Origin of the sequence: Myxococcus dinghuensis (assembly GCF_024198235.1) — a bacterium.
GTDB classification, from domain to species: domain Bacteria; phylum Myxococcota; class Myxococcia; order Myxococcales; family Myxococcaceae; genus Myxococcus; species Myxococcus dinghuensis.
The window spans coordinates 169,579-226,474 of record NZ_JAKCFB010000011.1; the positions used below are offsets into that span (position 1 = coordinate 169,579).

The 56,896-nt window shown below is 71.8% G+C and carries 48 protein-coding genes (2 of these 48 running past the window's edge); 23 read left to right on the forward strand and 25 right to left on the reverse strand.

What is annotated here, in order from left to right; all coding sequences use genetic code 11:
- Positions 1 to 403 carry the 3' portion of a hypothetical protein gene (locus tag LZ198_RS17435; protein ID WP_253973111.1) on the forward strand. It extends 149 nt beyond the left edge of the window, so only the last 403 of its 552 coding nucleotides appear in the window; the start codon falls outside the window, past its left edge; the stop codon is at positions 401 to 403.
- Between the two features lie 106 nt (positions 404 to 509).
- On the opposite strand, the gene LZ198_RS17440 is transcribed toward LZ198_RS17435, so the two are convergent.
- From LZ198_RS17440 to LZ198_RS17450, 3 genes are all read right to left on the reverse strand, one after another.
- The gene (locus LZ198_RS17440) at positions 510 to 1,130 is read right to left on the reverse strand and encodes an MXAN_6652 family MXYO-CTERM-anchored protein (RefSeq protein ID WP_253973112.1); all 621 of its coding nucleotides are present in this window, start codon (positions 1,128 to 1,130) and stop codon (positions 510 to 512) included.
- A gap of 74 nt (positions 1,131 to 1,204) precedes the next feature.
- A complete protein-coding gene (locus LZ198_RS17445; protein ID WP_253973113.1) occupies positions 1,205 to 1,930 on the reverse strand; it encodes a TetR/AcrR family transcriptional regulator in 726 nt (241 codons plus the stop codon).
- Positions 1,911 to 2,588 (reverse strand): DUF4336 domain-containing protein, encoded by a 678-nt coding sequence (locus LZ198_RS17450; protein ID WP_253973114.1) that lies wholly within the window; start codon positions 2,586 to 2,588, stop codon positions 1,911 to 1,913. The genes LZ198_RS17445 and LZ198_RS17450 overlap by 20 nt, the downstream gene beginning before the upstream one ends.
- 188 nt (positions 2,589 to 2,776) lie before the next feature.
- Between LZ198_RS17450 and proS the strand changes: the two genes are divergently transcribed.
- Positions 2,777 to 4,210, forward strand: a complete 1,434-nt coding sequence (gene proS, locus LZ198_RS17455) for a proline--tRNA ligase (RefSeq protein WP_253973115.1) — start codon at positions 2,777 to 2,779, stop codon at positions 4,208 to 4,210.
- Positions 4,211 to 4,430: 220 nt separating this feature from the next.
- Here the strand turns inward: proS and LZ198_RS17460 are convergent, their stop codons facing one another.
- A complete protein-coding gene (locus LZ198_RS17460; protein WP_253973116.1) occupies positions 4,431 to 5,675 on the reverse strand; it encodes an adenylate/guanylate cyclase domain-containing protein in 1,245 nt (414 codons plus the stop codon).
- Positions 5,676 to 5,763: 88 nt separating this feature from the next.
- Here LZ198_RS17460 and LZ198_RS17465 point away from each other — a divergent pair, with 88 nt between their 5' ends.
- Positions 5,764 to 6,288, forward strand: a complete 525-nt coding sequence (locus tag LZ198_RS17465) for a metal-dependent hydrolase (protein ID WP_253973117.1) — start codon at positions 5,764 to 5,766, stop codon at positions 6,286 to 6,288.
- A gap of 3 nt (positions 6,289 to 6,291) precedes the next feature.
- Positions 6,292 to 6,843, forward strand: coding sequence for an RNA 2',3'-cyclic phosphodiesterase (gene thpR / locus LZ198_RS17470; RefSeq protein WP_253973118.1), 552 nt, complete (start codon positions 6,292 to 6,294; stop codon positions 6,841 to 6,843).
- Between the two features lie 9 nt (positions 6,844 to 6,852).
- On the opposite strand, the gene LZ198_RS17475 is transcribed toward thpR, so the two are convergent.
- Positions 6,853 to 8,109, reverse strand: coding sequence for an adenylate/guanylate cyclase domain-containing protein (locus LZ198_RS17475; RefSeq protein WP_253973119.1), 1,257 nt, complete (start codon positions 8,107 to 8,109; stop codon positions 6,853 to 6,855).
- A 93-nt stretch (positions 8,110 to 8,202) separates the two neighbouring features.
- On the opposite strand from LZ198_RS17475, the gene LZ198_RS17480 reads away from it, so the two are divergent.
- Both LZ198_RS17480 and LZ198_RS17485 read left to right on the forward strand, forming a co-directional pair.
- Positions 8,203 to 8,832, forward strand: a complete 630-nt coding sequence (locus LZ198_RS17480) for a YiiX family permuted papain-like enzyme (RefSeq protein WP_253973120.1) — start codon at positions 8,203 to 8,205, stop codon at positions 8,830 to 8,832.
- Between the two features lie 89 nt (positions 8,833 to 8,921).
- A complete protein-coding gene (locus LZ198_RS17485; protein WP_253973121.1) occupies positions 8,922 to 10,973 on the forward strand; it encodes a putative metal-binding motif-containing protein in 2,052 nt (683 codons plus the stop codon).
- A gap of 12 nt (positions 10,974 to 10,985) precedes the next feature.
- On the opposite strand, the gene LZ198_RS17490 is transcribed toward LZ198_RS17485, so the two are convergent.
- From LZ198_RS17490 to LZ198_RS17525, 8 genes are all read right to left on the reverse strand, one after another.
- Positions 10,986 to 11,753, reverse strand: a complete 768-nt coding sequence (locus LZ198_RS17490) for a methyltransferase domain-containing protein (RefSeq protein ID WP_253973122.1) — start codon at positions 11,751 to 11,753, stop codon at positions 10,986 to 10,988.
- A 60-nt stretch (positions 11,754 to 11,813) separates the two neighbouring features.
- Entirely contained in the window at positions 11,814 to 14,027 is a 2,214-nt protein-coding gene (locus LZ198_RS17495; RefSeq protein WP_253973123.1) for a WD40/YVTN/BNR-like repeat-containing protein, read from the reverse strand.
- A gap of 162 nt (positions 14,028 to 14,189) precedes the next feature.
- A complete protein-coding gene (locus tag LZ198_RS17500) occupies positions 14,190 to 14,927 on the reverse strand; it encodes a hypothetical protein (protein WP_253973124.1) in 738 nt (245 codons plus the stop codon).
- A 256-nt stretch (positions 14,928 to 15,183) separates the two neighbouring features.
- Positions 15,184 to 15,939 (reverse strand): ABC transporter ATP-binding protein, encoded by a 756-nt coding sequence (locus LZ198_RS17505; protein WP_253973125.1) that lies wholly within the window; start codon positions 15,937 to 15,939, stop codon positions 15,184 to 15,186.
- Positions 15,936 to 16,826 (reverse strand): ABC transporter ATP-binding protein, encoded by an 891-nt coding sequence (locus LZ198_RS17510; RefSeq protein ID WP_253973126.1) that lies wholly within the window; start codon positions 16,824 to 16,826, stop codon positions 15,936 to 15,938. The genes LZ198_RS17505 and LZ198_RS17510 overlap by 4 nt, the downstream gene beginning before the upstream one ends.
- Positions 16,823 to 17,887 (reverse strand): branched-chain amino acid ABC transporter permease, encoded by a 1,065-nt coding sequence (locus tag LZ198_RS17515; RefSeq protein ID WP_253973127.1) that lies wholly within the window; start codon positions 17,885 to 17,887, stop codon positions 16,823 to 16,825. Before LZ198_RS17515 ends, LZ198_RS17510 begins: the two co-directional genes overlap by 4 nt.
- Positions 17,887 to 18,807, reverse strand: a complete 921-nt coding sequence (locus LZ198_RS17520; RefSeq protein ID WP_253973128.1) for a branched-chain amino acid ABC transporter permease — start codon at positions 18,805 to 18,807, stop codon at positions 17,887 to 17,889. Before LZ198_RS17520 ends, LZ198_RS17515 begins: the two co-directional genes overlap by 1 nt.
- Positions 18,808 to 20,013 carry an ABC transporter substrate-binding protein gene (locus tag LZ198_RS17525; protein ID WP_253973129.1) on the reverse strand — a complete coding sequence of 402 codons (1,206 nt, stop codon included), beginning with the start codon at positions 20,011 to 20,013 and terminating at the stop codon, positions 18,808 to 18,810.
- Positions 20,014 to 20,413: 400 nt separating this feature from the next.
- Between LZ198_RS17525 and LZ198_RS17530 the strand changes: the two genes are divergently transcribed.
- On the forward strand, positions 20,414 to 21,280 hold the full coding sequence (locus LZ198_RS17530) for a YsnF/AvaK domain-containing protein (protein WP_253973130.1): 867 nt from the start codon (positions 20,414 to 20,416) through the stop codon (positions 21,278 to 21,280).
- A 78-nt stretch (positions 21,281 to 21,358) separates the two neighbouring features.
- Here LZ198_RS17530 and LZ198_RS17535 read toward each other — a convergent pair whose 3' ends face one another.
- The 5 genes from LZ198_RS17535 to LZ198_RS17555 all read right to left on the reverse strand — a co-directional run bounded on the left by LZ198_RS17535 (position 21,359) and on the right by LZ198_RS17555 (position 26,605).
- Positions 21,359 to 22,867 (reverse strand): serine/threonine-protein kinase, encoded by a 1,509-nt coding sequence (locus tag LZ198_RS17535; RefSeq protein ID WP_253973131.1) that lies wholly within the window; start codon positions 22,865 to 22,867, stop codon positions 21,359 to 21,361.
- A 42-nt stretch (positions 22,868 to 22,909) separates the two neighbouring features.
- On the reverse strand, positions 22,910 to 23,209 hold the full coding sequence (locus LZ198_RS17540) for a hypothetical protein (protein WP_253973132.1): 300 nt from the start codon (positions 23,207 to 23,209) through the stop codon (positions 22,910 to 22,912).
- 86 nt (positions 23,210 to 23,295) lie between these two features.
- Positions 23,296 to 25,119, reverse strand: coding sequence for a molecular chaperone DnaK (gene dnaK / locus LZ198_RS17545; RefSeq protein WP_253973133.1), 1,824 nt, complete (start codon positions 25,117 to 25,119; stop codon positions 23,296 to 23,298).
- A gap of 5 nt (positions 25,120 to 25,124) precedes the next feature.
- Positions 25,125 to 26,006 carry a nucleotide exchange factor GrpE gene (grpE, locus tag LZ198_RS17550; RefSeq protein ID WP_253973134.1) on the reverse strand — a complete coding sequence of 294 codons (882 nt, stop codon included), beginning with the start codon at positions 26,004 to 26,006 and terminating at the stop codon, positions 25,125 to 25,127.
- Between the two features lie 95 nt (positions 26,007 to 26,101).
- Positions 26,102 to 26,605, reverse strand: coding sequence for a transcriptional regulator (locus tag LZ198_RS17555; RefSeq protein ID WP_253973135.1), 504 nt, complete (start codon positions 26,603 to 26,605; stop codon positions 26,102 to 26,104).
- 231 nt (positions 26,606 to 26,836) lie between these two features.
- On the opposite strand from LZ198_RS17555, the gene LZ198_RS17560 reads away from it, so the two are divergent.
- The 10 genes from LZ198_RS17560 (at position 26,837) to LZ198_RS17605 (ending at position 41,921) form a co-directional block, all read left to right on the forward strand.
- Positions 26,837 to 29,107 carry a lamin tail domain-containing protein gene (locus LZ198_RS17560; RefSeq protein ID WP_253973136.1) on the forward strand — a complete coding sequence of 757 codons (2,271 nt, stop codon included), beginning with the start codon at positions 26,837 to 26,839 and terminating at the stop codon, positions 29,105 to 29,107.
- A 104-nt stretch (positions 29,108 to 29,211) separates the two neighbouring features.
- Positions 29,212 to 29,826, forward strand: coding sequence for a hypothetical protein (locus LZ198_RS17565; RefSeq protein WP_253973137.1), 615 nt, complete (start codon positions 29,212 to 29,214; stop codon positions 29,824 to 29,826).
- 193 nt (positions 29,827 to 30,019) lie between these two features.
- Complete coding sequence (locus tag LZ198_RS17570) at positions 30,020 to 30,712, forward strand: RNA polymerase sigma factor (RefSeq protein ID WP_253973138.1); 693 nt, start codon at positions 30,020 to 30,022, stop codon at positions 30,710 to 30,712.
- Complete coding sequence (locus LZ198_RS17575) at positions 30,709 to 31,458, forward strand: hypothetical protein (protein WP_253973139.1); 750 nt, start codon at positions 30,709 to 30,711, stop codon at positions 31,456 to 31,458. Before LZ198_RS17570 ends, LZ198_RS17575 begins: the two co-directional genes overlap by 4 nt.
- The gene (locus tag LZ198_RS17580) at positions 31,455 to 33,179 is read left to right on the forward strand and encodes a caspase family protein (protein ID WP_253973140.1); all 1,725 of its coding nucleotides are present in this window, start codon (positions 31,455 to 31,457) and stop codon (positions 33,177 to 33,179) included. Before LZ198_RS17575 ends, LZ198_RS17580 begins: the two co-directional genes overlap by 4 nt.
- A 24-nt stretch (positions 33,180 to 33,203) precedes the next feature.
- Positions 33,204 to 35,099, forward strand: coding sequence for a DUF7151 family protein (locus LZ198_RS17585; RefSeq protein WP_253973141.1), 1,896 nt, complete (start codon positions 33,204 to 33,206; stop codon positions 35,097 to 35,099).
- Entirely contained in the window at positions 35,096 to 37,024 is a 1,929-nt protein-coding gene (locus LZ198_RS17590) for a DUF7151 family protein (RefSeq protein ID WP_253973142.1), read from the forward strand. Before LZ198_RS17585 ends, LZ198_RS17590 begins: the two co-directional genes overlap by 4 nt.
- Before the next feature lie 47 nt (positions 37,025 to 37,071).
- Positions 37,072 to 39,117 (forward strand): DUF7151 family protein, encoded by a 2,046-nt coding sequence (locus LZ198_RS17595; protein WP_253973143.1) that lies wholly within the window; start codon positions 37,072 to 37,074, stop codon positions 39,115 to 39,117.
- Between the two features lie 103 nt (positions 39,118 to 39,220).
- Positions 39,221 to 40,882, forward strand: a complete 1,662-nt coding sequence (locus tag LZ198_RS17600) for an FAD-dependent oxidoreductase (protein ID WP_253973144.1) — start codon at positions 39,221 to 39,223, stop codon at positions 40,880 to 40,882.
- Between the two features lies 1 nt (position 40,883).
- Positions 40,884 to 41,921: a sensor histidine kinase gene (locus LZ198_RS17605; protein ID WP_253973145.1), complete on the forward strand. Its 1,038-nt coding sequence runs from the start codon at positions 40,884 to 40,886 to the stop codon at positions 41,919 to 41,921.
- A gap of 4 nt (positions 41,922 to 41,925) precedes the next feature.
- Here the strand turns inward: LZ198_RS17605 and LZ198_RS17610 are convergent, their stop codons facing one another.
- Positions 41,926 to 43,404, reverse strand: a complete 1,479-nt coding sequence (locus LZ198_RS17610; protein ID WP_253973146.1) for a sensor histidine kinase — start codon at positions 43,402 to 43,404, stop codon at positions 41,926 to 41,928.
- Positions 43,405 to 43,603: 199 nt separating this feature from the next.
- On the opposite strand from LZ198_RS17610, the gene LZ198_RS17615 reads away from it, so the two are divergent.
- From LZ198_RS17615 to LZ198_RS17640, 6 genes are all read left to right on the forward strand, one after another.
- The gene (locus LZ198_RS17615) at positions 43,604 to 45,349 is read left to right on the forward strand and encodes a DUF6311 domain-containing protein (RefSeq protein WP_253973147.1); all 1,746 of its coding nucleotides are present in this window, start codon (positions 43,604 to 43,606) and stop codon (positions 45,347 to 45,349) included.
- Positions 45,350 to 45,437: 88 nt separating this feature from the next.
- Entirely contained in the window at positions 45,438 to 46,826 is a 1,389-nt protein-coding gene (locus LZ198_RS17620; protein WP_253973148.1) for an ATP-binding protein, read from the forward strand.
- Positions 46,827 to 46,981: 155 nt separating this feature from the next.
- A complete protein-coding gene (locus LZ198_RS17625) occupies positions 46,982 to 47,479 on the forward strand; it encodes an endo-1,4-beta-xylanase (protein ID WP_253973149.1) in 498 nt (165 codons plus the stop codon).
- A 180-nt stretch (positions 47,480 to 47,659) separates the two neighbouring features.
- Positions 47,660 to 48,430, forward strand: coding sequence for a VOC family protein (locus tag LZ198_RS17630; RefSeq protein ID WP_253973150.1), 771 nt, complete (start codon positions 47,660 to 47,662; stop codon positions 48,428 to 48,430).
- Between the two features lie 62 nt (positions 48,431 to 48,492).
- Complete coding sequence (locus tag LZ198_RS17635; RefSeq protein ID WP_253973151.1) at positions 48,493 to 50,058, forward strand: AAA family ATPase; 1,566 nt, start codon at positions 48,493 to 48,495, stop codon at positions 50,056 to 50,058.
- Positions 50,055 to 50,753 (forward strand): hypothetical protein, encoded by a 699-nt coding sequence (locus LZ198_RS17640; protein ID WP_253973152.1) that lies wholly within the window; start codon positions 50,055 to 50,057, stop codon positions 50,751 to 50,753. The genes LZ198_RS17635 and LZ198_RS17640 overlap by 4 nt, the downstream gene beginning before the upstream one ends.
- A gap of 39 nt (positions 50,754 to 50,792) precedes the next feature.
- Here the strand turns inward: LZ198_RS17640 and larC are convergent, their stop codons facing one another.
- The 6 genes from larC to LZ198_RS17670 all read right to left on the reverse strand — a co-directional run.
- A complete protein-coding gene (larC, locus tag LZ198_RS17645; protein WP_253973175.1) occupies positions 50,793 to 51,965 on the reverse strand; it encodes a nickel pincer cofactor biosynthesis protein LarC in 1,173 nt (390 codons plus the stop codon).
- A 5-nt stretch (positions 51,966 to 51,970) separates the two neighbouring features.
- Entirely contained in the window at positions 51,971 to 52,723 is a 753-nt protein-coding gene (gene larB / locus LZ198_RS17650; RefSeq protein ID WP_253973153.1) for a nickel pincer cofactor biosynthesis protein LarB, read from the reverse strand.
- Positions 52,724 to 52,748: 25 nt separating this feature from the next.
- Entirely contained in the window at positions 52,749 to 53,348 is a 600-nt protein-coding gene (locus LZ198_RS17655) for a chemotaxis protein CheC (protein WP_253973154.1), read from the reverse strand.
- Positions 53,345 to 56,077, reverse strand: a complete 2,733-nt coding sequence (locus LZ198_RS17660) for a chemotaxis protein CheA (RefSeq protein WP_253973155.1) — start codon at positions 56,075 to 56,077, stop codon at positions 53,345 to 53,347. The genes LZ198_RS17655 and LZ198_RS17660 overlap by 4 nt, the downstream gene beginning before the upstream one ends.
- A 49-nt stretch (positions 56,078 to 56,126) precedes the next feature.
- Positions 56,127 to 56,495 (reverse strand): response regulator, encoded by a 369-nt coding sequence (locus LZ198_RS17665; RefSeq protein WP_234067856.1) that lies wholly within the window; start codon positions 56,493 to 56,495, stop codon positions 56,127 to 56,129.
- A gap of 70 nt (positions 56,496 to 56,565) precedes the next feature.
- A protein-coding gene (locus tag LZ198_RS17670) for a chemotaxis protein CheW (RefSeq protein ID WP_253973156.1) crosses the window boundary here: on the reverse strand, positions 56,566 to 56,896 show its 3' portion. Its footprint extends 92 nt past the window's final position; only the last 331 of its 423 coding nucleotides appear in the window; the start codon falls outside the window, past its right edge; its stop codon occupies positions 56,566 to 56,568.

Below are 56,896 nucleotides of genomic sequence, written 5' to 3' on the forward strand. Positions count from 1 at the left end.
GGACGCGTTCCTGCGCTTCAACGAGGAGCTGCTCAACCGCCTCTACGGCGGTGACCGGAGCATCTGGTGGCAGTTCGGCGTGAAGTCCGCCGAGTACGCGCTGGGCCAGGGACAGCTCAAGAGCATGTTCGCCCCGGGCGACTTCCGGCGGTTCCTCTACTTCACCCCCGGCATCTGGAAGGGCTACTTCACCGCGGGGGAGATGGAGGTCCTGCCCGGCCAGGGCTACACGGACCTGCACATCCTCAAGGTGCCCAAGCCGCACGTGTACTTCGAGCTGTCGGTGATGGGGTTCGGCTTCGGCGGGCTGTCGTCGCTGGGGGCCAAGGACCTCAAGCACGAGGTCATCAAGAGCTTCAGCAAGGGCGACCCGGACGTCATCTACCGCTTCAACGTGACGTGAGCCCCCGGACGCGAGGAGCGTCCGGAGCAGTCGCCACACGGGCGCGGGAAGCGGGGGCGTCGAGCCCCCCCCGCTCCTCGGGCCCGTGCGTGGGACGGGCGGAAGGCTACGCGTCGCGACGGCGCGCGCGCACGCCGAGCAGCATCAGCACCGCGCCGAGCAGCGGCGCGCCAGCGGCCGCCGCGCAGCCGCCGCCGTCGTCACCCCCACCGCTGTCGCCGCCGCCCACCTTCACGACGAGCTTCGCCTCGGCGGACGCGTCACCCGTCTCCGCGCCGTTGCCGTTCACGGAGTTGCCCGAGCCGAACAGGGTGAGCGAGGTGGCGTTGGCCGGCGCGACGAGCGTGAAGTCGAAGCGCGCCTCGCCGTTGGAGAACGCCTTGGGCGCGGTGTGCGTCAGCTCCTCGGACAGCTTCTTGGAGCCGGAGCCCGCCGTGAGGCTGCCGCCGTTGCCGTCCACGGCCACGTTGAAGCCGGCGCGCGTACCGGGGCCGCCCTTGATGACGAGCGTGTAGGTGCCCGACTGCCCGGTCGCGAGCGTCGCGGGCCCCTCGATGGTCACCGTGGGCGTGCTCGAACCACCGGAGTGGCAGCCCGAGGCCATGCAGCTCTGGCCCTGCTTGCCGCTGTAGCCCGTCTGACCGGTGGCATAGGCGAAGGCGGAGCCGGAGACGAGGCACGCCGCCACCACGCCGGTGACGCCGAGGGACTGGAAGAACGACCGCATGAAGCCTCCTGGGGGAGAAACAGGATGGAAGGGAGGCCCCTTCTTAGCGCGACGCGCAATACCTTCCCAGCACCTCACCGGGTACCCGAGCGCAGCAGCAGCGCGCAGGCCTCGTCGCGAAGCTGTGACAACGCGTGGCGTGTGGTCCCACCGGCACCTTCCATTCCTGCCACCATCGACAGGAGGCCGTGCGCCACCGTCCACGCGACGTTGGCCAGCCTGCGGGGCTGGAGCCCCGCCCCCAGCCGCCCCGCCTTCAGGTCCGCCTGGAGGCGCGCCTCCAGCGTGTCGTTGAGCCGCGCGCTCAGGCCGTAGAGCCGCTCACGGAACGCCTCGCTCTGCGACCCCAGGAACTGCGGCCACAGGTACACCACCCGGAAGGCGTCCAGGTCCTCCGCATAGAGGTCCACCTTGACCCTCACGAGCGTGGCCAGGGCCTCGACGCCGGAGGGCGCGTGGGCGACGGCGGCCTCGAGGGCCTCGACCTCGCGCGCGAGCCCCTCCAGGGCCAGCGCCCCGACCAGGTCCTCCTTCGAGCGGAAGTAGTAGAAGAGCGACGGCTTGCTCAGGTCCGCCTCGCTGGCCACCGCCTCCAGCGTCAGGCCGAGCACGCCCTCGCGCACGAGCACCGCGCGCGCGGCGGCGAGGATGGCCTTGCGCCGCCCCTCCTGACGCCGCGCCTTGCGCGCCTGGCGCTCGGCGTCCGGGGGCTCCGCTGGCACGGTGGGCGCGGGGGCCGGGGCGCGACGGCGCGACCCGCCCGGCCTGCGCCCGCCGCTGCTAGAGCCGTTCGAGGGCATCGCGCAGGGCCTCCTTCGCGTCCGCCTCCAGCACGTCGCCATGGCACACCACCACCCGGCGCGTGTCCCACGCCAGCACGGGCGGCAAGGACGCGCGCACCGCCGCGCGGTCCTTCACCGCGGAGCGGGTGAGGAGCGTGGGGGCCAGCCGCCGCCACGCGCCGCACAGCTTCAGGTACGTCCGCGTGGTCCAGGAGCCCGACTGGTGGATGTTGAAGGCCAGGTCCGTGACGAGCACCGTCCCGCTGGGGCGGTGGAGGAAGAGGAACTCGTCCAGCTTCGGCATGCCCCGCACCAGCACCGGCTCGATGACGCCCGCCCAGGCCGCGCCCTGCGCGCCCCCCAGCTCCTGGTCGATGCGCAGGTCCGGTCGTTTGAGCCGCAACCCGGCGGGCGCCACCACCTTCGCCTCCGGGTAGGCCTCCGCCCACTCCCGCACGTGGAGGTGGTGCATGAGGTTGGGCGCGACGAGGAAGCGCACCGGCCCGAGCGCGTCCACCGCCGCGCGCGCCTCCGCCGTGCAGCGGACGGGCGAGTGCACCCACAGCGCGCCGTCCGGCAGGCGGATGACCGTCATCCGCCCACCCAGTTCCAGGAACCCGCCGACCTCGAAGGACACGGTCAGGCAGTGCACGTCCGTCGCGACGTTGTGGAGCATGTCGACCCCGTTCGGGAAGAAATCAACCTCGATTCGATATTCTGACCGTGGGTCGAAAATCTCGCAAGTTCCGGGGACGGGGCGAGGTGGCGCGCGGGCGACGGGTGGGGCGACTGGGGCGTTGATTTCCGGGTGGGCCCGGCGTAGGCAACCGTCCTCTTTCCACGACTGAAAAAGGTTCCCTGCACATGGCCGAGAAGCTCACGCCCCGCGAGAAGGGCTTTTCCGAGTGGTACGTCGACCTGGTCCAGAAGGCGAAGCTCGCCGACTACTCGGACGTGAAGGGCTGCATGGTCATCCGGCCCAACGGCTACGCCATCTGGGAGAACATGCAGCGGGTCCTGGACAAGATGTTCAAGGACCTGGGGCACAAGAACGCCTACTTCCCGCTGCTCATCCCCGAGAGCTACCTGAAGAAGGAGGCGGAGCACGTCGAGGGCTTCAACCCGCAGCTGGCCGTCGTCACGCACGCGGGCGGCGCGAAGCTGGAGGAGCCCTATGTCATCCGGCCGACGTCGGAGACCATCATCAACCGCAGCTTCGCCAAGTGGATCCAGAGCTACCGCGACCTGCCGCTGCTCCTGAACCAGTGGGCGAACGTGATGCGCTGGGAGATGCGCACGCGCCTGTTCCTGCGCACCACGGAGTTCCTCTGGCAGGAGGGCCACACCTGCCACGAGACGGAGGAGGACGCGGAGAAGGAGACGCTCCAGATGCTGGAGGTCTACCGCACGTTCGCCGAGGACTACATGGCGATGCCCGTGCTGCCGGGGCGCAAGTCGGAGTCGGAGCGGTTCGCCGGCGCCCTGCGCACGTACAGCATCGAAGCGATGATGCAGGACAAGAAGGCGCTGCAGGCGGGCACCAGCCACAACCTGGGCCAGAACTTCGCCAAGGCCTTCGAGACGCAGTTCCAGGGCCGCGACGGCAAGCAGCACTTCGTGTGGCAGACGTCGTGGGGCGTGTCCACGCGCCTCATCGGCGGCCTCATCATGACCCACTCGGATGACGCGGGCTTCGTCATCCCCCCGAAGCTGGCGGCGACCCACGTGGTCGTCATCCCCATCTTCGGCAAGGCGACCGACGCGGAGAAGGCGGCGGTGCTGGAGAAGACGCACGCGCTCGCCGCGGACCTGCGCAAGGCGGGCCTGGGCGTGGTGGTGGACGACGACGAGAGCAAGAGCCCGGGCTTCAAGTACAACGAGCACGAGCTGGTGGGCACGTGTCTGCGCATCGAGCTGGGCCCCAAGGACCTGGCCAAGGACTCGTGCGTGATGGTCCGCCGCGACGTGCGCCAGAAGGAGTTCGTGTCCCTGGGCGAGGCCGTCACCAAGGCGCAGGCCATGCTGGACGCCATGCAGAAGGACCTGTTCCAGAAGGCCAAGTCCTTCCGCGACGCGAACACCTTCGAGGTCAACACCTACGAGGAGATGAAGGAGAAGGCGGACGCGGGCTTCCTGCTGGCGCACTGGAACCTCGACCCCAAGGTGGAGGCGCGCATCAAGGAGGAGACGGGCCTGACGACGCGCTGCCGGCCGTTCGCGCTCGAGCAGGAGCCGGGCAAGTGCATCGTCACCGGCGAGCCCTCGCCGGGCCGCATCGTGTTCTCCAAGGCGTACTGAGACACCCCCCGAGGTCCGGGCACGCCCCGTGCCCGGGCCCCGTGTGGATGAAGCCCCACGAGGGCCGCGAGGACGGGCGACGTCGCCCACCTCGTGGCCCTCGTTCCATTTCCGGTGGGCTCCACGGGAGGGGCGCGGCCGACGACGCGCATCGGGCAGCGCGGGCCGGCCTCTCCTCGCGGCGCCACCGGCGAAGGGCACGGAGCGACCGCCGGGCCCTTCAGCCCGCGGCGCGCAGCGCGGGGCGGCTGGGGACGAACGTGGCCACCGGCTCCGTCTTGCCGGCCACGGGCAGCGGCGTGGCCGCGGTGAAGGTGAACGTGGCGTCGTCCGCGCAGCGTTGGTGCGTGGCCTCCGACACCAGCATGGGGACACCGACCTTCTTGGTGAGGCCCTCGATGCGGCTGGCCAGGTTCACCGCGTCGCCAATCACCGTGTACTCGCGCCGCTGCGTGCTGCCCACGTCCCCCACCACCACCCGCCCCGTGTGGATGCCGATGCCGATGCGCAGCGGCTCCTCGCCTCGCGCCACCCGCTCCGCGTTCAAGGCCTCCAGCGCCTCCAGCATGGCGAGCCCGCAGGCCACCGCGGACCTCGGGTGCTCGGGCAGGTCCAGCGGGGCGCCGAAGTACGCGAGGATGCCGTCACCGATGAACTTGTCGAGCGTCCCTCCGTGGCGGAACACCACCTCCACCATCCTCGACAGGTACTCGTTGAGCAGCGCCACCACCTGCGGGCTCTCCATCCGCTCCGACATCGACGTGAAGCCCCGGATGTCGGAGAACAGCAGCGTCACCTCGCGGTGCTGGCCCCGTCCGGAGTCCGCGCCGTCCTGGGCGATCTGCCGGGCCACCTCCGGGGAGAAGTAGCGCCCCAGCCGCTCGCGGCGCACCTCCTCGTGCGCGACCTCCGTGACGAGCCCCAGCACCTGCCGGCTGATGAAGCCCGCCGCCAGCGCGCCCAGCGTCACCACCAGCATCATCCCCGGCAGGAACATGTCCCACGCCATGCCGGCCCGGAACACGAGGTGCGCCTCCAGGCCGATGGCCAGCGCGGTGGCCACGACCACGATGACGCGCGAGAGCGTCACCAGCGACACGAGCACCACCAGCACGATGTAGACGCCCAGCGTCAGCAGCGCCGTGGGCACCGCGTTGTCGTTGCCCACGACGCCGATGGACAGCATCTGGAGCGCGTAGATGGCGGGCATGTCCAGGAACACCAGCCCCAGCGCGGGCCGGCGGCCCACCGGCGAGACGTTCCGGGCGCCGAACCACAGCCCCACCGCGAGCACGACGTAGCCCCCGAGCACGGCGAGCGGGGTGCGCCAGTCGAACAGCCACGCCATGAGCAGCCACATCACCACGCCGGTGGCCCGCACGCGGTTGAGCCACTCCCCGACCTGCGCGCGCCACGTCACCAGCCGCAACCGGAGCGTGTCCTCGACCTGGGAAGGCGTCCGCATCGACCCGACACGCTAGCCCAGCCCCCGCATCGCCTCCAGGGAGCGGCGAGGTGACGGGCGGCGCTCGTCGGCTATCCTGCGGCGCGACATGGCGAGCATCGGTCACGTGGCAGTGGGCATGGCCCTGGGGCGGTACGAGGCGAACGGCGCGTCACGCTGGAGGCTGGCGGGCTCCATGGCGCTCCTCGGCCTGCTCGCCCTGGCCCCGGACGCGGACGTGGTGGCGTTCGTGTTCCGCATCCCCTACGCCGCGCCCTGGGGACACCGGGGCGCGTCGCACTCGTTCGCCATCGCGGTGGCGGGCGCGCTCCTCGTCGCGCTGGTGGCGTGGCGGCTGGGCGCGCGCGCGAAGCGCTGGGGCCTGCTGGCCTTCCTCGCGCTGGCGAGCCACGGCGTGCTGGACTCCCTGACGGACGGCGGCCTGGGGGCCGCGCTCCTGTGGCCCTTCTCGAACGCGCGCCTGTTCGCCCCCGTGCGCCCGTTGCCCGTCGCGCCCATCGGCGCGGGCATGCTGTCGCCGCGCGGGCTGTACGTCACCGCCGTGGAGCTGCTCGCCTTCATCCCCTTCTGGGCCTATGCCTTCTGGCCGCGCCGGAGCGCGAAGGAGTCCTGAGCCATGCGCCTGTTCACCGCCGTCACGCTGGGACGGGACATCGAGACCCGCGTCACCCAGGAGCTGGTGCGGCTGCGCGAGCTCGCCCCCCGCGCGCGCTGGGTGCGCGTGGAGGGACTCCACCTGACGTTGCTGTTCCTGGGGGAGGTGGACCGCGCCCGCCTGGCCGAGCTGCGCGCGGCGCTGCTGCCCCTGGGCACCCGCCACGCGCCGTTCACCCTGTCCGTGGGCGGCGGCGGCAGCTTCGGCCAGCCCGCCCATCCGCGCGTGCTCTGGGCGGACGTGCGGGGCGACATCGCCGCGCTGAAGGCCCTCCAGGCGGACACCGCCGCCGCGCTCCTGCCGTTGGGCTTCAAGTCGGACTACGAGGACTACGCGCCCCACCTGACGCTCGCGCGGGGCAAGGAGCACGGCGACGCGGACCTCGTCCAGTGCGTGGAGGCGCTCGCGGGAAGCACGCTCGGCGAGGGCCGCGTGGACCGGCTCATCCTCTTCGAGAGCCAGGGCGCCCACTACGTGCCCCGCGTGGAGGTGCCGCTCACCCGCGCGCCGTGAGGCCGTGCCTCAGGCGCGCGCCACGGCGGCGGCGCGCCCCGTCGCCGGGACGAAGGTGAACACCGGCTCGCGCTTGCCCTTCACCGCCACCGGCGGCGCGGGCGCCCACGTGAAGGTGTCCCCCGCGTTGGTGCGCGTGGCCTCGGATACGAGCAGCGGCGTGCCCACCTGCTTGGTGAGGCCCTCGATGCGGCTGGCCAGGTTCACCGCGTCGCCAATCACCGTGTACTCGCGCCGCTGCGCGCTGCCCACGTCCCCCACCACCACCCGCCCCGTGTGGATGCCGATGCCGATGTGCAGCGGCTCCTCGCCTCGCGCCACCCGCTCCGCGTTCAGCCCGTTGAGCGCGTCGAGCATCTCCAGCCCGCACGCCACCGCCGCGCGCGCGTGGTCCGGGTGGTCCAGCGGGGCGCCGAAGTACGCGAGGATGCCGTCGCCGATGAACTTGTCGAGCGTCCCTCCGTGGCGGAACACCACCTCCACCATCCTCGACAGGTACTCGTTGAGCAGCGCCACCACCTGCGGACTCTCCATCCGCTCCGACATCGACGTGAAGTCCCGGATGTCGGAGAACAGCAGCGTCACCTCGCGGTGCTGGCCGTCCGTCACGCCCGTGCCGTGCTCCGCGATGTGCCGGGCCACCGCGGGAGAGAAGTAGCGCCCCAGCCGCGCGAGGCGCGCCTGCTCCTGGGTGATGTCGTGCAGCAGCCGCCCGATGCGGTGCGCGGCGTACCCGAGCGCCAGGCCGATGACGCCGAGGATGGTGACGAACACCGGCTCCAGCGCCCAGTCCCCCGGTGGACCCATGCGGAGGACGGCGACGGTGAAGCCCATGCTCATCACCGTGGCCGCCGCCACGGTGCGCGCGTCCAGCGACAGCACCGCCAGGGCGAGCAGCGCGCCGTACACCGCGCACGTCATCGGGCCCACCAACTGCGCGGGCACCCCCGCCTGCACGGTGAAGTACTGCTGGAGGAACACCATGGGCGCGTCCACCAGCGCCACGGCCATGGTGGCGTAACGGCAGAAGCGGTTGATGAACCCCGCCAGCGCCCACAACACCGCCGCGAGCCCGAGATACGCGCCCAGCGCCACGTAGGACACGGGCCAGGACTGCGTCACGCTCAGCCCCAGCCACGCGAGCACGCCCACGAAGCGCAGCGCGCCGAGTCGCCGGGCCACTCGCACCTGCTCGTCCACGAGGTTGCGCTCGAACGCCGCGGACAGGTCCACTTCGTGTTGAGGAGTCTCAGGTGTCGACACCATGGATGTCTCACGCTACCAGAGCCGCCCAAACCCTGGCATCGAGCCTGCAACACATCACCCTGGAGACACGAAGCACCGGAAAGGACCTGGGACATGCGGGTGGGGTGGATGCTGTGGCTGTGGCTCTGGGCACACACCGCGGTCGCCGGGCCGCGCGAGCCGCTCGAGGCACAGCTCCGGACGGGAGACATCGTCCTGCACACCTCGCGCTCGCGTCAGTCCCAGGCCATCCAGGCGGCCACGCACAGCCCGCTGTCTCACGTGGGACTGGTGGAGGTGACGCCCCAGGGCGCGTGGGTGGTGGAGGCGGTGCAGCCGGTGCAACGCGTGGCCTTCGCGACCTGGAAGGCCCGGGGCGTACGCGGACACATCCTGGTGCTGCGTCCCCGCGGACTCGACGCCGAGCTGCGTCAGCGGGCCCTGGACGCGGCGAAGGCCCACCTGGGCAAACCCTATGACTGGCGCTTCGGCTGGGGGGACGAGGCGATGTATTGCTCGGAGCTGGTGCGCAAGGCGTACGCCCGGGGCGCGGGCGTGGAGTACGGGCGCATGGAGCGCCTGGGGTCGCTCGACGTGGCCGGCCTGCGCGCCCAGCTGCGCGAGCGCTACGGGCGCGACGTCCCGCTGGAGCAGCAGTTGGTGACCCCCGCCAGCCTCGCGCTCGATGAGCGGCTCATGGTGGTCCACTCGGACTTCCCGACCGTGCGGGATATGTCTCTTTGAGTCATCCGACCGGCACGCACCTGGGGTGACGGCGGACCCCGACGCCAGGAAGGTGAGCGGACCCTCGCGGGCCGGGTAGGATTCGCGCCATGCGACGCCTCCTGTGGATACTGCCCCTCCTGGCGCTGGCCCATTGCAAGAAGGACGTCACCCAGGGCGCGGCGAGGCTCACGGTGAGCTACCAGGGCTTCAAGCCCGGCTGCATCCAGGTCGTGGCGCGCGACGTGGCCAGCGAGAAGGAGGTGTCCAACACCCTGGAGGGCAAGGGTGACTTCTCCGGCGGCAGCGTCGTCGTGGCGGTGATTCCCCCGCTGGGCTGGGGCGACACGCTGGACGTCACCGCGCGACTCTTCGAGCAGACGTGCGAAGGGAAGCCGGTGGGCGCGCCCACCACCCGCGTGACGGTGAAGAACGACGAAATCACCCCCATCTCCCTGTCCCTGGAGGCGCGCGACGCGGACCAGGACGGCTACGTCTCCGCCCAGGAAGGCGGCACCGACTGCGCGGACGGCAACGCGGCCATCCACCCCGGCGCGGAGGAGCGCTGCAACGGGCAGGACGACAACTGCGACGGCGTGGACGACGTGCAGGCCTTCGACCTGGGGCAGGCGTGTACGGTGACGGCCGGCTGCTCGGGCGAGCGGCGCTGCGGCGATGACGGGAAGGCCTACTGCGACAGCCCGAGCGCGCTGCTCGCCTACCCGGACAACGACGAGGACGGCCACGGCCTGAAGGAGTCCATCGCGGAGGTCTTCTGCAACGGGGTCCCCGCCAAGTACACGCAGGGCCTCCCGGACGACTGCGACGACTTCAACGCCGCCATCCACCCCGGCGCCCCCGAGTTCTGCGACCGCGTGGACACCAACTGCGACGGCAGGCTGGACGAGGACTTCCCCAACCTGGACGCCGCCTGCACCACGTTCGACTCCCAGTGCCCCGGCACGTTCGCGTGCAACGCGGCCAAGACGGACCTCGTCTGCGTGCCGTCGAGCACCGTCCCCATGTGGTACCCGGACGAGGACGGCGACGGCTTCGGCGGCAACAGCGGCGCGGTGCAGTCCTGCACGCGACCGGAGGGTTACGTCAGCCAGTCCGGAGACTGCAACGACGGCAACCCCGCCACCTACCCCGGCGCTCCGGAGCTGTGCGACGGCGTGGACAACAACTGCGACGGCAGCGCCAACGACAACGCGGTGTGCCCGAGCGGCGCCGCGCCCGGCTGGGTCGAGAAGACCGTCTCCAGCGGAGGCGACCGGCACTGGCGCACCGTCACCACGTGGACGAAGGGAGGCGTGTGGGCAGGGGGTGAGGCCAACCGCCGCGCGCGCCTGATTCCCAGCAACAACAACTTCACCGTCTATACGAACACCAACTGCGGCGCGAGCAACACCAACTGGTACGCGAGCTGGTCCGACCCCTCCGCCAGTGGCCGCGCGTGGTTCGGTTCCGACGGTGGCAAGAAGGCGTATCAGGACACGGGCGACACCCAGTGCACCCAGGTCCACGACGACAACATCTTCATCTACGGCATGGTCGGCATCCGGACCAACGGCACCCTCCTCTTCTACGGCGCGAGCCAGAGCAGCGCCGCCAACGAGGGCGCCGCCTTCACCTGGAGCGGCACCGCCACGCCGCCGACCTACTCCGCGCCGAACAACGCCCCCAGCCCCGTCTACGACATCCACGGCATCAACCAGGACACCGTGTTCCTCGCGGGCGGCACGAACGGGGATTCGGGCCGCATCTACCGGTACAGCCCGGGAGACGGGAAGTGGAACTCCGAGAGCGTGGAGACCCAGGTCTCCAACCTCAACCGCCTCAACGCAGTCTGGGTCGCGAGCCCGAAGGTGGCCTTCGCGGTGGGGCGCAACGGCTCCGTGGTCCGCTGGAACGGCGCCCAGTGGAGCCGCGTGGTCGCGCCCTCCACCCACGAGCTGACGTCGGTCATCGCCTTCGGCGCGGGCTCCGCGTACGCCACCTGCGTCAACGGCCACATCTACCGGTACGACGGCACCAGCTGGGCCACCGTCCACACGATGGGCGGCGGCCGCCGGCTCAACGACATCACCGGCACCGGGCCGGACGACCTCTTCGCCGTCGGCAACGACGGGCGCATCGTCCGCTGGCCGGCGTGGCCGTGACGGCGCCCGCCGTCAGCCGCCCCGCCGCGCCACCACGAAGCGGCGGGTGAAGAGGAAGGGCGTGCCCCGCGCGTGCGCCGGGTACGCCTGGCGCAGCAGGGGCCGGAGCGTCTCCACGAAGTCCCGGCCCGCCTCCGCCCCGAGCGCCGCCAGCACCGGGCGCAGCGTCGTGCCCGACAGCCACTGGAGCACCGCGTCCTCGCCCGGCAACAGGTGAAGGTACGTCGTGTCCCACGCGTCCACCGCGAAGCCCAGCGCCGCCAGCCAGGACTCGTACGTCGCCAGCGGCGAGGCGCGTCCCTTGCGCGGCGTGGCCAGCGCGGGCGCGAAGCGCGGCAGCGCCCGCACCTCGTCCACCAGCCGGTGCGAGGGCGCGTCGAAGTTGGCCGGCACCTGGAAGGCCAGCACGCCTCGCGCGGACAGCTTCTCCGACAGGTGCTTCAACAGCGCCTCGTGGTCCGGCAGCCAGTGCAGCGCCGCGTTCGACACCAGCACGTCGAGCGGCGCGGGCGGCGCCCACGCGGCCAGGTCCCCCACCTCGAAGCGCAGCGCCTCCGGCACCGGACGCCGCCGCGCCTCCTCCACCATCTCCACGGACGCGTCCACGCCATACACGCGCGCCCCGGGCCAGCGCTCCACCAGCACGCGCGTCAGGTCCCCCGTCCCGCAGCCCAGGTCCGCGACGTGCGCGGGGGCCTCCGCCTCCACCCGCCCGAGCAGCTCGAAGAAGGGGCGCTTGCGCTCGTCACGGAAGCGCGAGTACTGCGATGGGTCCCACATGGCGGCCTCCTCGCGGCGTCCCGGGGCCGCGTCCCCGGCGGATGTAACGCACCTGGCGCCTCACCGCTCGATTCGCAGCACCTGGAAGCCCACGCCCCCCGTCCCGAAGCCGGCGGCCCCCTCCACGCGCAGCACCAGCTCTCCGGAGGGCAGCACGCCCCACGCGTCCGCGCGGGTCATCTCCGCGCCGCTCGACCGCTCGTGGCGCAGCGCCTCGTGCCACGTCGCCCCGTCCACGCTGGTGAACACGTGCGCGGCCACGTCGCCGGACGCGAAGACGTCCCCCGCGTTCACCCAGGCCGTGCCCGCCACCCAACCCCCGGGCACCGCCGCCACCGAGTACGCCGGTCCGGGCAGCTCGAACACCGCGCCCACGCCGCCGTCCGCGCCCAGCCGCAGCAGCCTGGGGTGCTCGGGTTCGAACAGGGTGGACTGTCCGAACAGCAGCGAGCCGTCCTCCCCCACCACGCCCGCGACCCCGTTGGCGCCGTAGCCCTGGAGCCTCGTCGTCCACGTCCGGCCGCCGTCCGTGGAGCGCAGCACCGCCGCCTGGGCGCCGGTGCCTCCGAAGCTCGCCCACAGCGCGCCCGTCCGCGCGTCCGCGAAGAGGGCGGAGCCGTTGCGGTGCGCCGTCAGCGTGGAGCGCGCCGCCCAGGTCGCGCCCTGGTTCGTGCTCGCCCACAGCCGCACCGGCACCGACGCCGAGCTGGCCGTCTGGTACTCGAGGAAGAACCACGTGCTCCCCAGCACCGCGAAGCTCCGGGGGCCGAGAGCCCGGTAGGTCCCCAGCGACAGCACCTCCTCCCAGCCGACGCCATGGTCCGTCGAGCGCGCCAGGAAGTAGCCGCCCGAGCGGCTCACCACCGCCATCAGCGTCCGGTCCGGCATCACCACCAACGTACGGAAGGCCCCCGCCACGCCGCGCGCGGTGAAGCCCACCCCGCCGTTCGTGCTGGCCATCAACCGGGTGCGGTCCCCTCCCGCGACGAGCCCATACAGCGTGCCGTCCGCGTCCACCGCGAGCAGCTCGTGGGTGGTGTTGGTGCGGACCACCTCCAGCCGCAGGGGACCGGAGGGCTCCGTGGGTCCGAGCGGCAGCGCCACCCGGGACACCGTGCCGCGCGTCCCCGCGTCCGGCGACTCGCCATGGAGACAGGGCACCTCCTCCACCCCCGCGGGCAGCACGTCCACGGCGTTGAGGTAGCCCTTGAAGGTGACGTCCCCATCCAACGTCACCGGCGCGCCCAGGACGCCGTCCGGCGCGAGCACCCGCGCGCGCAGCTCGTAGTGCGTGTTGAGGACACGCAGGCGGTTGTAGAAGATGTAGAGCGCGTCGCCGATGCGGGTGATGGCCGGCTGGGTCGCCCAGTCGGATTCGCTCTCCACCAGCGTGCGCGGCCCGAAGGACGTCCCGTCGAAGCGCCGGTGGTAGAGCCGCTCCTGCTCGTCCTTGTAGACCAGGTGCATGCCGCCCCGGCCGTCCTCCACCGCGCTCAGCGCGGCGCCGTGGTAGATGCCGTCCGGGAAGGCGTCGCGCACCACGCTCCAGCTCTCCACCGGCTCGTCGTCGTCGCGCACGCGCATGCGCGTGGGCTCGTACCCGTCATGCATGGCGTAGAGGAAGACGAGCTTCGTCCCCACGCTCAGCAGGCGGCCTCCGCCCCGGCGCTTCACCCGCCCCAGCGACATGCGGTTGCCGAAGCTCACGCCGCCGTTGAGGGACACCGCCACGAACGCGGTGGAGCCCCCGTCCGGGTCCACCCGGAAGGCCTGCACCCAGAAGCGCCCCAGTGAGTCGCGCGCCAGCAGCGCCCGCGAGTAGCCGGTGGTGTCGTCCGCCGCGTCCAGCACCCGCACCGCCGGCTGGGGCAGCCACGTGTCCTTGTCCACCTGGTAGCGCCACCACTGGAACCAGACGTCGTGGCGGCTGGAGGGCGCGAGCTGCGGCCCCTCGTAGGAGTAGACGAGGGCCACGTCCCGGCCCACCGCGAGCAGCTCCGCCCGGTCCGTGTGCGTGGCGTCCGGCTGGATGTCGCCCACGCGGCGCACGGTGCGCAGACCGTCCTCGGAGCGGTACAGCACCAGGCCCAGGCCGTTGACGCCTCCGTGCTGGATGGCCACCAGCCACGTCGGCGCCGCCGTGCTTCCCGTCTCGATTCGGATGATGTGGCGCTGCGCCGGGAGCGTCAGGGCGTTGCCCCCGCTCACCGGAACCAGCGCCGACCCACCCGCCGCGAGCACCGCGGCGAGCAGGGCCCCAGCCAGCCCCGTCATGCGTCCCCTCCCCCTTCACGACCGAGAGGGAAGCTAGGGCGACGGAGCAGCGAGGGGAACCACCCCGTGACACATGGAACCCAGAGGTGTCAGGGATGGACGCAACACCTGCCCAGGGGTGCACACTCCGTCAGGAGGCGCGCCCCCGGAACCAGGCGGGGACTACTTCGCGCGGCGGCGCTTGGCCGGGGCGGCGGTGCCCGCGTCGGCCGGAGGCGTGCCGGCGTCGGCATCCGTCACGCTCGCGGCGGCGGGCGTGCCCGCGTCCTCGGCGGTGCCCGCATCGGCGGCGGCGGCGGGCGTGCCCGCGCGCTGGACCGGGGGCGGCGGGTTGACCAGCTGGAGCGACCCGAGGAACTCCTCGGCGCCCGGGGCGCCGATGCTCGGGTTGAAGAGCACGAGCATGGTGTAGAGGCGCGGACCGACCAGGTAGTTGCGCGCGCGCACCTCGCCGTTGGGCGAGGACACCGTGTAGGACTTGCCGGGGTAGCCATCCAGCGTGAGCTCCTGCTCGTTGCTGACGGTGCCCTTGAGCTGGTTGGTGAGACCGTCGCGGCCCTCGTTGAGGAACGCCTCCGCGGGGCGGCTGGCGACGACCTTCTCCGGATAGTCGGCGATGCTCACGGAGTAGATGACGCCCTCGGGCGTCTGGAGCGAGTACGCCGCGGTGGAGACCTCACCGGCCGGGATGTTGACCTTCTGCCGCTGCACCTGCGGCTGGCCCGGCATCTTCACCGAGAAGCCCTCCTCCGCGCTCACCGGGACGAACTGGGACGCGGGCGCGGCGGCATGCTCGCCCCCCTCGCCGCCCTCGTTCGGCAGCTCCTCGACGGTGGAGGAGGCCTCCGCGTTGGAGCCACTGCCGGTCTTCTGCTGGCCGGCGCAAGCGAGGGCAAGCAAGGAAAGGGTCGCAATCGAAGCGAGGAGGCGGGACAACGAAGGCATGGGCGCGCTTCCTGGTAGAAAGGTTGGGGCGTTGAACGCGGTGCGTCGGATGACGCTAGACGAACTGCTCGACTTCTGACTACCCGAGATTGGACGTGCCGCCAGTTTCCAGGTGTCCCTGGACCCAGGGAGCGTCCGCGGAACGACGGATGGAACGCGCCCGAGGCCTGAAAATCGGCCCCGGACGGACATCCCAGGGTTGGAGGGCAGACTACTCGCCCAGGTAGGCCCGGCGCACCTCGGCGCTCTCCAGCAGCGCCTTGCCCGCGCCCGCCATCACCACCTCGCCCGTCTCCAGCACGTAGCCGTAGTGCGCGGCGTTGAGCGCCAGGTGCGCGTTCTGCTCGACGAGCAGCACGCTCACGCCGGTGGCGTTCACCTCGCGCAGGGTGCGGAAGATGGTCTCCGTCACCTGCGGCGCCAGCCCCAGGGAGGGCTCGTCCAGCAGGAGCAGCTGGGGACGGCTGAGCAGCGCGCGGGCGATGGCGAGCATCTGCTGCTCGCCGCCGGACAGCGTGCCCGCCATCTGCGAGCGGCGCTCCTTGAGCACGGGGAACAGGCCGAAGTTCTTCTCCAGGTCCGCGCGCACCTGCGCGGTGTCCTTGCGCAGGTAGGCGCCCAGCTCCAGGTTCTCCAGCACGGAGAGGTTGGGGAAGATGCCGCGGCCCTCCGGCGCGTGGGCCATGCCGCGGGGCACGAGCTGGTGCGCCTTGAGGGCGGTGGTGTCCTGCCCGGAGAAGGTGATGCGCCCGGCGCTCGCCTTGAGCATGCCGCTCACCGCGCGCAGGGTGCTCGTCTTGCCCGCCCCGTTGGCGCCGATGAGGGCCACCATCTCGCCCTTGCCCACCGTGAGGGACACACCCCTGAGGGCCTGGATGGCGCCGTAGTGGACCTTGATGCCGTCCACCGTCAGGAGCGGCTCGAACGCACGGCGCTCACCCAGCGTCTTCACCTGCGCCTCGCTCACGCCGCGCCTCCGTGGCTCTCCAGGTAGCTGTCGCCCAGGTACGCCTCGATGACCTTCCGGTCGCCGCGGACCTGCGCGGGCGCGCCGCGGGCAATCGTCTCGCCGTGGTCCAGCACGGTGATGTGCTCGCAGATGCCCATGACCAGCTTCATGTCGTGCTCGATGACGAGCACGCCCAGCTTGAAGTCGTCGCGCAGCTTGCGGATGAGCACCATCAGGTCCGCCTTCTCGCGCGTGTTCATGCCCGCGGCGGGCTCGTCCAGGAGCAGCACGCGGGGCTGGGTGCCCAGCGCGCGGGCGATCTCCAACCGGCGCTGCTCACCGTAGGGCAGGTTGCGCGCCTCCTCGTCGCGGCGGTGCGACAGGCCCATCACCTCCAGGAGGTGCTCGGCCTGCTCGGTCAGCCGCTTCTCTTCCCGCTGGAAGCCCGGGGTGAGCAGCAGCGCCTTCCACCAGTCCGCGTAGTTGTGGCGCGCGGCCGCGAACTTCGCGCCCAGGCCCGTGCTCATCTGGTGCAGGCCCGTCTGCGCGCGGCAGGCCACCTTCACGTTGTCCAGCGCGGTCAGCGCGCGGAACAAGCGGATGTTCTGGAAGGTGCGCGCCACGCCCATCAGGTTGATTTGATGCGGCTTGCGTCCGTTGACCTGCGCGCCGCGCACGCGCACCTGGCCCTGGGTGGGCTGGTACACGCCGGTCAGCACGTTGAAGGCGGTGGACTTGCCCGCGCCGTTGGGACCGATGAGGCCCTGCAGGTCACCTTCGTGGATGGAGAGGCGGAAGTCCGTCAGCGCCTTGAGGCCGCCGAACTGGATGCCCACCCCGTCCGCGTGCAGCAGCGCGGGGGAGGCCCCGTCCTTCGCCGCGACCGCCTGGATGTCCGCGCTCACGCCAGCCCCCTGCGCTTGCGAGGCAGCCAGCGCGGCAACACGTCCCACAGCTCCTTCGAACCGAACAGCCCCTGCGGACGCGCCAGCATCAGCACCACCAGCAGCACGCCGTAGATGGGCATGCGGATTTGATCCACCCGCTGCGCCAGGCTGCCCTCGGTGCCCAGCGCGGAGAACAGCGACCGCATGCCCTCCGGCAGGAGCGTCAGGAAGATGGCCGCGACGATGGCGCCCGTGGTGGAGCCCAGCCCGCCCAGCACCACCATCACGACGATCTCCATCGACCGCACGAAGGTGAAGGAGCCCGGGTTGATGATGGGCACGAAGTGCGCGAACAGGCCGCCGGCGATGCCCGCGAAGAACGACGAGAAGACGAACGCGCGGACCTTGTAGCCCGTGGTGTCCACGCCCATGGCCTCCGCGGCCACCTCGTCCTCGCGGATGGCCCACAGGCTGCGGCCGTGGCTGGAGCCCGCGAGCCGCCGCGCCGCCAGCACGACCAGGAAGACCCAGAAGTACACCATGGCGGGCGACGAGGCCTGGGGGATGCCCGACAGGCCCAGCGCGCGCCCGAAGGAGTCCGTGTTCTGCACCACCACGCGGATGATTTCGCCGAAGCCCAGCGTGACGATGGCCAGGTAGTCCCCGCGCAGCCGCAGCGAGGGCAGGCCCACCAGGAAGCCACACGCCGCCGCCGCCGCGCCGCCCACCAGCAGGGACAGCATGAACAGCACCTGGTCGCTGGCGGCCACCGGCAGGAACGACAGCGCCACCTCCTTGAGCTGCAGCGACAGGACGCCGGAGATGTACGCCCCCACCGCCATGAAGCCCGCGTGGCCGATGGAGAACTGCCCCGTCATGCCGTTCACGACGTTGAGGCTGACGGCGAGGATGATGTTCACCCCCATCACCGACAGCAGGTAGCTGGCGAAGTCCGCGCCGCCCAGCAGCCACTGGAACAGCGCGAGCACGGGCAGCGCGACGACCACCGGCGCCACGCCGCGCAGCGACGGCGGCACCAGGGGCCGGGACTCGGGGACGGGGAGCGCGGGCGTCTGCATCAGACCTTCTCCGCGGCCACGCGACCGAAGAGGCCACCCGGCTTCACCAGCAACACCAGGATGAGGAAGCCGAAGGCCACCGCGTCACGCCAGGTGCTCGCCGCGTAGCCCACCACGAACTCCTCCACCAGGCCCAGCACCAGCGCGCCCACCACGGCGCCCGGCACGTGCCCGATGCCGCCAATCACCGCGGCCACGAAGGCCTTGAGGCCCACGTACAGGCCCATCAGCGGGCTCACCGACGTGTCCTTGATGGCGTAGAGCAGGCCCGCGCCCGCCGCCAGCGCGCTGCTGAGCATGAAGGTCAGCGCGATGACGCGGTCGGTGGGGATGCCCATCAGCGCCGCCACGCGGTGGTCCCAGGACACCGCGCGCATCGCCCGGCCGAAGCGCGTGCCGAACACCAGGTACTGCAGGCCCACCATCAGCCCCACCGCGATGAGCAGGCTGATGACCTGCCAGTTCCACACCACCACGTCGCGGTCGCCGATGATGAGCCACTCGGTGGGGGTGATGATTTCGGGGAACGCGCGCGGGGAGGCGCCGGGCAGGAAGCCGATGTCGAGCTGGAACCCGTAGGAGAGCGCGAACGAGATGCCGATGGCGGTGATGAGCGCCGTCAGGCGGGGCTTCTCGCGCAGCGGCCGGTACGCGAAGCGTTCGATGAGGAAGCCGAACAGCGCGCAGCCGAGCATGGCCACCGCGAACACGACGGCGACGCCCAGGAGCGAGGCGCGCGCCTCGCGGCCCAGCGCGAACGCCGTCGCGTAGCCCATGTAGACGCCGACCATCATGACGTCGCCGTGGGCGAAGTTGATGAGCTTCAGGACGCCGTACACCATCGTGTAGCCGAGCGCGACGAGCGCGTAGATGGTGCCGGAGGCCAGACCGTTGATGAGGTGCTGGAGGAGCTGCGCCATTTAGGGATTGATGGTCGTCACGTACTGCGTCTTGCCATCCGCGACCTTCAGGATGACGGCGGACTTCACCGCGTTGCGCTTGTCGTCCAGCGTGATGGTGCCCGCCACGCCCGGGAAGTCCTTGGTCTGCGCGATGGCGTCGCGCACGGACGGGCCCGTCAGGTCCTTGGAGCGCTTGAGCGCCTCGATGGCCACGCGCGCCGCGTCGTACCCCAGCGCCGCGAGCGCGTCCGGCACGCTCTTGTACTCGGCCTTGTAGTCCGCGATGAACTTCTGCGTGCGAGGGTCCGGGTTGTCCGGCGAGTAGTGGTTGGAGAAGTAGTTGCCCTCCACCGCGCTGCCGCCCAGCTCGAAGAGCGTCGCGGAGTCCCAGCCGTCGCCGCCCATCAGCGGGACCTTCAGGCCCACCTCGCGCGCCTGGCGGGCGATGACGCCCACCTCGCTGTAGTAGCCCGGCACGTAGATGCCGTCCGGCTGCGCCTTCTTGATGGCGGTGAGCTGCGCGCGGTAGTCCGTGTCGCCCTGGCTGTAGCTCTGCTCGGCGACGAGCTTGCCGCCCATCTCCGTGAACTTCTGCTTGAACACGTTCGCCAGGTCGATGGAGTACGCGCTCTTGTTGTCCGTGAGCACCGCCACCTGCTTGAGCTTCAGGTCGTCGCGGGCGAACTTCGCCATCACGTAGCCCTGGAACGGGTCGATGAAGCAGACGCGGAAGATGTAGTCACCCTTCTGCGTGACGGTGACGTTGGTGGAGGACGGGGTGATCATGGGCACGCCCGCCGCCTGCGCCTTGTCCGCCATGGCCAGCGAGTTGCTGGACGCCACGTCGCCGAGGATGAGCACCACCTTGTCCTGGGTGATGAGGCGCGTGACGGCCTGCGCGGCCTCCTCGGGCTTGCTCTGGTTGTCGTAGACGCGGATGGCCAGCTTCTTGCCGTTCACCCCACCGGCGGCGTTGGCCTCCTTGATGGCCAGCTCGATGCCGTTGCGCTGGGAGATGCCGAAGGTGGCCTGGCCCCCGGAGAGCGCGCCCACCTGGCCGAGCAGGATGGTGTCCGCGGCGGGGGGCGGCGTCGCGCCCGTGTTCGAGGACTGCCCCGGGGACTGAGTGCCTCCCTCACCGGATGGAGCGGGCTGCGTCTTCTTCTCGCAAGCGGCCGCCATGATGGCGAGCGCGGCGAGGAGCATCGGGGCAAGTCGTCGCATTCGGGGCGTTCCTCCTGGGGGGGACCGTTACGACAAAGCCCCGGTTTTCTAGGGGAGCCCTCTCCATGGGTCAAGCGCGCTGCCAGTCAGGCCCTCAACCCCGTACGCCCCGTGCGGTGCGTTATGGGGCCTGTCTGCCGGGCTCCGGCGGGCACGGCGTGGGGGCGCCCGCCCCGCCTCCCGCCCGCGCCAGGGCAGGCGACCTCGGGGTGAGGGGCAGCCACGGAGCCGAGCCCCACGCCCGGGTGTTGCCAGGGCACTGTTCATCCCCGGACCCGCTCCCACCTTCCGCTTGATGGAGCCTGGAGACATCGGGCGCTCGGCCCAGGCGACCCATGGCGGCGCCCTGGCCACCCCCGGTGCCCCGCTCGCTCCATCCATCCAGGAGGAGGAGCCAGCCATGTTCCAGCGCACAGACATCAACGAGGGAATGGTCGTCCGCAGCAACGACAACGAGAAGCTCGGCAAGGTCTTCGCCATCGGCGACGGCGCGTTCCACATCGAGCGGGGCCTGTTCTTCCCCAAGGACTACCGGGTCGCGTTCTCGGAGGTGAGCGACATCCGCAACGGAGAGGTCATCCTCAACCGGGGCAAGGACGCGCTCCAGCAGGTCTCCGAGTCCGAACGCGACGAGGGCACCGCCGTGGGCGCCGCGGGCGCGGGCGCGGGGCGGCTGACGGCCGTGGAGACCGAGCGGCGCGCCACCGTCACGCCCCTGGAGACCACGGAGACGCGCGTGACCACCGCCCGGGTGGACACGCCGGCGGACTACCGCGCGGAGCCCGACACGCTCCTGGGCACGGAGCGGCGCACCGACACCCGCCTGGGCTCGGACCTGCGCCAGGCCGCCGAGGACATGACCATCCCCGTGCACCGCGAGAAGCTCCAGGTGGACAAGCACGAGAAGCAGGCGGGCGAGGTGCGCGTGCACAAGGACGTCGTCGAGGAGGAGGAGGTCATCAAGGTACCGCTGCGCCACGAGCGGGTGCGCGTGGAGCGCCGCGCGGTGACGTCCGACCGGCCAGCGGTGAGCGCCGCCTTCAAGGAGGAGACCATCGTCGTCCCGCTGCGCGGGGAGGAGGTGGAGGTCAGCAAGCGCTCGGTGCTGGACGAGGAGGTCGTCATCCACAAGGACATCGTCGAGGAGGAGCGCGCCGTCTCCGAGCGGGTGCGCCACGAGAACGTGGACATCCGCACCGAGGGCGACATCGACTCCCCGCGCACCCTCAACGCCACGTCCGACGACCCGGACCTGCGCCGCTCCTGAAGTCCAGGCCCACGTCCTGGACCGGCAGGCGGGGCCCGGCGCCACGGGGTGCGCCGGTGGCCCCGCGCCGGGGCGACGCTAGCGGGCCTCCTTGCGCTGGAGCGCGGGGCGCCGCTTCTCCGTCTCCAGGTCGCCCACGCCCGGCCGCGCGGCGGCCGTGAGGTCCAGGCGGTTGAACTCCTTCATGCGGTCCGGGAACTGCCGGGAGACGAGGCGGGACAGGTCCGGCTCCTTCGAGGGCGCGCAGACCTCCACCAGCCGCTCCGCCATCTCCCGCGCGGTGGCGTAGCGCTCCTGGGGGTTCTTGGAGAGCGCCATCTCCAGCACCTCCCACAGCGCCGGGGGGATGGGGTCCGGCCGGGACAGCCGGTCCAGGCAGATGGCGTGCATGGACGCCACCTCCTCGCCCCGGTCGAAGGCGCGCCGCCCGGTGAGGGCCTCGTAGAGGATGAGGCCCATGGCGAACAGGTCGCTGCGCGAGTCCAGCCGCTGCCCCCGCGCCTGCTCCGGCGACATGTAGAGCGGCTTGCCCTTCACGATGCCCGGCAGCGTCACCGCGCGCTGCGCCCGCGCCTTGGCCACCCCGAAGTCGAGCACCTTCACCCGACCGTCGAAGCCCACCATGAGGTTGTGCGGGGACAGGTCGCGGTGGACCAGGTTCATCGACGCGCCGTCCTCCCCCACGAGCAGGTGCGCCGCGTGCAGCCCCTGCAGCGCCTGGGACACCACCGCCACCGCCTCCGGGGGCGTCAGCGGCCGCTTGAGCGAGCGCAGCAACCGGTCCAGGTCCACGCCCCGCACCAGCTCCATGGCGATGAAGTACGACCCCTGGGATTCGCCGAAGTCGTACACGTGCACCAGGTTGGGGTGCGACAGCCTCAGGCCGATGCGCGCCTCGTCCAGGAACTGCTCGACGACGGCCCGGTCCGCGGACAGGTGCGGGAGGATGCGCTTGAGCGCCACCAGCCGGCCCAGCCCCTCCGGCCCGCGCGCCCGCGCCACCAGCACCTGCGCCATGCCGCCGGTGCCCAGGGGCGTCACCACCTCGTAGCGGCCGATGCGGCCTCTGGGCGACAGCGTGTCGTCCATGGCCAGCTCGTCCAGCCGCTCCACCGCGCCCTGCCCGTCCGTGAGCGCCAGGAAGCTCAGCACCGCCGTGTCGAGCTGCTCGCCGATGGCCTCCACCAGCTTCATCACCAGCTCGCCGCCGTCCGGGAACGGCCCCTCCAGCACCAGCCCCAGCCCGCCCAGCGTCAGCCGGCCCAGCGTCAGCTGCGTGCAGAACAGCGTCCGCCCGTCCTTGAGGGGACGGGGCCCCGTCCAGTGCGCCGCCTGGAAGACGTCCACCCCCAGCTCCCCCAGCACCCGCGTGAGCACCGGCCCCCGCGTGCCTCGCAGCGACACGAAGCCCGCCGGCGCGTGCACCATGCGCGCGCACTGCGTGAGGAAGACGTCCAGCCCCGCGTCCAGCGTCAGCCCGCGCGAAAGGCAGTCCTCGAGGATGTCGTCCGACATCCGGTGGACGGACACCAGTCCGCGCAGGAACGCGACTTCGGCTTCAAGGGAGGGGAATTCCACGAGGCGCATTCAACCTCGTGGCACGCCTTCCCTGGAAGACAGGACAAACCGCTAGACGCGCTCGCGGTCCTTCAATCCAACACTCGAACCGATGGAGCGCTCGGTGCTCGCGGGGAGGGAGCGGGGGGAGCGGGCGTCCAGCAGGCCGTGGACCTCCAGCATGTGCTCCAGGTGCGCCACGCGGTCGCGCAGCTGGGACACCTCCGGGTTGGCGCCGAGCTGCGCCTCGCGCAGGCGGATGAAGGCCTCCAGCGCGGGCTTGAGCGAGAAGCGCAGCGTCAGGCCCAACAGGGGGATGCCCGCGACCATGGCCACGACCAGGACCACGACGATGCCTTCGACTGGAGCCACGAGGTACCTCGGAACGAATGGGGGATGCGCTCACTACGCGCGGGCACGCGCGTGATTGCAATCCCCTCCCGAGGCTTTGGCCCGGGCTAGCTCGCCTGGCCGGTGTAGATGGCGTCCGCGATGCGGTAGGCGCTGCCCTCCAGCCGCTGGAAGGCCTCCTTGAGGGCGACGGCGTCGGAGGTGTTGAGCAGGCCCTTGAGCCGCTCCAGGTCCGCCTTGATCTCCTCGCGGTCCTTCTCCGACAGGAGGCTGGCGTACTCCTCCAGGCTCTTCTCCGTCGTGTAGATGAGGCCGTCCGCGTTGTTGCGCAGCTCCGCCAGCTCCTTCTTCTTCTTGTCGTCGGAGGCGTGCGACTGCGCGTCGGAGATCATCGCCTGGATCTCCGCCTCCGACAGGCCGGAGTTGCTCACCACGCGCACCTGCTGCACCTTGCCGGTGCCCAGGTCCTTGGCGCTGACGTGGACGATGCCGTTGGCGTCGATGTCGAACGACACCTCGATCTGGGGCACGCCGCGCGGCGCCGGGGGGATGCCCACCAGTTCGAAGCGCGCGAGCGTCTTGTTGTCCGCCGCCATCTCACGCTCGCCCTGGAGCACGTGCACGCTCACCAGCGGCTGGTTGTCCACCGCCGTGGAGAACACCTGGCTCTTCTTGCAGGGGATGGTGGTGTTCTTGTCGATGATCTTCGTGAAGACGCCGCCGGCCGTCTCCACGCCCAGCGACAGGGGCGTCACGTCCAGGAGGAGGACGTCCTTCACCTCGCCCTTGAGCACGCCACCCTGGATGGCCGCGCCCACGGCGACGACCTCGTCCGGGTTGATGCCCTTGTGCGGCTCCTTGCCGAAGAACTCCTTCACCTTCTGCTGCACGCGCGGCATGCGCGTCATGCCGCCCACCAGGAGCACCTGGTTGACGTGCTGCGCGGTGATGCCCGCGTCCTTGAGGGCGATCTTGCAGGGCTCGATGGTGCGGTCGACCAGGTCGGACACCAGCGCCTCGAACGTGGCGCGGTCCACCGTCTCCGTCAGGTGCTTGGGCCCGGAGGCATCCGCGGTGATGAACGGCAGGTTCACCTCCGTCTCCGGCGCGCTGGACAGCTCGTGCTTGGCGCGCTCGGCGGCCTCCTTCAGGCGCTGCAGCGCCATGCGGTCCTTGCGCAGGTCCAGGCCGTTGTTCTGCTCGGCGAAGCGCTTGGCCAGGTAGTCGATGAGGCGCTGGTCGAAGTCCTCGCCGCCCAGGAACGTGTCGCCGTTGGTGCTCTTGACCTCGAACACGCCGGCGGTCAGCTCCAGGATGGAGATATCGAACGTGCCGCCGCCCAGGTCGTAGACGGCCACGCGCTCCGTGCCGCCGTCCTTCACCTTGTCCAGGCCGTACGCCAGCGCCGCCGCCGTGGGCTCGTTGATGATGCGCAGGACGTTGAGGCCGGCGATGCGGCCCGCGTCCTTGGTGGCCTGGCGCTGGCTGTCGTTGAAGTACGCGGGGACGGTGATGACCGCCTCGGTGACGGGCTCTCCGAGGTAGTCCTCCGCCGTCTGCTTCATCTTCATCAGCACGATGGCGGAGACCTCCGGCGGGCTGTGGCCCTTGCCGCGGATCTCCACCCACGCGTCGCCGTTGGGGCTGGCGGCCACCCGGAACGAGCTGACGCCGATGGCCTTCTTCGCCTCCGGCGAGTCGAACTTGCGGCCGATGAGCCGCTTCACCGCGAAGACGGTGTTCTCCGGGTTGGTGATGGCCTGCCGCTTGGCAATCTGGCCCACCAGCCGCTCACCGGAGTCGGTGAAGCCCACCATGGAGGGCGTGGTGCGGCTGCCCTCGCTGTTGGGGATGACCACCGGCTCGCCGCCTTCCATGACGGCGACGCACGAGTTGGTCGTTCCGAGGTCGATTCCAATCACCTTGGCCATGACGCTTACTGACTCCCCCCGGACGTGCTGCTATCGGACTGCTCGGTCGCCTCGGCCCGCGGCTCACCTTCGGCCGACGGGGTCGGCGCCTCGGGCTGGGGCGGACTGGAAGTTGCCTCGACGGGCGCGCTCTCCGCGGGGGCGCGCGCGACGACGACCATGGCGGGGCGCACCAGCCGGTCGTTGAGGAAGAAGCCGCGCACCACCTCGTAGGCCACGTGGCCTGGGGGCGTGTCCGCCGTCTCCACCTGCTGGATGGCCTCGTGCATGCGCGGGTCGAAAGGCTGGCCCTTGGCGCTGAAGGACTTCACCCCGTGGCGGCCGAGCGCGTCCTCGAAGGACTTGCGCGTCATGGCCACGCCCTTCTGGAAGCTGTCCAGGTCGGGGGCCTTGGTGGCCGCCTCGAGCGCGCGGTCCAGGTTGTCCAGCACCGGGAGCAGGTCCTTGAGCAGCTTCTCCGAACCGAAGCGCTGGACCTCCTCCTTCTCCTTCTGCGCGCGCTTGCGGTAGTTCTCCAGGTCGGCGGCGGCGCGGACCATGCGCTCCTGCGCCTCCTTCGCGCGCTCGTGCGCGTCGCGCAGCCGCTCCAGGGTCTCGCGACCCTTGGCCTGGCTGAACTCGACCTGGGCCTTGAGCGCCTCGACCTCCTGGCGCAACGCGGCCACCTCGTCGGCGGTGGCCGCCGCGACGGGCGCGGGGTCCTCCGTCGAGACGGCGACGCCCTCGTCGGAGGAGGACGGGGACCCGGAGGCTTCCACCTCGATGACGGTCACCTCGTCCTCTTCCTCCATGCGACGCTCGACGCTGCGAACCGCCGCGTCGATGACGTCCTGCCCGATTTCCGCCTGGATGCTGTCCTTCTCACTTGCGCCGGCCACGGTGCTCACTATCTCACGCACTTCACACCGTTCCAACTCTCTGGAACGACTGGCGGAACCCAGACCCGGCGTGTGGACACGCCAGGTTCAGGAGGAACGGAACTTCACGTTCCCGCGGTGGGCTTGCGCGGAGCCCGGCCGAGCGACTTCTTGGGCGCGGCGGCCTTCTTCGCCGCCCGCTTGCCGGAACCGGAGGCGGCGCTCTTGGCGGCGGCCTTCTTGCGGCCGATGGACTTGGTGCCGGCCTTCTTGGCGGCGCGAGGGGCCTCGGCCTTGGGCGCGGCGCGCTCGTTCGAGGAGGCCTTGCTGGAGGGGGCCTCCTCGCTGGCGGAGCCCTCCGCTCCGGGGTTCGACTTGAAGGCGCGCTCCACGGCGCTCTCCACCTGCTGGGCGGCCTGTTCGATCTTCTCCGCCGCCACCTTGGTGGTGCTGGCCGCCCAGGTGCGCAGTTGCTCCAGGCCCTCCTTCACCTTGGCCTGCTTCTCCGGGTCCTTCACCTCCTTGAGCAGACGCTGGGCCTCGCCGCGGAGGTCGTCGGTCGTCCGCTTGAGCTCGTCCCCGGTGCGCTTCAGGAACTCCATGAGCTGCTTGTCCCACTTCTCGGCCATTGCGCGTGTCCTCTCGTCGGGTGGCGCAGAGCCCCCCGGGCTCCGTGGTCCACGCAATATGTCACGGCCGGGCCCCCCGCTGATTGCGGTTCCAGCGCCGGCGGGTGTGCCCGCCACGAGCGCGGCCCGTGCGGGGATGTCAACGGGACGGCTCCATGTGGGACACGAATGTGTCTAGAGTGTTGCACTTCCGGGTCCCGCCACGCGGGCACCCGAGGGAGTCCTCGAACCATGAACCTCGTCCGCCTGACCGCGACCCTCGCCGTCCTGGTCCTCTGGAGCGCCTGTTCCGGCAGCAACCACGAGTCCCCGGGCGGAGGCCCGCGCCTCCCCACCGACGCCTCGCTCACCGACACCACGGTGGGCGCGACCTATGAGACGCGGCTTGGGGCCACCGGCGGCACCGCCCCCCTGCGCTACGGCATCCAGGGCGAGGTGCCCCCGGGCTTCTCCTTCTATCCCTCCGAGGGGCGGCTGGTGGGCCCCGCCAGCGCGTCCGGCGAGTTCTCCGTCACGGTGGACGTCCGGGACGTGGAGAACAGCCGGGACACGCGGACGTACAGCCTGAAGGTGTGGCCGGCGCCGGTGCTCGCCCCCCAGGCGCCTCCCGCCGGCGCGGTGGGCAACGGCTACACGCACACCTTCGGCGTCACCGGGGGCCGGCCGCCGCTGACCTTCTCCCTGGCGGACGGGGCGCTGCCCTCCGGGCTGGCGCTCTCCCAGGACGGCGAGGTGGCCGGAGTCGCGGAGGTGGCCGGCACCCAGACCTTCACCGTGCGGGTGGAGGACGCCAGCGGCGTGCGGGTCGAGGGCCGCTACTCGCTGGAGGTGAAGCCGAACACGGGCACGCCCGACTCGGGGCCCTCCACCACCTTCCCGCTGTCGGTGGGCAACTGGAACATCGAGTGGTTCGGCGACCCGGTGGAGGGCCCGGCGGACGACGCGAAGCAGTTGGAGAACGTGACGGCGGTCCTGCTGAGCGCGAACAAGGACATCTGGGGCCTGGCGGAGGTCGTCAACACCGACCAGTTCAACACGCTCAAGGCGCAGCTCCCCGGGTACGACGGCTTCCTGGCCAACGACAGCCGGGTGACGCTCGGCAGCGCGTACTACTCCACCAACGAGCAGAAGCTGGGCGTACTCTTCAAGTCCAACATCGTCCAGGTGCTGAGCGCCCAGGTCATCCTGTCCGAGTACAACTCCGAGTTCGCCGGCCGCCCGCCCCTGCGCGTGGACCTGCGCATCACCCGGGGCACGGCCAAGGTGGACCTGACGCTCATCGTGGTCCACCTCAAGGCGCAGGCCACCACCCCGGACTTCGAGCAGCGCGTGCAGGAGGGCCAGTTGCTCAAGGCCTACCTGGACGCGAACCTGCCCACGCAGCGGGTGATGGTGGTGGGCGACTGGAACGACGACGTGGACCAGTCCACGACGACCAACCCGTCGACGGGCGCGAAGTACGACACCCCCTTCCGCCCCATCGTCAACGACACCGCCCGCTACACCTACATCACCCAGGCGCTGTCGTTGGCCAACGTGGGCTCCACGGTGGGCCGCAACACCTTCATCGACCACCAACTGGCCTCCAACGAGATGTTCGACGCCTACGTGGCCAACTCGGCGGAGGTGATTCGTCCGTCCATCACCAGCTACAGCTCCACCACGTCGGACCACTACCCCATCGTCAGCCGCTATGACTTCGGCCAGGTGTCGTCGGGGCCGCTGCGGCTCACCGCGCCCAACGGCGGAGAGGCGCTCACCGCGGGCGCCGCCTTCGACATCACCTGGGCGGCCACGGACGTCACCACCGTCAAGCTGGAGTACTCGACGGACGACGGGGTGACGTGGCAGCCCATCACCGCCTCCACGTCCGCCGCGTCCGGGCGCTACCCCTGGACGGTGCCCTCCGAGGTCAGCACGCAGGCGCGCGTGCGCATCACCGACACGGCGCGCCCCACCGTGACGGACACCAGCGACGGCGTGTTCCAGTTGAAGGGCGGGACGTCCACGGTGTTCATCAACGAGTACCTGCCCCAGCCCTTCCCTCCGGCGGGCAGCACCACGCCGGACTACGACAAGATGTTCGTGGAGATCCTCAACGCCTCCGGCACCGTGGTGGACCTGAGCAACTGGAAGCTGCACGACGACGAGTCCAAGAGCGGCGCGAAGCCCCCCCGGCACGTCTTCCCCCAGGGGACGACGCTCCAACCGGGCAAGGTCTACACGGTGTTCTCCGGCGCGGCGGCGGTGCCCGTGGGCATGCCCAACGCCTCGTCCGCCAGCAGCCCGGACGGCCTGCGCTTCAACCGCGCCAACGACGGCGTCTACCTGCTGCGCGCGGACGACTCGGTGGCGGACAGCGCCTCGTACGGCAGCACCACCCAGGGCACGTCCTTCAACCGCAACCCGGACGGCAACGCCGTGGGGAACTGGGTGGCCCACACGACGATGTCCACCAACCCCTCGTCTCCCGGCACGCGCGTCGACGGCAGCGCCTTCTGAGACGTTGCCGCGTCAGGGGCTCGGGGGCCCCGCGTCTGGCCGGTCCTGCCGGCCCCGGAGGAGTTCCCCTCCGGGCGCCGGCCGCTTCGCGCGAGGAGGACGCCATGGTGGAGACGCTCACCCTGTACCGCCCGGTGGGCCTGGAGGAGGCGAGGCTCATCGTGGCCAGCGGCTGCGCGGGCTTCCCTCCCCGGCTGCCGGAGCAGCCCTTCTTCTACCCGGTGCTGAACGCGGACTACGCGCGCCAGATTGCCCGGGACTGGAACACGAGGGACGCGGGGAGCGGCCACGTGGGGTTCGTCACCGTCTTCGACGTGGAGGCCGCCCACGTCGCGCGCCACCCCGTGCGCACGGTGGGGGGCCGCCAGCACCAGGAGCTGTGGATTCCCGCCGGGGAGCTGGCGGACTTCAACGCGCGCCTGGTGGGCCCCGTCCGCTTCACGGAGGTCTGGTACGGGCCCGACTTCGAGGGCTTCGACACGCTGCCGGCCTTGATGGAGGAGGTGTCGACCGGCGAGGACGGACGCGACGCGGACCTCCCCCTCCAGGCCCTCGTGCGGGACCTGCCGGACGCCGTGCTCGTCAACCTGGGGTGGTGGGAGCGCGTCCCCGCCCAGGCGCTGGACCTGGACGAGCCGCGCCGCACCGCCCTCCTCCACCGGCTGCGCGCGGCCTGGGCCCGGGTGAACCCCACCTGGCCCCTGCCCGCCGCCGCCTGAACCACCGGGGCCGGGAACCCGACGTGACGCGCCAATTCCCCGTCACGACAGGCGTTTCCGGCCCTCCCGGTGAGATTCGACTTCCCTTTCCGCCACGGGACGACCGAGAAAATGGGCCCGTTGCGTATCCGGCTCGAACGTGCCGGACGGCGGGGCATGGGGCCTTTCCGTCGACCCGCGTGGGGTAGAGAGCGTGCTGCCAGGCGATGACCGCTCCGTCATGGAGGCGTTCCGGCGCGGAGACGCGGCCGTCCTGACCGCGGTGTACCGCGCGTACTCACCCGAGGTGCTCCGCTACCTGTCCCGGCGCTTCTCCGTGGGCACGGACGCGGCGGGGCGCACGGTGGCGCTGTCCGCGCTGGACCTGGACGCCGCGCACCAGGAGACCTTCGTGCGCGCCTTCCGGCCCCACATGCGCCAGGCCTACGACGGGGTGCGCCCCTACCTCGGCTTCCTGCTGACGGTGGCGCGCTCGACGGCCATCGACCTGATGCGGGCCTCCGGCCGGGTGGCGCGCGAGGCCATCTCCCTGGAAGAGGCGCCGGAGCTGGGCCGCCTGCCCAACGAGGGGCGCAGTCCGGAGGAGGAGGCGCTGGGCGCGGAGGTGCGCACGCTGGTGCGCCGCTTCCTGGACGCGCTCCCGGAGGAGGGCCGCGCGCTGGCGCACCTGCGTTTCATCGAAGGTCTGTCCCAGGAGACCGCGGCCGAGCGGCTCCGCCTGACGCGGGGGGAGGTCCGCGTGCGCGAGCGGAGGCTGCGCACGCAGTTCGCCGAACACCTGAGGTCCTCGGGCTGGCTGGAGACGGCCGCCGAGGCCGGAGGCCTGGTGCTGGGGGTGATGCTGGCCACCCTGGCGCTGTGCTTCCTGCGGAGCGCGCCATCATGAGGTGGTACGAAAGACACATCGACGGCAGCCTGACGCGGTGGTCGCTGGGGACGCTGACCCCGGACCAGTCCGCGCGACTGCTGCGCCATGCCCATGTCTGCCACCGCTGTGGCCCCCTCTACGAGCGCTGGGTCCGGGCGCACCGCGCGTTGGAGGGCTCGCTCGACGCGCCCTCCTCCATGGAGCGCCTCGCCCTGACGGAGGCCGGCCTGTCCGCGGCGCTCGCGGCGGCCGTGCCCGCGCGGGCGCCCTCCGCCCTGACCTCGCTGGCGGCGTTGGGAGGCGTGCTGGCCGCCGTCCTCCTCGCGGTGGTGCTGGTGCCGCGGCTGTCCTCCGACGAGTTCCGCTCGCGAGGCGTGGGGACGCCGCCCCCGGGCGTGGCGCTGCGCGTCTTCTGCGCCGCCCCGGGCCTGCCCCTGCGCGAGCTGCACGCGGGCGAGGCGTGTCCGGCCGGGGCGATGATGGCCTTCGCGGCGGGGGGCAACGCGCCCTACACCCATGTCGTCGTGCGTGTCCGCGACGCGGACCGGCCGGAGGTCCTCGCCGGCCCCTTCGCGTTGGCGGGGCCCCCCGGGAAGGAGGCGCCGCTGGAGCTGACCGTGCCGCTGCCGGAGCACGCGGGTGAGGCGAAGGTGACCGCGGCCTTCGCCAGCAGCCCGTCCGCGGCGCTGGCGGCCGTGCGTGGGGACGAAGAGGGGGAGGCCGTGGTGCTCGAGCAGTCAGTGAGGGTAGAGGAAGGCCCATGAACAGATTGGGAGTGCTCCTCGGGTTCGCCGCGCTCTTCGCAGCGCGCGACGCCTCGGCGGATGCGCTGGTGCGCCGTGCCCTCGTGATTGCCCACAATGGGAGCGACGACCCGTCCCTGCCGTCGCTGCGCTTCGCGGACGACGACGGGGTCCTGTGGGCGGAGACGCTCCAGCGGCTGGGCGTGGAGACGACGCTGCTGGTGGATCCGGACGAGGCCACGCGCGCCAGCCAGCGGCCGGTGCTCGCGGGGGCACGTCCGCCCACGCCGGACGAGGTGAAGCGCGAGGTGGCCCGCCTGCGCGCCGCCAGCCTGGCGGACGACGAGCTGGGGCGCGAGACGGACGTGCTCATCGTCTACGTGGGCCACGGCAACACGGACGAGGCCGGACGCGCCTACTTCACCCTGGCCGGGGGCCGGCTGGACAAGGCGAGCCTCTACGCGGACGTGGTCGATCCGCTCGGCGCGGACTACGTGCACCTCATCGTGGACGCGTGCCGCGCCTCCGGCGTGGTGGGCCGCCGCGGCGGCGCGGCGGACGCGGCGGTGCTCGCGGAGCTGCGGGGCATGCTCGCGCGCGAACAGCTCGCCACGCGCCCCTCCGTGGGCGCCATCTTCGCGGAGAGCGAGGACGGCGAGACGCACGAGTGGTCGCGCATCCGCGCGGGCGTCTTCAGCCACGTGGCGCGCTCGGGCCTGCTGGGCGCGGCGGACATCAACGGCGACGGGAAGGTGGAGTACAGCGAGCTGGGGGCCTTCGTCTCCGCGTCGCTCCAGGGCGTCCAGGGGCTGCCGGCGCGACTGGCCGTCCAGGCCTTCGCCCCCACCCGCGCCCCCAGGCGCCCCCTGGTGGGCCCCGCGCCCGCCGGGCCCAGCCTCACGCTGACGTCCGGCTTCGGGCACTCGCGCGTGTCCGTGGAGGACGCGGACGGCCGGCGGCTGGCGGACGTGCGGCGCGCGGAGGACCAGTACGTGCTGCTGCGCCTGCCCGAGCGCGAGGAGTACTGGGTCCGCACGCCCACCACCGAGGCGCGCGTCAAGCTGGCGGAGCTGAGCAGCGGCGCGCCCAGCATGGCTCCGCGAGAGCTCCAGGAGCGCGGCCCCGCGGAGGAGGCGCTGCGCCGGGGCCTGTTCGCCGTGCCCCTGGACAAGGACTTCTACGACCAGTACGTGGCCGTCGCCGGCCTGGTGTCCGTGGACGTGTCGCGCGCCTTCCCGCCGACCCCCGGCGGCCCCCAGCCCTTCCGGCTGGCCCGCCCCACCCCCAGCCCCTCGTGGGAGGTGGGCCTCGTGGGGCACCACGCGCCGCTCGGCATGGGGCGCCTCTCCACGGGGCTGAGCCTGTCCTGGCGCGGCGGCGAGGTCGCGCGGCTCCCGCTGTACTACGGCGCGCGCGCCACCTACTCCGTCATGCCCGTGTCGCTCGACGGCATCCGGATGCACCGCGCGACGGTGCAGGGCCTGCTGGGCACCCAGGACATCGTGGACACGCCGCTGTTCGCGGAGGTGGGCGTGGGCTGGGGCCTGCTGGGCGTGGCGGCGAACGGGGCGAACATGGCGGACCCCACCGTGCTGACGACCCACGCGGCCGCGGGTGTGGCGGGGCGACTGCTGGGAGTGCGCCTGCGGCTCGCCGCCACCGTGGCGTCGGACCGCGTCACCCTGGATGGCGACGATTACTGGAACCGGATGTTCGGCTTCGAGCTGGCGTTCTGGCGCTGACGGGCACGTCCCGGGGATTCGATGATGCGACGTTCCTGTTTCTGGCTGACGACGCTCGCGCTGGCCACCGCGGGCTGCGACACGATCTCCCTGGACGATTTCGTCCGGCGCCCCCCGGCCCTCACCCGCATCGAGGTCGAGGCCTCGGGCGGGAACTGCGAGCACGGCGGCAAGGCCCTCCTCTCCGGCCTGGACCTGGACGAGGACGGCACGCTGTCCGACGCGGAGGTGACGCGGGTCGAGTACCTCTGCACCGCGAAGCCGGAGGTCGTCATCCTCTCGAGCCCGCTCGCGCCGGGAGGGACCTGTCCTCGGGGTGGCTCCCTGCTCCGGGCGGGCGTGGACCTCGACGGCGACGGGCGCCTGGCCGACGCGGAGGTCACCCGGGAGGTGACCACGTGTACTCCGGAGGGTGTGGCGCGCTACCGCCTGGTCCCCTTCGAGGGGCCTCCCGGGCCATGCGCCACCACGGGGACGCGGGTCGAGGCGGGCCTGGACCTGGATGGCGACGGCGCGCTCGGCGCCACGGAGAAGCAGACCGAGGCCGTGCTCTGCTTCACGGAGGAGCACGTCCGCGTGCGACTGGCGCCCGAGCCCCTGGGCGCGCAGTGCCCGGCCGGCGGGACCCGCGTGGACGCGGGCATCGACTCGGACGGTGACGGCGTCTTCGAGGACGAGGAGGTCCTCGCCCGGACCTACGTCTGCCAACCGCTGTCCACCTATGTCGGCGACTTCTTCGTCCGCGACGAGACCGACCTCGCGCTGCTCCAACGCCTGTCCCATATCCAGGGCTCGCTGAGCATCAACCAGACCGCGCTCACGCAGGTGGTGGTGCCCTCCCTGATGATGGTGCAGGGCAACCTCATCCTGGAATGGAACGACGCGCTGACCCGGGTGGAGCTGCGCTCGCTGCGCTTCGTCGCGGGGGACGTCACGGTCTCCAACAGCGTCGCGATGGAGACGCTCGTGCTCGGCTCGGGTCCCTTGTGGGTCGAGGGCACGGTGTGGCTCTATCGAAACCTCGCGCTCACGTCGCTGTCCGGGGTGACCGGCGTGATTCCGCGCCACAGCCTCCGCGTCGAGGACAACCCCGTCCTCCAGAACAGCGGGGAGTTCACGTACCTCACCTCCCTCGAGGGCGACTTCATCTTCGGCACGAATCCGAAGCTCACCTCGTTGCCGTGGTCGGTGCTGAGGTCCGTGGGAGGGACGGTGAACCTCTCCGGCCTGCACGCGATGAAGTCCCTCCCGGGAACCCAGCTCGAGCAGGTGGGCGGAACCCTGGCCATCCATGCGAACGACCTCCTGGAGGACCTGTCCGCGCTGTCGAAGCTCACCCGCGTCCACGGCACGTTGTTCCTTGGCGCCCTCCCCCGAATGGTCTCCGCCCCGAACATGGAAGCCCTGCAGCGGACGGGCGGGCTGGAGCTCAGCGACAACCTCGCCTTGGAGGAGGTGGGCCCGTCCTTCCCGGTGCTCGAAGCCGTGGACGGCTACCTCCGCATCCAGAGCAACCCGAGGCTCCAGCGGCTGGGGCGGTTCCCCGTGTTGTCGAACGTCACCTGGCTCGAGTTCGTGGCGAACCTCGAGCTGAAAGACGTCTCCGGTCTGGAGGGGGTGACGGAGCTGGGGAGCCTGTTGGCGCTGGGCAACGCGTCGCTGACGGGCTTCACCGGGCTGCGCCACGTGCGCTCCATCGGAACCCTCAACGTCCAGGGCAACCCGGCGCTGACGAGCCTGGGCCTGGACGGCCTCGAGACGGTGCGGGACACCTTCTTCGTCAGGAACAACACCGGGCTGCCCACGTGCCTGGCGCAGGCGCTCGCCACCCGCGTCTTCACCGCCATCCAGTTGGAGATCGAGGGCAATGACGACTCGGCCACCTGCGCGGCCCCCACGTTGTCGGGGGGCGCACCGTGAGCGCGCGACGCCCCCGAGCCCCCATCTGCGGGCTGTGGCTGGCCCTGCTGCTTCCCTGGGTGACGGCGTGTGACGACATCGACCTGGGAAAGCTGGTGTTGCCCCTCTCGCCCCTCATGCGCATGGAGCCCGAGCCCGCGGGGAGCCACTGCCCCCTGGGCGGCACGGTCGTCCGCGTCGGCCTGGACCTGGACGGCGACGAGGTGCTCTCCGACGCGGAGGTGACGGAGACGCGGTACACCTGCCTCACGCCCACGCCGGAGGTGCTGGTGCGGGTCGAGACCGTCCCCCCGAGCGAGCGCTGCGCCAAGGGCGGACAGGTGTCTCGCGCGGGGCGCGACCTGAATGGCGATGGCGTCCTGGACGACGCGGAGATCTCCCGCGAGGTCTACACGTGCGCGCCGGAGGGGTCGCGGACCGTCCTCACCCGGGTTCGCGAGGGACTTGCGCCGGGGGCGCCCTGTTCCCAATCCGCCACGCTGGTGGACGCCGGACTGGACCTGGACGAGGACGGGCAGCTGTCCGACTTCGAGCTGCGCACCACGCTCGTCGTGTGCTTCGGCCCCATGAGCCACGTCGTGCTGGAGCTGCACCCGGAGGGGACGGCCCGGGCCTGTCCGGCGGGCGGCACCCGTGTCATCGCCGCGCTCGACCTGAACGGCAACGGACGCGCCGACCTCATCGAGCCGCAGGCGTACGACTTCGTCTGCGACGAGCACCACACGTTCGACGGGAGCTACTACGCCCACGACGCCGTGGACCTCGCCGCGCTCCAGGGCGTCTCGCGCATCCGCGGTTCGCTCGTCGTCGAGCACCCTCGCGCCTCGCTCGTCGAGCTGTCCCTGCCCGCGCTGGAGGGAATCGACGGTGACCTCTCCGTCAGGAACAGCACCACCCTGGAGCGGGTGGACCTGCCTCGCCTCCGCGGCGTGGGCGGGGACGTGAACATCGAGGTCAACGGCGTGCTGACCCAGGTGGCGCTCGGGCTCCCCCAGCGCCTGCCCGTCTTCGTGGGTGGCAGCCTGAACCTCAACAACAACGCGGCGCTGCCGGACCTGGAGGGCTTCACCTACCTCGTGCCCCGCAAGAGCGTCGTCGTCAGCAACAACCGGGCGCTCACGCATGCCGAGGGGCGCTCGGGCCTCATGCACGTCGAGCAGTTGGCCGGCCAGCTCTCCGTCCACTCCAATCCCCTGTTGGAGCGCCTGCCGCTCCCCAACCTCGCTCGCGTGGGCAGCAACGTCACGCTCGAGTACAACGCCGCCATGCGCCGGCCGGTGGGGACACGGCTCGCGAACGTGGGCGGCAGCCTCCTCATCCAGCGCAACGGCTCGCTGGAGTCGCTCGGAGGGCTGGACGAGCTCGCGAATGTCGACGGTGAGCTCGTCATCCACTCCAACGACGTGTTGCCCCACACGATGGGCTTGAAGGCCCTGCGTCGCGTGGGGACCCTGCGGGTGACCAGCAACCCGCTCCTCACCGACCTCGGGGACATGGACGCGCTCCAGGTCGTCGACCGGGCGGTCATCTTCGAGGACAACCCCGCGCTGCGCACCCTCCGTGGCCTTCGCCGGCTCACCGACCTCGACACGCTGAGCATCGGGGCGAACCCGATGCTGGTCTCGCTGTCCGGCCTGTCGAACCTGGTCCGGACGGGCACGCTGACCGTCTCCAGCAACGACTCCCTCGCCGCGCTCTCCGACCTGGCGGCCCTGCGAGAACTGGGCAGCCTCTCCGTGGAGCGGAACGCGAACCTGCTGCGGCTGGAGCTGCCCGCCCTCGTGACGGTGAACAAGGACCTCTCCATCCGCGCCAATGCCCGGCTCCCCGCGTGCCAGGTCAGGACGTTCGCGGAGCACGTCTTCACGGGCCCGCCCGACGGCCTCTTCCTCGAAGGCAACGACGACACGGCGCCCTGCCCATGAGGCCAGGGGCCTCTTCGTCACGAGGCGAATCGAACAGGAGTCACGTCATGCGATGGACCTGGGGGGCGATGCTGACGGTGGTGACGCTGATGGGCTGTGACGCCATCACGCTGCGAGATATCGGCCCCAAGACCGTCAGCCGCACGACGGAGGTGCCGGCGGGGGAGACCTGCGCGCTCGGCGGCAGCAAGGTGGAGTCGGGCCCGGACTGGAACAGGGACGGCGTGCTCGGCGACGCGGAGGTGGCCACGACCGAGGTCCTGTGCAACCCGACCTCCGCGCCCATCCTGACGCGCAGGCTGTCCGAGCCCCGGGGCGAGCACTGCGAACTGGGCGGGACCCGGGTCCAGTCCGGCCCCGACACCAACGCGAACGACCTCCTGGACGACGCGGAGGTGGTGACCACCGAGTTCGTCTGCGCGGCCCCTCCTCCAGCGGTGCTCGTGACCACCGAGCAGCTCGCGCCGGGGGAGACCTGTCCCCAGGGTGGGCAGACCATCCGCGCGGGGACGGACATGGACGGCGACGGCGTCCTTTCGTCGGGCGAGGTCGGCCGCGAGCTCACCGCCTGCATGGAGAAGGCGCCCTTCCTCGTGAGGGCCTACTCCACCGGCTTGGACTCCCATGGCTTCTGCCCTGGGGGGTCGCAGACACTCGTCCAGGCGGGCATCGACCTCGACGAGGACCACGCGCTCGACCCGGGCGAGGTGCGCTCGTCCCAGTTCCTCTGCGGGCCGGCATCGAAGATCCGCTTCAGTTGGAAGGTGACGCCCTCCAGCGAGTACTGCACCAACGAAGGCTTCGCCGTCGACGCCTGGGTGGATGAGGACGGCGATGGAGAGATGAGCCTGGGAGAGGTCCAGACCGCCCTGCACGTCTGCCGTGGCTCGACGCTCCTCGACGGCTTCTACAGGGTGAGGACCTCGGCGGACCTCGCCGCCCTCCAGGCCGTCACCCACATCCGCGGCTCCCTCATCATCAACCATTCGGACCTCCAGACGCTGGAGCTGCCGGGGCTGTGGTCCATCGACGGCACCCTGAGCATCGTGGGCAATTACAACCTCGTCTCGCTCTCGCTCCCCGCCCTGCGCTTCGTGGGGGACGACGTGGAGTTCATCGGCAACACCGTGATGACGCAGGTGAGGCTGGGCTCCATCGGGCCGACGCCGGCCCACTCCATCTGGGTGGGTGACCAGGTGAAGTTGAGCGGAAACACCACGCTGTCGACGCTGCCCCACATCACCGGGTTGGCCCCCCAGGGGAGCTTCATCCTCACGGAGAACTCCTCGCTCGTGGCGCCGATCGCCTTCCCCTACGTCGAGTCCCTGAAGGGCGAGCTGGTCGTCCGGGACAACCCCGCGCTCGCCACCCTGCCCTTCATGAACCTGCGGACCGTCGGGGGCTCGGTGACGATTCGCGACAACGCCGCGCTCGGTGGCCTGTACGGGCTGCGCTCGCTGACCTCCGTCGACGGCGACCTCCAAGTCATCGGCAACGCCCTCAGGGACGAGTTCCTCGGCCTGGAGTCCCTGAAGCATGTCGGGGGAGACTTCTGGGTGATGGAGAACACGGACCTGACGTCGCTCGCGCTGCCCGCGCTGGAAGACGTCCGCGACCTGCTCGTCGACGACAACCCGCTGCTCGAATCCGCGGGCCCCTTCCCGCGGCTGTCCAGCGTGCGCCGGGAGCTGCGCCTCGCGAGGAACGCGAAGCTGGCGAAGGTGACGCAGGCGCCGCGCCTCTCCGCGGCGGGCGTGGTGACCCTCTCCCAGAACCCGCTCCTCACCGACCTGTCCGCGTTCGAGAACGTGACCTGGGCGTCCGCCGTGGAGGTCGCGCAGAACGACGCCCTGACCAGCCTCGCCGGGTTCAAGCGCCTGCGCGAAGCAACCCTGCTCACGGTGGCCCATCACCCGCGGCTCCAGACGCTCGACATGGGCGAGCGGCTCCAGGTCTCCGGCGCCTTCTACGTCCACCACAACCCCCAGCTCGCCGCTTGCGCGGTGACGGCGCTCGCCGACGCGGCCTTCACGGGCGACCCGGACTCGCGCATCACCGAAGGCAACGACGAGACGGCCGTCTGCTCGCCCTAGCGGCCTGGCCCCCTGGTCTCCGGCCCGTCCCGCGGGCGGCGGCCTCCCCGCCCGGGACACAGGAGCCGCGCGGGTGCGTTCTCTCCAAAGGGGAGCGTACCGCATGGCCAAGCCCGTCATCCTCGCGGTGGACGACGACACGGAAGTGCTTCGCGCGGTGGAGCGAGACCTGCGGCGCAAGTACGGCCGGGACTACCGGGTGCTGAGCGCCGACCGGGGCGAAGCCGCCCTGGAGACGGTGCGCCAGTTGCGGCTGCGCGGCGACCCGGTGGCCCTCTTCCTCGTGGACCAGCGCATGCCCGGCATGTCGGGCGTGGAGTTCCTCGAGAAGGCCCGGGACCTCTACGACGAGGCCCGCCGCGTGCTGCTCACCGCGTACGCGGACACGCAGGCCGCCATCCACGCCATCAACGAGGTGCGGCTGGACCACTACCTGCTCAAGCCGTGGGAGCCGCCGGAGGAGCGGCTCTACCCCGTGCTGTCGGACCTGCTCGACGAGTGGTGGGCCCACCATCCCCCCTCCTTCGAGGGCATCCGCGTGCTGGGCAACCGCTGGTCTCCCCGCTCGCACTCGCTGCGGGACTTCCTGGGCAGCAACCAGGTGCCCTACCAGTGGCTCGACGTGGAGGGCAGCGACGAGGGCCAGCTGCTGCTCACGCAGGCGGGGGGCGCGGCGGTGGCGAAGCTGCCCCTGGTCCTCTTCCCGGACGGGACCCGGTTGATGGCGCCGGACAACGTGGACGTGGCCGAGCGCATCGGCCTGAAGGTCCGCGCCACCAAGCCCTTCTACGACCTGGTCATCATCGGCGGAGGCCCGGCGGGGCTGGCCGCCGCGGTGTACGGCGCGTCCGAGGGGCTGAGCACCGTCATGGTGGAGCGCAGCGCGCCAGGAGGACAGGCGGGCACCAGCTCCCGCATCGAGAACTACCTGGGCTTCCCCGCGGGGCTGAGCGGCGCGGACCTGGCGCGCAGGGCTGTGGCGCAGGCGGCGCGCTTCGGCGTCGAAATCCTCACGCCCCAGGAGGTGAGCGCCGTCCGGGTGGCGGACCCCTACCGCATCGTGAAGCTGGGCGACGGCACGGAGCTGAGCTGTCACGCCCTCCTGGTGGCCACCGGCGTGCAGTGGCGCAGGCTGCCCACGCCCGGCATGGAGGCCCTGTCCGGGGCGGGCGTCTACTACGGCGCGGCGCGCACGGAGGCCGTGTCCTGCAAGAACGAGGAGGTCTTCATCATCGGCGGCGCCAACTCCGCGGGCCAGGCCGCGCTCTACTTCGCCCAGTTCGCGAAGCGGGTGACGCTGGTCGTGCGCGGGGACTCGCTGGAGCGCGGCATGTCCCATTACCTGGTGGAGCAGGTGCACAGCACACCCAACGTGACGGTGCTGCTCCACACGGAGGTGATGCGCGCGGAGGGCGCCGGCCACCTGGAGCGCGTGACGCTGCGCACCCAGGGCGAGGCCGAGCGCACGCTGCCCGCCAGCGCCCTGTTCATCATGATCGGGGCGGTGCCTCGCACGGAGTGGCTGGACGGCGTGGTGGCACGGGATGACCGGGGCTATGTCCTCACCGGGCCGGACCTGACGTCGGGCGGGCAGCGGCCCCGGGGGTGGAAGCCGGACCGGGAGCCCTTCCTCCTGGAGACGAACGTGCCGGGCATCTTCGCCGCGGGCGACGTGCGGCACGCCTCCATCAAGCGCGTGGCGTCGGGAGTGGGCGAGGGCTCCATCGCCATCTCCTTCATCCATCAATACCTGAGCGAGGTGTGACGTGTCCGCGGATGGCAAGGACCCGAAGGAGCGACTCCAGTGCGTGCAGGGCACCCTGCTGCGCCAGGAGAAGCTCGCGGCGCTGGGCCGACACGCGGCGGGCCTGGCCCACGAGATGAACAACCCGGCCTCCGCCGGACGCCGCGCCAGCGAGCAGCTGGCCCAGGCCATGGACGCGGCGGAGGACCTGTCGCTGGCGCTGGACCGCCACACCCCCACGGTGGAGCAGCGCCAACTGCTGTTCCGCGTCTGCCGCCAGAGCCAGGGCCGCGGCGCCACGCGGGACATGGACCCGCTCACCCGCGGAGACGCCGAGGACGCGCTCGCCAACTGGCTGGACGCGCACGGCCTGGGCAACGCCTGGGACGTGGCCCCCACGCTCTTGGACGCCGCCATCGGCACCGAGCAGCTGGAGCCCATCGCCCAGGCCTTCGACGCGCAATCCCTGCCGGACGCGCTCGCGTGGCTGGAGGCGCTGGTGCGCACGCGCGCGCTGCTGGCGGAGGTGCGGCAGAGCACCACGCGGCTGGCCGAGCTGGCCGGCGCGGTGAAGTCGTACACGCACGCGGGCAAGGAGCACCTGGAGCCGGTGGACGTGCACGAGGGCCTGGAGAACACGCTGCTGCTCCTCAACTACAAGCTCAAGCACGGCGTGGAGGTGAAGCGCGAGTACGACCGGAGCCTGCCGCGCATCCAGGCGCTGCCCGGCGGCCTCAACCACGTGTGGACCAACCTCATCGACAACGCCATCGACGCCATGGCGGGCAAGGGCCACCTCACCGTGCGCACCGCGAGGGACGGCGCGTCGCTGCTCGTGGAGATGGTGGATGACGGGCCGGGCATCCCCCCGGAGCTGCTGCCGCGCATCTGGGAGCCCTTCTTCACCACCAAGCCCATGGGCCACGGCACCGGCCTGGGCCTGGACATCACCCACCGCATCGTCGTGGACATGCACCACGGCGACGTGCGCGTGGAGTCGCGCCCCGGCCGCACGGCGTTCCAGGTGCGGCTGCCCCTGGACGCGCCCACGGCGGCCTGACGGCTCACGCGCCGCGCAGCCCCTCCGGCTCCGCGCGGGCGCGGGCGACGCGGGCGCGGGGACGCGCGGCCTCCGGCACGAAGGCGTTCGCGCCCAGCTCGAAGGGCAGGCGCACCTGGAAGCAGGTGTCCCCCGGCTTCGAGGTGACGAGCAGCGCGCCCTGGTGCAGCGTGGACACCACGCGGTGGGTGATGCTGAGGCCCAGGCCCGTGCCCTCGCCCACGCCCTTGGTGGTGAAGAACGGGTCGAAGATGCGCGGCAGCACGTCCTCGGGGATGCCCGGGCCGTCGTCCCAGACCTCCACCACCACCTGGTCACAATCGCGCCGCGTGCGCAGCCGCAGCGTGCCGCCGCCGTTCTCGCGGATGGCGTCCGCCGCGTTCTCGATGAGGCTCGTCCACACCTGGTTCAGCTCCGTGCCGTACGCGGTGATGGGCGGCAGGCTCCGGTCGTAGTCCCGCTCCACGCGCACGCCGCGCAGCCGGTGGGCCAGCACCGCGAGCGTGCTCTCCAGCCCCTCGTGCACGTCCACCCGCTGCAGGGGCGCCTCGTCCAGGTACGTGTACGCGCGCGCGGAGTTCACCAGCGAGGCGATGCGCCCTCCCGCCTGCCCCACCTCCTCCAGCAGCATGGAGATGCCGCGCGTCGCGGCCACCCAGCGCAGCGTGCCCTTGAGGACCTCACCCGACAGCGCCTCCAGCTCCCGCTCCAGCCGCACGAGCGTCAAGCCGCTCTCCACCAGCTCCGGGGCCAGCACCCACGCGTCCTCCACGCCCCGCTGCTCCAGCCACCGCGCCATCGCGTCCTCCGCGTCCCCCCGGTCCAGCGGGGCGCTCGGCACCGGCTCCGGCGCGATGCCCGCCTCCAGCGCGCTCACCTTGGGCCCGGACATGGCGCGGCAATCGAGCGACAGCGCCAGCCCGGGCAGCTCGCGCAGCCGCTCCGCCAGCTCGCGCACGCCGCGCATCACCGCCGACACGGGGTTGTTCAGCTCGTGGGCCAGGCCCGCCGCCAGCGTGCCCAGCGAGGCCAGCTTCTCCTGCTGGAGCGCGATGGACTGGAGCATCTTGCTGCGCTCGGCCATCTTCCGGAGGATCTCCCGGTTGGCCGTGGGGCACTCCGCCAGCATCTGCCAGAAGGCCCGCGTCGCCAGCTTCAGCAGCCGGCAGTGCGTCACCGCCCGGCTGCTCGCGAGCAGGTCCTGGCCCAACAGGAGCGGCACCTCACCGAGGAACTCGCCCGCCTGGAACACGGAGACGAGCGTCTCCACGCCGGCCACCGTCTTGGTGAGGCGCAGCTCGCCCTCCAGGATGATGAAGAAGGACGCCGGGTCACCCTCGTGCCCCAGCCACTCCCCGGGCTCCAGCTCCAGCAGGACGGACTCCTCACGGAGCCGTCCCGCCTCCTCCTCGTCCGCGCCGGCGAAGAGGGGAACGGCGCGCAGCTCCTCCAGGGAGACGTGGGATGTGGCATGCAACGCCATGCGGGCGGCCCTTCCTGCCAGGGGGTTCCCACCAAAGTTGCGCCCCGACCTCGCGCCCCGCTCGCCCGTCGTGCTCCACCGTCCGCCGCCCGGCCGGCCGCACGACCCACCCGCCGCGAGCCTCCCCAATCCCCCCTCCCTCCGAGGCTGGCCAACGCGCGCCGCGCGGTCCTACAGTGCCGCCCTCCGTCGAGGTTCCATGTCCGTTCCAAGCCCCGTGGCGACCGCCGAGGCGTCCGCCGCCCCACCGCCCGCTCCCCCGCCCGCCTCCGAGCCGCCCGCGGCTTCCGCGCGCGCGGGGCTCGTCGCGCGGAGCGTGGCCGCGCTGGGGGGGCTGGGCTGGTTCCTGCTGTTCCTCGGCGGCGCGCGCGTGGTGCCTCCCTCGAACATCGAATGGATGATGCGCGACGACTGGGCGGGACACCTGTTCGGCTGGCTCTTCTACCGCAACGCGCCCTGGGGCTGGCCGTTGACGCTCACGCCCAACCACTTCCGGCCCTACGGCACCACCGTCGCGCTCAACGACGGCAACCCGCTGTGGGCGGTGGTGCTCAAGCCCTTCGAGGGGCTGCTGTCGCCGGACTTCCAATACACCGGCCTGTGGCTGGCGCTGTGCTTCGCGCTGATGGGGTGGTTCGGCGCGCGGCTGGTGGAGTGCGTCTCGCCGCGCCCGGTGCACCAGGCGCTGGGGGGCCTGTTGTTCGCGCTGTCCCCGCCGCTCGTGGCCCGCTTCCTCCACCCCACGCTGTGCGCGCACTGGCTGGTGGTGGCGATGCTGTGGCTCGCCCTGCGCCCCCTCCCCGACCGGGACGCGGCGAAGCGCACGGTGCTCCTCGCCCTGCTCTTCAACGCGCTGGGCTCCGGCACCCACCCCTACCTCGTGGCCATGCTGGTGCCGCTGGCGCTGGCCCTCTTCACGCGGCTGGTGCTGGAGCGGCTGCTGACGTGGTGGCAGGCGCTCGTGGCCGCCGCGGTCGTGGTGGGCGTGGACGTGCTGCTCTTCGCCGCGCTGGGCTACTTCCACGGCGCGTCGCTGGGGGCGGAGGGCTTCGGCGAGTTCGCCGCGGACCTGTCCACGCTGTTCAACTCGCAGGGCTGGTCGCGGCTGGTGCCCGGGATGCGCGCGACGTGGCGCCAGCACGAGGGCTTCGCCTTCCTGGGCGTGGGCGTCTGGGGCTTGTGGGCCGCGGGCCTGCTCGTCGCCGTGCCGTTCCTGCGCCCCCGTCGGGACATCCCGTGGCGACGCGTGCTGCCGCTCGGCGTCGTGGCGCTGGGCATGGCCGTGTACGCGCTGTCCTGGCGCGTGGCGTGGAAGACGGAGCAGGTCCTGGACGTGGGCTGGCTCTACACCTCCGTGCCCCAGCTCACCTCCGCGTTCCGCGCGTCCGGGCGCTTCATCTGGCCGCTGACGTACCTGCTGATGCTGGGCGCGGTGGGGCTGTGGCTGTGGCGCTGGCGCGCGCGCCCGTGGGTGGGCACGGCGGCGCTGGTGGTGGCGGTGGGCGCCAGCGCGGCGGACCTGCGCACGGAGAAGAGCGCCCTGTTCCTGCCCACGCACCTGCGCCGGCTCCAGGAGCCGGAGTGGGAGCGGCTGGAGGCGGGCGGCTACCGGAACCTCATGCTCTTCCCGCCCCACATCCAGTGGGTCTGTCCCTATGACGAACAGCTCGTCAACACGCTGAGCTACTTCGCCTACCGCCACCGGCTCACCTTCAACAGCGGCAACGCGTCCCGGCTGCCGCCCACGGTGTCGGAGGACTGCCACATGACGATGCGTCCGGGCGGCGTGGACCCGGACACCGTCTACGTGGTGGCGCCCCGCGAGCTGCCCGCCTTCCTGCGCGCGGGGGCCCGCTGCGGCGTGCTGGAGGGCATGCCCGTCTGCGTGGCCGGCCAGCGCGCGGATGGCTTCGCCCAGGCCCTGGAGCAGCACCCCTTGCGATAAGACTTGCATCCTCGCGCGGACATCCGCCGGGTGGACGCGACGTAGGGATGGACACCCTTCCCCCGGGACAGGCAGCATCCAGGCCGCCATGGGTCGCGAGGACATCGTCACAGCGCTGCGCCGGATTCCCCTGTTCGCCCGCCTTGGCGACGAGCAGCTCCAGTGGATGGCCAGCCATGGCCGCCAACTGAGCTTCCCCGCCGGCTCGAGGGTCGCCCTCCAGGGGGAGCCCGCGGACGGCCTGTCCGTCATCCTGGAGGGGCGCACGGTGTGGACGCGCCGCGTGGGCAACCAGGACGCGCACGCCGACACGCTGGAGGCGGGCGACGTCTTCGGAGAGGTCGTCCTCTTCCTCAACGCGCCCTACCCCACCACCGGCCATGCCCAGACGGAGGTGCGCCTGCTGCGGTTGGAGCCCGCCGCCTTCTGGGAGCTGCTGCGCCAGGCCCCCGCGCTGGGGCGCGGGCTGATGGAGGTGGCCAGCGCCCGCACGCAGCCCCAGGAGACCGTGTCCACGCAGCAGCCGCCCTCGGCCACGCCGGGGCAGATGGTCGCGGGGCTGGCCCCGGAGCTGGGCAACCCGGCGTCGTCCGCCCACCGCAGCGCCACGCGCCTGCGCGACACGCTGCGCCTGGTGTCCGCGCGCGCCATGGCCCTGGGCCAGCACGGCCTGTCCACCGCCCAGCGCAGCGCGCTGCTGGCGCTGCCCCTCGAGGCCGCCGACCGCGGCCGTGCCACCCCCGCCCTGTCCCCGCTGGAGCGCACGAAGCGCGAGGAGGACGTGGGGGCCTGGCTGGAGGTGCGCGGCATGATGGACGCGTGGGACGTGGCGCCCGCGCTGGTGGCCTCGGGCCTGGACGTGGCGTGGCTGGAGTCGGTGCAGACGCGCGTGGGCGAGGCCCTTTTGCGCGACACCCTCTCCTGGCTGGTGGCCGCGGTGAGCGGCGACGTGCTGCTGGCGGAGGTCGAGCGCGGGTCGGCCCGCGTGTCCGCGCTGGTGGAGGGCGTGAAGGCCTACAGCTTCCTCGACGCGCGCCCCACCGCCCCGCTGGACATCCACGACTGCCTGGAGCGCGCGCTGGCGGAGCTGGGCCACCGGCTGTCCGGGCACCCCATCACCGTGGAGCGTGAGTACGAGCGCTCGGTGCCTCGCGTCCAGGGAGAGGCGAGCGCGCTCGACGAGGTGCTGACGCAGCTGGTGCTCAACGCGCTGGAGTCGCTGGGTGAGCGCGGCGGGACGCTGCGGCTGCGCACGTGGGCGGAGGACCAGCGCGTGGTGGTGGAGTTCGCGGACGACGGCCCGGGCATCCCCCGCGACCTGATGCCGCGCATCTTCGAGCCCTTCTTCAGCACCCGCCCCCAGGCGGCGGGGCTGGGGTTGGACATCAGCCGCCGCATCGTCGAGCGTCATGGCGGCGACATCCGCGTCCTCTCCGAGCCCGGGCGCACCCGGGTCCAGGTGCGATTGCCCGCCTGAGTGGACGACACGGATGTCCGGCGCCTCACGCCCGCGGCATCCACCGTCGGACGGAAGGGCCGCGTCGTGCGTCGCCTCGTGCACGTCGCCCGGGGGTCCCCTAGGCCGCGAGCGACGGGTGCGGGTGGAGTGGAGGTCCTCGAAAGGAACTCCACATGCCCGGCGAAATCCAGGGGGCCTGGTTCAAGGCCATCATCGGCTCGATGACGGCCGCGTCGTCCCGCTTCCCCAACCACCAACGCACCATCAACACCATGCGCGACGACCAGTGGTACGCGTGGGACGACTACGTGCACATGCTGGAGGAGCTGCACGCGGCGCTGGGGGACCGCGCGGTGGAGGCCATCGCCCAGCGCTCGGCGATGCGCACCCTGCCGCTGGCGCGCACCATGGGCTTCGACTCCGTGGAGAAGGTGTTCGGGGACTTCGGCGCGCTGCTGCGCGCGCTGGTGCGCGGCCTGCCCGAGACGGAGCACGCCCGCACCGTCGCCTTCATGCCGCTGGCCGCGGAGGTGGAGAGCCACTCGCGCCTGCCCGCCTCGCTCCTGCTGGGCACCTTCCGCGGCTTCCTCATGGGCTTCGGTAAAATCGTCACCGAGGCGAAGGTCACCAGCCGGCACGGCGTCCATCGCTTCTCGCTCAAGTGGATGTGAGCCCGCGGCGCCAAGGCGCGCCCGAGGTGGCGGCGGACCGTGCGCCGTGTCGCGCGCACGGGGCCCTGGGAGGCGAGCCTCGCGGCGGGTGCTGGCACGACGGGTCGGGTGAATAGCTTCGAGGCAGCCAGGACCCAGGAGGGACCTCCGGGCCGAGGCTTTTCCCGAAGGAGCGCCCGCATGCCCACCATCGAGAAGCACGAGGTCGGAACGCCGACCTGGATGGACCTGATGACGCTGGACCTGGAGAAGGCCCGCACGTTCTACGGCGCGCTCTTCGGTTGGACGTTCGACATCGGCCCGAAGGAGGCGGACGGCTACACCCTCTGCAAGCTCGGGGGCCGGACCGTCGCGGGGCTGGGGATGAAGCCCCCGGACCAGCCGAGGTTCGCGGTGTGGAACCTCTACTTCGAGGTGGACGACGTGGACGCGGCCTGCGCCCGCGTGGAGAAGCTCGGAGGCAAGGTGGTGATGAAGCCCCGGGACGTGCCGGACTCGCACCGCATCGCCTTCTGCGTGGACCCCACGGGCGCCACCTTCGGCCTGTGGCAGTCGCGCCAGCACACGGGCGCGCAGGTGGTGGCGGAGCCCGGCGCCATGGTGTGGCACGAGGTGCTCACCCGCGACGCGCCGCGCGACAAGGCCTTCTACACGAAGCTGCTCGGCCTCCAGGAGTCGAAGCTGGAGGACATGGACTACTGGGCGCTGAACAAGGGCCGGGACGTGGTCGCCGGGGTGATGCAGATGGGCGACGCGTGGTCCCGGGACGTGCCGCCCAACTGGATGAACTACTTCGCCGTGGAGGACACGGACGCCACGGCCCGGCGCGTCGCGGAGCTGGGGGGCGCGGTGAAGCAGGCGCCCGTGGACTCGCCCTACGGGCGCTTCGCCGTGGTGAGCGACTCGCAGGGCGGGGTCTTCACCATCGTCAAGCCGACCAGGCCCTCCTGAGGCCCCCGGGTCGGGGAGCCTCCATTTTCGCCGGAGGAGGCGCCCACTAAAGTGCCGGGAGAATGTCGTCCGCTCCTCCCATCGGCCCGCGCACCTCCCGTCCCGTCGAACCCTGGCTCGAGGAGCTCGACCTCCTCGTGCGGGCCCGCTACCCGCTGCTGTACCTGCTGACGTGGGAGGAGCACCGGGTGGACGCGGTGCTCGCGGAGCTGGCGCGCGCGCACGGCAAGGCGCTGTTCCACTGGTCCATCACCAAGGGCCTGCGCCACGTGGGCAACACGCGCGGGCCGGTGCTGCCGGAGGACACCCGCAACCCGATGGACGCGCTCTCCGCCATCGAGAAGCTGGGCGAGCCCGCGCTGGTGGTGCTCAAGGACTTCCATCCGTACCTGGAGGAGAAGCACGTGGTGCGGGGGCTGCGGGAGCTGTCGCACGCCCTCAAGAGCACCTTCACCACCCTCGTCCTCCTGTCGCCCTCGCTGAACATCCCCGTGGAGCTGGAGAAGGAGGTGTCCGTCATCGACGTGCCCATGCCCGGGTACGGCGACCTGATGAGCCTCCTGAAGGAGATCGTCGCGGTGGTGCGCCGCACCAACAAGGCCACCATCGAGCTGACGCGCGAGCACGCGGACCAGCTCATCAAGGCGGCGCTGGGGCTCACGCTGGCGGAGGCGGAGAACGCCTTCGCCAAGGCCATCGCGCATGACGGCAAGCTGGGCCCGGAGGACATCAAGCGCGTCCAGGACGAGAAGCGCCAGGTCATCCGCAAGAGCGGCCTGCTGGAGTACTACCCTCCCGAGGAGACGCTGGGGAACGTGGGCGGCCTGGAGCACCTCAAGGGCTGGCTGTCCCAGCGCACCGCCGCCTTCGGGGAGCGGGCGCGCCAGTTCGGCCTGCCGGAGCCCCGGGGCCTGCTCCTCCTGGGCGTGCAGGGCTGTGGCAAGAGCCTCACCGCCAAGGCGGTCTCCGCGCACTGGAGCCTGCCGCTCCTGCGGCTGGACATGGGGCGCATCTTCAGCGGGCTGGTGGGCTCGTCCGAGGAGAACCTGCGCAAGGCCATCCGCGTGGCGGAGGGCGTGGCGCCGGTGGTGCTGTGGGTGGATGAAATCGAGAAGGGCCTGTCCGGCATGGGCTCGTCGGGCACGGTGGACGGTGGCGTGAGCGCGCGCGTCTTCGGCACGCTGCTCACCTGGCTCCAGGAGAAGTCGGCGCCGGTGTTCGTGGTGGCCACGGCCAACCGCATCGACGGGCTGCCGCCGGAGCTGCTGCGCAAGGGCCGCTTCGACGACATCTTCTTCATCGACCTGCCCGCGCACGCCGAGCGCCAGGACATCTTCTCCATCCACCTGCGCCGCCGGAAGCGGGAGCCCGCGCACTTCGACCTGGCGGAGCTGGCCACGCTGACGGAGGGCTTCAGCGGCTCCGAAATCGAGCAGGCGGTGGTGGCCGGCCTCTACGAGGCGTTCTCGGAGAGCACGGAGCTGGCGCAGCGGCACCTGACGCGCACCATCCAGGACACCTTCCCGCTGTCGGTGACGATGAAGGACGAGATTCGCCGGGCCCGCGAATGGGCCCGGGGCCGCACGCGCCCGGCCTCCGCGAGCGCGCCGTCCGGGGGGACGCCATGAGCAACCGACTCTCTCGCTTCCTCCACCTGGAGAAGGACCGGGGTGGGCGGGGGAAGCAGGAGCCCACGTCGCGGCTCCAGGGCCCGGAGCGCTTCGAGGCCCACGCGGAGCGCCGCGACCTGCCGCCCTCGGAGGTCCCCGAGGCCCACCTGGAGCGCTTCAAGGCCCAGCCCCCCGTGGCGCTCGAGCCCCCGCCGGAGCCCTCGGAGGACGACACGCCCTTCCCGCGCTGCGTGGTGTGCGAGTCGGAGAACGGCCGCTTCGCGGAGCGCTGCCAGCAGTGCGGCGCGGACCTGGGCACCCCGCAGCAGCACGCGTACAACGAAGGACTCCGGCGAACCCGTCGCGAGGAGCGCGCGCGGCGGGAGACGGAGCACACGGACCACCTCGAGCAGTTGGAGACCCAGCGCGACGAGGACGCCGAGCGCTACGCCGTGTTGATGCGCAAGCTGCGCGAGGAGGAGGGCCGCGGGAGCTTCTGGACGACGCGCAAGAGGCCCCACCGCGCCTGGACCCGCATCCTGCTCGGGCGCATCCCCTACCGCCCCCTGCGGTGGCTGCTGGTGGCCCTCTGGTTCGGCGTGGCGCTGCGGCTGTTCCTGTTCGAGATGGGGCGCACGCGCATGCTGGGCGTGTTCATGGCCTTCGTCTTCGTCGTGTACTGCATCCCGGGCGAGGAGGACCGCCGGCCCTGAGGCCCCGCCCGGGAGCGACCGCGCGCGGCGGCTCCGTCATCAGGAGGGCAGGCCGAGCGCCACCAGCGCGGCCGCCATCACCTGCTTCACCGGCACCCCCGCGGCCTCCGCGACGAGGCGGCAGTCCTCGAACTCCGGATGAGCGTTGAGGACGGCGCCGTCGCGCAGGCCCCGCTTCACGCGCACGCGGCCCCAGGGCGTCTCCACCTGCACCCAGTCGCGCTCCAGCGCCTGACGCTCCACGCGGTGGTAGCGCACGCCGAGCGTGGTGGACTCGCGCAGCAGCAGGTCCACCACCGACTCGCGCCCGCTCCCCTCCACCAGCGCGCTGAGCACGTGGCCCGGCCGGCTCTTCTTCATGACCACGGGCGACACCCACGCGTCCAGCGCGCCCACCGTGAACAGCCGCTCCAGCAGGTGCCCCAGAAGCTGCGGCGTGGCGTCGTCCAGGTTCGCCTCCACCACCCACAGCCCCTCCGCGCGCGGCGTCTCCACGCGCCCCAGCGACGCGCGCAGCACGTTGGGCCGGTCCTTGAAGTCCTTCGTACCCACGCCGTAGCCGACCTTCTCGATGATGAAGTCCGGCGGGTGGCCGATGCGCGTGAGCACCTTCAACAGCGCCGCGCCGGTGGGCGTCGTCAGCTCGCCCACGCCCTCGAAGCGCACGGGCACGTCGCGCAGCAGCTCCATCGTCGCGGGCACCGGGATGGGCATGCTCCCGTGCGCCACGCGGATGGTCCCGCTGCCCAGCGGCGGCGGGGCGGCGTGGACCTCCGGGTCCCCCAGCAGCTCGAGCACCACCGCCGCGCCGCAGATGTCCACGATGGAGTCCACCGCGCCCACCTCGTGGAAGTGGATGTCGTCGATGGAGACGCCGTGCACCTTCGCCTCCGCCTCGCCGATGGCGCGGAACACCGCGAGCGCGCGCTCCTTCGCCCGGGGCGGCAGCGTGGGCGCAGCCTCGATGAGCCGGCGGATGTCCGCGTAGGCCCGGTGCGGGTGCGCCTCGCGCGCGTCCAGCACCACGTCCAGGTGCGTGCCGCTGATGGCGTGGCGCACCGCGCGGCTCACCGCCAGCTTCCAGCCCGGCACCTCCAGCCCGCGCAGCGCCGCCTCGAGGTCCGCGGGCGCGAGCCCCAGGTCGATGCCCGCCGCCAGGAACATGTCCCCGGCGATGCCGCCCACCGGCTCCAGGTAGAGGATGCGTCGCATGCCGCTCACCGCCGTCCCTTCGTGCGGGAGATGAGGGCCGCGTAGAATCCACCCCCGAACCCGTTGTCGATGTTCACCGTGGCCACGTTGGAGGCGCACGAGTTCACCATCGCCAGCAGCGCGGACACGCCCTTGAAGTTGGCGCCGTAGCCCACGGACGTCGGCACCGCGACGACGGGGATGCCCACCAGGCCGCCCAGCGCGCTCGCGAGCGCGCCCTCCATGCCGGCCACCACCACCGCGACGTGGCACTCCTGGATTTCCTCCCGGCGCCGCAGGAGCCGGTGGATGCCCGCCACGCCCACGTCGTAGACGCGCCGCACCTCCGCGCCCAGGGCCTCCGCCGTCACCGCGGCCTCCTCCGCCACCGGGATGTCGCTCGTCCCCGCCGTGACGATGGCCACGCGGCCCGCGCGCACCTTGCCCTGCTTGAGGTGGAAGATGCGCGCCACCGGGTGGTACTGCCCCTTGGGGAAGCGGGCCAGCAGCGCCTCCGCCTTCTCCTGCTGCAGCCGCGTCACCAGCACCGTCTGCTTGCGCTCCACCAGCGCGCCCACGATGCCCAGAATCTGCTCCGCCGTCTTCGGCTCGCCCAGCACCACCTCCGGGAACCCGAAGCGCAGGTTGCGGTGGGTGTCGAGCGTCGCGTAGCCCAGCTCCGCGAAGGGCAGGTCCTTGAGTCGCCCCACGGCGTCGTCCACGGAGACGCGGCCGGACTTCACGCTGCCGAGCAGCTGCTTCAGCGCCTTCTCATCCATGGGCGCCCGTGTACCCCGAAACGGGCTACACGCCCAGCCGCGCCAGGAGGGCGCGGATGCTCTCCCGTTCCAGCACCAGCAGCAGCTGCCCGCTCACCGGGGGGGCCGCCGCGGCCATGAAGCGCGCCTCCAGGACGACGACCCGGCTGGCGTCGCCGTCCACCTGCCCCACCGCCGCGTCCACCAGCGCCCGGGCGCCTCCCCGGCGCAGCGTGGGCACGGACGGCATCAGCTTCCAGCCCGTCAGCTTGCCGATGGCGGACAGGCACGCGCTGGCGACGATGTTCGCCGCCTCCGCGACCGCGCTGTCCCGCTCCGCCTGCTCCGACGTGGGGCGTCCGAGCAGCAGCGACTCCAGCGCCTGCCCCTCCGCCAACGGCAGCGCCATCAACATGACGCCCTTGAGACCGCCGGAGATGGCCAGCCACGCGGCCACCGCCTGCGCGTCGCCGCCCAACAGGCCCGCCGCGTCGGAGGGGCCGGTGAGCAGCACTCGCGGCACGGAGAGGTCCACCTGCCGCCCGCCCATCAACCGGGAGAGCGCGTTGGCGGCATGACCACAGCCGATGTTGGTGACCTCGCGCAGGGCGTCGAGCTGCGCATCGCTGGGAAGGGGGAGGCTCACGCGGACAGTAACCTCGGCACATCCAGGATGAAGACGGGTCGGCCGCTGCCGAGGATGGTCACTCCGGAGAGGCCGGGCAGCAGGTCCAGGGGACGCGACAGGGGCTTGAGGACGACCTCCTCCTGGCCGAGCAGCCGGTCCACCCCCAGCGCCACGCGGCCCGCGTCGCCCTCCATCACCACGAAGGGGCGCAGGCCCTGGCGCGCGGGGGCCGGGACCCCGACGAGCATGTCCAGCGCGTGCACGGGCAGCAGCGAGTTGCCGTGGGGGAGCAGTGCCGTCTCACGGCTGCGGCTGAGCGCGTCGCCATCCGCCTCCGTGGCGCCCACCACCTTGGCGATGGGCAGGCCGAAGACCTCCTCGCCCACCTCCACGAGCAGCAGGTGCACCACCGCGACCGTCAGCGGCAGGCGCAGCGTGAAGCGGGTGCCCCGCCCCGGCTCGCTGTCGATTTCGAGCGTGCCGCCCACGTTCTCCACCACGCGCTTGACGGCGTCCATGCCCACGCCGCGGCCGGAGATGTCCGTCACGTCCTTCGCCGTGGACACCCCGGGCAGGCACGACAGCATGAAGGCCTCGCGGTCCGTCATGCGCGCCGCGGCCTCCGGCGTGAGCAGCCCGCGCGCCACCGCCGCGGCCTTGAGCTTCGCCGGGTTCATGCCCCGGCCGTCGTCCTCCAGCTCGATGATGACCCGATCCCTGGCGCGCTTGACGGCCACGAGCACGCGCCCGCGCGGACCCTTCTTCGCCGCCAGCCGCTCCTCGGGGGACTCCAGGCCGTGGTCGATGCAGTTGCGCAAGAGGTGCAGCAGCGGGTCCGCCAGCTCGTCGAGGATGGCGCGGTCGAGCTCGATTTCGGCGCCGGTGATGACCAGGTCGACCTCGCGCTCCTTGCGCCGGGCGATGTCGCGCGCGGCGCGGGGGAGCCGGTCGGTGATGAGCGACAGCGGCGTCATGCGCGCGGTCATCACCTTGTCGTGCAGGTCCTTCACCAGCGTGTGCAGCCGGTAGACGCCCTCCTCCAGCGCGGGGCGCACCGTCTCCGGGAGCACCTTGCCCACCTCGCGCAGGCGGGCGGTCGCAAGCATCAGCTCGCCCACGGTGTCGAGGAAGTAGTCGAGCAGCTCCGTGCGCACGCGCACCGTGCGCGACGAGGAGTCCCCGGTGGCGCCGCGCGCGCCCTCCGCCGCCGGCGGTGCCACGGGCAGCGCGATGGGCAGCGCGATGGCGGGCTTCACCGAGACGACCTCGACCTCCGCCACGTTCTTGAGGGACGCGTGGATGCCCGTGTCGCCCACGGACGTCTCCAGCTCGAGCTGGATGTAGCCATCCGGGATGCGCCCGGCCTTCAGCTCCTCCAGCGCGGGGCGCAGGTCCAGGAGCGTGCCCAGGTTGGTGAGGCGCTTGTGGACGAGGAACGCGCGCACGCCGGGCACCTGGCAGGTGGGCGCGATGCGCAACCGGACCGCCCAGCGCTGCGTGGAGCGCCCCTCCGGCGCGTCCCCGGGAAGCGGACCGGACGAGGCCGCCTTGAGGGCGTGTCCCAGCTCGGACACCACCCGCGAGCTCGCGGGGTCCGCGAGCACCGGGCCCGTGGCGAGGTTGCCCGAGGAGGCGCCGGTCCCTCCAGTCGAAGCATCCGGCGCGGACAACCGCGGCGCGGCGGGCGGAACACCCGCGCCCGAGCCCGGAGCACCGGACGCGGAGGCGCCGTCACCCGAACCCGACGACACGCCACTCGCCGCTGGAGGCCCCGTGCCAGAGATACCGGCCTCGCCCGTCGAGACCGGCCCCACCGACGCGCCCCGGGACTCGGCGCCCACCGCTCCGGGCGACACGCCCTCACCGGAGACGCCGCTCGCACCCGATGCACCTGGCCCGTGGCCCCGCGCGCTCCCCGAGGAGTCCGCGCCCGAGGAGCCGCTCGTCCCTGACAGGCTCGTGCCCGACGTGCCACCCACGCCAGCAGCACCGGAGCCTGACGAGCCACCCGTCCCGGACGGGCTCGTGCCCGACGTGCCACCCGGCCCCGAAACACCCGAGCCTGACGAGCCCCCCGTCCCTGACGGGCTCGTGCCCGACGTACCACCCGGCCCCGAAACACCCGAGCCTGACGAGCCCCCCGTCCCTGACGGGCTCGTGCCCGACGTGCCACCAGCGCCAGCAGCACCGGAGCCTGACGAGCCCCCCGTCCCGGACGAACCCGCGCCCGACGCGCCACCGGCGCCAGACGAACCCGAACCCGACGCGCCACCACCGCCGCCGGGGTCGTCACCACCGGTTCCGTCGCCGTCCGACTTGAGCACCGTCACCTTCGCCACGCGGGTGGCGGAGGGCGCGTGCCCGGTCATGGCGGTGACGCGCGCGCCCAACTGGGCCAGCAGCGCGGCGGGGTCCTCGGGCGGCCGTCCCTCGGCCACCGCGCGCACCTGCGCCAGCAGCGTGTCCGAGGCCGACAGCAGCAGGTCCACCAGGTCCCGGTCCAGCCGGCCCCGGTCCTGGCGCACGGCGTCGACCAGGTCCTCCACGCGGTGCGCGAGGATGGCGATGGGCTCGAAGCCCATCGACGACGCCATGCCCTTGACGGAATGCGCGTGGCGGAACATCGAGTCCACCGCGCTGGAGGAGCCCTCTCGCTCCAGTTGCACGAGGTCCCGCCCGAGCGCCTCCAGGTGCTCACTGGCCTCGGAGATGAAGAGGCCCAGGTAGCGGGACATGTCCATCGTCATGTCCGACCTCGTCAGGAAGCGCCGGGAGACCGGGCGACCGCGTCTCCGCTCACGCCTCTCCCAGGACCTTCTTCACCACGGCCAGCACGTCCTCGGCCCGGAACGGCTTGACGATGAAGTCCGAGGCACCCGCCTCGATGGCCTCCATCACCAGGCTCTCCTGACCGAGCGCGGAGCACATGATGACCACCGCGCTGCTGTCGTGCTTGATGATCTCCCGCGTGGCCTCGATGCCGCTCTTGAACGGCATGACGATGTCCATCGTCGTGAGGTCGGGCTTGAACTCCTTGTACTTCTCCACGGCCTCCAGGCCATTGGCCGCTTCGCCGACGACCTCGAACCCTCCAGACGCGAAGATGTCCTTGATCATGTTGCGCATGAAGATGGCATCGTCGACGACCAGGACCCGCTTAGCCATGTGAAGAACTCCGCCTCCGAATCACCTAGAGGAACGCGGACACTATCACCCGCGCTTTCCAGGGGGCTACTCACTTGGAATGGGTGAACAAGGCAACCACCGCGGCATCCAATCCCTCGGGGTCCAACACGGTCACCCCCAGGCCACCCAGCCGGGCGACGCCACGAATGGCTGGCGTCAACTTCCCCGGCGCAGCGCTCACGCGCTCCACCGCCTCGATTCCATCCACATCCGTCACCAACAGTCCCAGATCCCTCCGCCCTCGGTCCAGCAGAACCACGCGGGCCTGGGGGGTGCCACCCTCCGGCAACCCCAGCAACTGTCGCAACTCCACCACCGTCACCACCCGGCCCCGCAGGTTCATCACCCCGGTGATGGCCGACGGCGCCCTCGGCACCCGG

Coding starts and splice junctions, on each gene's coding strand:
- LZ198_RS17440 (WP_253973112.1), bottom strand. CDS start 1,130: ATGCGGTCGTTCTTCCAGTCCCTCGGCGTCACCGGCGTGGTGGCGGCG.
- LZ198_RS17445 (WP_253973113.1), bottom strand. CDS start 1,930: ATGCCCTCGAACGGCTCTAGCAGCGGCGGGCGCAGGCCGGGCGGGTCG.
- LZ198_RS17450 (WP_253973114.1), bottom strand. CDS start 2,588: ATGCTCCACAACGTCGCGACGGACGTGCACTGCCTGACCGTGTCCTTC.
- proS (WP_253973115.1), top strand. CDS start 2,777: ATGGCCGAGAAGCTCACGCCCCGCGAGAAGGGCTTTTCCGAGTGGTAC.
- LZ198_RS17460 (WP_253973116.1), bottom strand. CDS start 5,675: ATGCGGACGCCTTCCCAGGTCGAGGACACGCTCCGGTTGCGGCTGGTG.
- LZ198_RS17465 (WP_253973117.1), top strand. CDS start 5,764: ATGGCGAGCATCGGTCACGTGGCAGTGGGCATGGCCCTGGGGCGGTAC.
- thpR (WP_253973118.1), top strand. CDS start 6,292: ATGCGCCTGTTCACCGCCGTCACGCTGGGACGGGACATCGAGACCCGC.
- LZ198_RS17475 (WP_253973119.1), bottom strand. CDS start 8,109: ATGGTGTCGACACCTGAGACTCCTCAACACGAAGTGGACCTGTCCGCG.
- LZ198_RS17480 (WP_253973120.1), top strand. CDS start 8,203: ATGCGGGTGGGGTGGATGCTGTGGCTGTGGCTCTGGGCACACACCGCG.
- LZ198_RS17485 (WP_253973121.1), top strand. CDS start 8,922: ATGCGACGCCTCCTGTGGATACTGCCCCTCCTGGCGCTGGCCCATTGC.
- LZ198_RS17490 (WP_253973122.1), bottom strand. CDS start 11,753: ATGTGGGACCCATCGCAGTACTCGCGCTTCCGTGACGAGCGCAAGCGC.
- LZ198_RS17495 (WP_253973123.1), bottom strand. CDS start 14,027: ATGACGGGGCTGGCTGGGGCCCTGCTCGCCGCGGTGCTCGCGGCGGGT.
- LZ198_RS17515 (WP_253973127.1), bottom strand. CDS start 17,887: ATGCAGACGCCCGCGCTCCCCGTCCCCGAGTCCCGGCCCCTGGTGCCG.
- LZ198_RS17520 (WP_253973128.1), bottom strand. CDS start 18,807: ATGGCGCAGCTCCTCCAGCACCTCATCAACGGTCTGGCCTCCGGCACC.
- LZ198_RS17525 (WP_253973129.1), bottom strand. CDS start 20,013: ATGCGACGACTTGCCCCGATGCTCCTCGCCGCGCTCGCCATCATGGCG.
- LZ198_RS17530 (WP_253973130.1), top strand. CDS start 20,414: ATGTTCCAGCGCACAGACATCAACGAGGGAATGGTCGTCCGCAGCAAC.
- LZ198_RS17535 (WP_253973131.1), bottom strand. CDS start 22,867: ATGCGCCTCGTGGAATTCCCCTCCCTTGAAGCCGAAGTCGCGTTCCTG.
- dnaK (WP_253973133.1), bottom strand. CDS start 25,119: ATGGCCAAGGTGATTGGAATCGACCTCGGAACGACCAACTCGTGCGTC.
- LZ198_RS17555 (WP_253973135.1), bottom strand. CDS start 26,605: ATGGCCGAGAAGTGGGACAAGCAGCTCATGGAGTTCCTGAAGCGCACC.
- LZ198_RS17560 (WP_253973136.1), top strand. CDS start 26,837: ATGAACCTCGTCCGCCTGACCGCGACCCTCGCCGTCCTGGTCCTCTGG.
- LZ198_RS17565 (WP_253973137.1), top strand. CDS start 29,212: ATGGTGGAGACGCTCACCCTGTACCGCCCGGTGGGCCTGGAGGAGGCG.
- LZ198_RS17575 (WP_253973139.1), top strand. CDS start 30,709: ATGAGGTGGTACGAAAGACACATCGACGGCAGCCTGACGCGGTGGTCG.
- LZ198_RS17580 (WP_253973140.1), top strand. CDS start 31,455: ATGAACAGATTGGGAGTGCTCCTCGGGTTCGCCGCGCTCTTCGCAGCG.
- LZ198_RS17585 (WP_253973141.1), top strand. CDS start 33,204: ATGCGACGTTCCTGTTTCTGGCTGACGACGCTCGCGCTGGCCACCGCG.
- LZ198_RS17595 (WP_253973143.1), top strand. CDS start 37,072: ATGCGATGGACCTGGGGGGCGATGCTGACGGTGGTGACGCTGATGGGC.
- LZ198_RS17600 (WP_253973144.1), top strand. CDS start 39,221: ATGGCCAAGCCCGTCATCCTCGCGGTGGACGACGACACGGAAGTGCTT.
- LZ198_RS17610 (WP_253973146.1), bottom strand. CDS start 43,404: ATGGCGTTGCATGCCACATCCCACGTCTCCCTGGAGGAGCTGCGCGCC.
- LZ198_RS17615 (WP_253973147.1), top strand. CDS start 43,604: ATGTCCGTTCCAAGCCCCGTGGCGACCGCCGAGGCGTCCGCCGCCCCA.
- LZ198_RS17620 (WP_253973148.1), top strand. CDS start 45,438: ATGGGTCGCGAGGACATCGTCACAGCGCTGCGCCGGATTCCCCTGTTC.
- LZ198_RS17625 (WP_253973149.1), top strand. CDS start 46,982: ATGCCCGGCGAAATCCAGGGGGCCTGGTTCAAGGCCATCATCGGCTCG.
- LZ198_RS17630 (WP_253973150.1), top strand. CDS start 47,660: ATGCCCACCATCGAGAAGCACGAGGTCGGAACGCCGACCTGGATGGAC.
- LZ198_RS17635 (WP_253973151.1), top strand. CDS start 48,493: ATGTCGTCCGCTCCTCCCATCGGCCCGCGCACCTCCCGTCCCGTCGAA.
- LZ198_RS17640 (WP_253973152.1), top strand. CDS start 50,055: ATGAGCAACCGACTCTCTCGCTTCCTCCACCTGGAGAAGGACCGGGGT.
- larC (WP_253973175.1), bottom strand. CDS start 51,965: ATGCGACGCATCCTCTACCTGGAGCCGGTGGGCGGCATCGCCGGGGAC.
- larB (WP_253973153.1), bottom strand. CDS start 52,723: ATGGATGAGAAGGCGCTGAAGCAGCTGCTCGGCAGCGTGAAGTCCGGC.
- LZ198_RS17660 (WP_253973155.1), bottom strand. CDS start 56,077: ATGACGATGGACATGTCCCGCTACCTGGGCCTCTTCATCTCCGAGGCC.
- LZ198_RS17665 (WP_234067856.1), bottom strand. CDS start 56,495: ATGGCTAAGCGGGTCCTGGTCGTCGACGATGCCATCTTCATGCGCAAC.